Raw genomic sequence first — 57,671 nt, 5'->3', positions numbered from 1 at the left:
CGACGTGGCCGGGCACTCCGTGAAGCGGGACGGGCAGTCGATCGCGCTGACACCGCTGGAGTTCGACCTGCTGGTCGCGCTGGCCCGCAAGCCGTGGCAGGTGTTCACGCGCGAGGTGCTCCTCGAGCAGGTGTGGGGCTACCGGCACGCGGCGGACACGCGACTGGTCAACGTGCATGTGCAGCGGTTGCGTTCCAAGGTCGAGAAGGACCCCGAGCGGCCGGAGATCGTGGTGACCGTGCGCGGCGTCGGTTACAAGGCAGGGCCGAGCTGACCATGTCCGGGGACAGTGCCGCTGCGGCCCCCGGTCGGACCGGGGCCCGTCCGGAGCGGCCTGTCGGCCGGAAGAAGGCGGGCTCCCGCTGGGGACGGTTCCTCGAGGGCGGGCTGCTGCAAGGAGGCGTCCAGGGCAGCCCGGTCCTTCGGCTGGTGCTGCGCTGGGTGCGCCGGCCGCTGCTGCCCGTCATGCGGCTGTGGCGGCGCAACATCCAGCTCAAGGTCGTCGTCACCACGCTGCTGATGTCGCTCGGTGTCGTTCTGCTGCTGGGCTTCGTCGTCATCGGGCAGGTGCGCAACGGCCTGCTGGACGCCAAGGTGAAGGCCTCGCAGAGCCAGGCGACCGGCGGGTTCGCGGCCGCCCGGCAGAATTCCGACGAGGCCGCGGCCGGGACCGCCGACGACGGTGCGACGGGGGACCAACGTGCCGAGCAGAACGTCATCCAGTGGATGAGCGACCTTGTCACCTCCCTCTCCAGCGGCGGGCAGGGTGCCTTCGAGGTGGTGACGCTGCCGGCTTCCGCGGGCGGTGACACCGGTGGGCGCGGTCCGCGTGCCTCCGGTGGTGTGAGCCCGACGGACAGCGTGCCGGAGGACCTGCGCGACCGGATCGACAGCAACACCGGGGCGTTCCAGAGCTACACCCGGATCGTCTACCACTCGACCTCGCACAAGGAGTCCCAGCCGGCTCTGGTCATCGGCAAGCAGGTCAACGACCCCAACAACAACCCGTTCCAGCTCTACTACCTCTTCCCGCTCACCCAGGAGGAGAAGTCGCTGAGCCTGGTCAAGGGCACGCTCGCCACCGCCGGGCTCTTCGTCGTCGTACTGCTCGGGGCCATCGCCTGGCTCGTGGTGCGCCAGGTGGTCACGCCCGTGCGGATGGCGGCCGGGATCGCCGAGCGGCTGTCGGCCGGGCGGTTGCAGGAACGGATGAAGGTCACCGGCGAGGACGACATCGCGCGGCTCGGCGAAGCCTTCAACAAGATGGCGCAGAACCTCCAGCTGAAGATCCAGCAGCTGGAGGACCTGTCGCGGATGCAGCGGCGGTTCGTGTCCGACGTGTCGCATGAGCTGCGCACGCCCCTGACGACCGTACGGATGGCCGCTGATGTCATCCATGAGGCGCGGGAGGACTTCGATCCGGTGACCGCGCGGTCGGCGGAGCTGCTGGCCGACCAGCTGGACCGGTTCGAGTCGCTGCTCGCCGATCTGCTGGAGATCAGCCGTTTCGACGCGGGCGCGGCGGCGCTGGAGGCCGAGCCGATCGACCTCAGGGAGGTCGTGCGACGTGTCGTCAGCGGGGCCGAGCCGCTCGCCGAGCGCAAGGGGACCCACATACGCATCGTCGGTGACCAGCAGCCCATCGTCGCCGAGGCCGACGCGCGCCGTGTCGAGCGTGTGCTGCGCAACCTGGTCGTCAACGCCGTCGAGCACGGCGAGGGCAGGGACGTCGTCGTCAAGCTCGCCTCGGCGGGCGGGGCGGTCGCGGTCGCGGTGCGCGACTACGGCGTGGGTCTCAAGCCCGGTGAGGCGACCCGTGTCTTCAGCCGTTTCTGGCGGGCCGACCCGGCACGCGCGCGTACCACGGGCGGTACGGGGCTGGGGCTGTCCATCGCGCTGGAGGACGCGCGCCTGCACGGTGGCTGGCTGCAGGCGTGGGGTGAGCCGGGCGGTGGTTCGCAGTTCCGGTTGACGCTGCCGCGGACCGCGGACGAGCCGCTGCGGGGCTCGCCGATACCCCTGGAGCCCAAGGACTCGCGCCGCAATCGTGGACTTGATGACGCCGGGCTGCCCTGCGGGGGCGGTGAGAAGGCGGCTACGGTGCCGGCGCAGCCCACGGGTGGCCAGGTGACTCCGGTGCCGGCCAGGGATGCGATCGGGTCGCGGTCGGGTACCGCGGTGCCCAAGGCCGATCCGACGGCGTTGCCGGGCAACGGCGCGCGTGTGGTTCCCCGGCCCGCGTCGGGTGCGCGGCGACAGGAGGACATATCCGGCCGACCCGGCGTGGACGAGCCGTCGGGTGAGGAAGCCGGGCAGGGCGGGGAGTCGAGCAAGCATGGGGAGGCATCGCGTGGGCGCTGACCGCGAGGGGCGCGCGCGGCGCACGCCGGGGCGCACGGTGGTGTACGCCGCCTGTGGCGCCGTACTGCTGGCGGGGTGTGCCTCGATGCCCGACAGCGGCGATCTGCGTGGCGTCGAGTCCACGCCGCGCCAGGACACCCAGGTGCGTGTCTTCGCCATGCCGCCTCGCGAGGACGCCTCGTCCTCGGAGATCGTCTCGGGTTTTCTGGAGGCGCTGACCAGCGACGATCCGGACTATGAGACGGCGCGCAAGTATCTGACCGACGAGGCCGCGCGCACGTGGCTGCCCCGGCTGTCCACGACCGTCCTGGCCGATGGACCGGGCGCCGACGTCGAGCGGGTGGGAGGCCGGGAGGAGACCGACAGCCTCTCGTACACGCTGACCGGCACCAAGGTCGCCACGGTCGACGCGCAGCAGTCGTACGCGCCCGCCGGCGGGGACTACAGCGAGCCGATGCACCTCACCCGGGACAGGAAGACGAAGCAGTGGCGCATCGACGTGCCCCCGCGCGGCGTCGTGATGGGCAAGTCGGACTTCCAGCGCAACTACATGTCCGTCGACAAGTACTACTTCGCCACGAACACCACGCTCGGGACCTCCCCGCACACGGCGGCCGTCGCCGATCCCGTCTTCGTGCGCCGGAACGTCGACCCCATGACGCAGATGGTCCGCTCCCTCCTCAAGGGGCCCACCAGCTGGCTCAACCCGGTGGCCAGGTCGAGCTTCCCGACCGGTACGGCGCTGAAGAACGACGACACCACGCTGACGCCCGACGACCGGAACCAGCTGACCGTGCCGTTGAACGACAAGGCGGCCCGGGTCGGGCTGACCCAGTGCTACGAGATGGCGGCCCAGCTCCTGTTCACGCTTCAGAACCTCACCCCCACGGTGGACGGGGTCCAGCTGGAGGCGGGCGGCAGGCAGCTGTGCGCGCTCGCCGAGGACCGGGCGGAGGAGGTCGCCGCGCGCGGGTCGGTGCAGCGTGCCGACTACCTGTACTTCCTCGATGAAGAGCACCGGCTCGTTCGGCTGGCCGCCGCCACCAACGACACCAGTCCTGATCCCGTGCCGGGTGCCCTGGGCGAGGGCGAGACGCAGCTGAAGTCGGTGGCGGTGTCGCGTGACGAGGACATGGCTGCCGGGGTCGGCCGCGACGGGAAGAACCTGTACGTCGGGGCGCTGGTGTCGGGAGGTCCGCTCGGGGATCCGGAGCTGACCAGCGCGGGCCCGTCGCCGGAGGATCGGCTGACGGCGCCCAGCTGGGACGCCCAGGGCGACCTCTGGGTGGCCGACCGTGACCCCGACAACCCCCGGCTGCTCCTGCTGAAGGAGGGCGTGGGCGATCCGCTGGTCGTGAAGACGCCGCCGGGGCTGGAGGGGCGCATCGAGTCCGTGCGGGTGGCCGCCGACGGTGTGCGGATCGCGCTGGTGGTGAAGCAGGGCGACAAGTCGTCGCTGCTCATCGGTCGGATCGAACGCAGCGAGGACGGCAAGGAGGCGGAGCGCTCGGCCGTCTCGGTGCACGAACTACGCTCCGCTACCCCTGAGTTGGAGGAGGTGGCGGCCATGTCGTGGGCTGGTGACAGTCGGCTCGTCGTGGTCGGGCGTGAGCAGGGCGGTGTGCAGACGATGCGGTACGTGCAGGTCGACGGTTCCACGCCGGAAGGGCCGGCGCCCGCGGCTCTCAGCGGCGTCAAGGAGATCACCGCGTCCGAGGACGCGCGGCTGCCGCTTGTCGGCTACTCGGAGGACGGGATCGTGCGGCTGCCTTCTGGGGCACAGTGGCAGAAGGTGGCGACGGACGGGACGGCGCCGGTCTATCCGGGGTGAGGTCGGGTCCTTGCCTGCCGTGGGCGGGCGTTCGGGACGGTGAGTGTGGCGGCTGCTTCTGGTCGGGGTGAGAGACCCGGCTGGGGGCGGCCGCTTTTTCGTGAGTGCGAATCCGGTGTGCGGCGTGCGGCGTGGGGCGAGTGGCATTTCGGCGCGTCGGCGGATGCGAACCGGGCTCGGTGTCGGGGTGGCAGTACGCCTGTGTAGCGGGGCCGGGGTTATCCACAGGGGGTTATCCACAGGGGTGGCCGGTCGGCACGGGCGTTGGCAGAGTGGTGGGCATGCGGGGGTGGTGGCAGGACCTCACCGACCTGGTGCTTCCGGCTGAGTGCGGAGGCTGCGGGACGCCTCGCACGGTGCTCTGCCCGGAGTGCCGTGCCGTCCTGAGCGGGACCGGACCGAGCCGGGTGCGACCGGTGCCGGAACCGGACGGGCTGCCGGTCGTGCACGCGGCGGCTCGGTACGTGGACGAGGTGCGGGCCGTGCTGCTGGCCCACAAGGAACGCGGCGCGCTGGCACTCGCGGCGCCGCTCGGAGCGGCCCTGGCCGGGGCGGTGCGGGCCGGGCTGCGGGGGGCCTGGGCGCAGGGCAGCGGGGCGTCGGCACGGGGCGTGCGGGCCCGGGGCTCGCAGCGGCGGGCCGACGGGGTGGGGTGGTTCTGGGGCGCGGGTGGGCCTGTGCTGCTGGTCCCCGTTCCGTCCGGGCGCGGGGCAGTGCGGGCTCGGGGGCATGATCCGGCACGGCGGATCGCGCTCGCGGCCGCGAGTGAGCTGCGGCGGGCCGGGACGCCGGTGCGTGTGCTCGCCGTGCTGCGGCAGGGACACGGGGTGGCCGACCAGTCGGGGCTCAACTCCCGGCAGCGGCTGGACAATCTCGCGGGTGCGCTGACGGTGGCTCGTGGAGGAGGCCGACTGCTTGCCGGTGGCGGTCCGGTCGTGCTCGTCGACGACCTGATGACGACGGGCGCGTCCCTGGCGGAGGCGGCGCGTGCCGTGCGGGCGGCCCGGGCGGAGCAGGCGCCGGGGGCAGCGTGGGAAACGACCGGATATGGCAGAACGGCGGAGGAGGGGGACGCGTATGGATGGGCGACCGAGGAACCCGGTGGGTGCGGCGACGGGACAACGGCTGTGTACCGGGCGGGAAGTCGGGAAAGGACAGGGGAACGGAGGGCCGGATCGACGGAGGGCGCTGTGCGGCGGATGCGGGAGATGCCGGGAATCATGGACGTCAGGCAGCCCCGTGACGTGATCTGCGCAGCTGTGGTCGCTGCGTCGCTGGATTCTTTCGAAATAAACCGGAACTGACTGAGAACTTGCATCGTTGCAGGTAACGAGAGGGCCAATTCACCTGAACGGAGGTACGCCGCAGTAGAGGGTGACGACATCCGTCCGGGCGAGATATGTTCGGTTGTGAGGGAAAGGCGCAGGCCACCCCTCCCATATCCGAATGCCGTGCCGTGGGTTTTGCGCAATCACCCGCGGCCATGGGGTGGAGATCTTGCCCATGGGGGAGGAGGAGGTGGAAGTCACCGAGTCCGAGGTTCCGGGTTCACCGGGGCCTGGTGCAAAAGGGAGATGCTCCGCCGATGGAGCGGAGCGATCCGGGAACGGAGTTCTGCGTGGACATCGTCGTCAAGGGCCGCAAGACCGAGGTGCCCGAGCGGTTCCGCAAGCACGTGGCCGAGAAGCTGAAGCTGGAGAAAATCCAGAGGCTCGATGCCAAGGTGATCAGCCTCGACGTCGAGGTGTCCAAGGAGCCCAACCCGCGACAGGCCGACCGCAGTGATCGAGTGGAGATCACGCTCCGCTCCCGCGGTCCGGTGATCCGGGCGGAGGCAGCGGCCAGCGATCCGTACGCGGCGCTCGACCTCGCTGCGGAAAAGCTGGATGCCCGGCTGCGCAAGCAGCACGACAAGCGTTTCTCGCGCCGCGGCTCACGCCGACTCACGGCGGCCGAGGTCCCCGACCACGTTCCGGGCGCGGCGACGCTCAACGGCAATGGCCACACCTTCCAGGAAGAAGAGCCGGACGGAGTTCCCACCAAGAAGATCGGCTCGCTGGAAGTCAAGGGTGAAGGCCCCCTCATCGTGCGCGAGAAGACGCACGTCGCCTCCCCGATGACCCTCGACCAGGCCCTCTACGAGATGGAGCTGGTCGGGCACGACTTCTACCTCTTCGTCGACTCCGAGACGAAGGAACCGAGCGTCGTCTACCGGCGGCACGCCTACGACTACGGGGTCATCCACCTCAACACCGACCCGATGGTCGCCCAGGCGCAGCCTCCCGCGGCCGGGGGCACGCTGGGCGGCTGACCGACCCGGCCGACAGCTGAGCCGGTGCCCCTGGAGCGCGGTGTGCGCCCCCAGGGGCACCGGTGTGCGACCACTTCGCGCCCCGCTCGTCACCGTAGTGTCGGTCGGGCATGAAATCATGGCCGCACCGGCCCAACCGGTGGGCCGCTGCCTTGGGTTGGCGATGGCAAACGACCAGCCACAGCCTCAGGGGGAGGAACGATGGCGGACAGCTTCGGACCGATGCGGGACGAGGATGCCGACGGCGATGTCGTCGGCATGAGCCCGGACACGGGTTCTCCACGCAAGGAGCCGATCAGAGTCCTCGTCGTGGACGACCATGCCCTGTTCCGCCGTGGACTGGAGATCGTGCTCGCGGCCGAGGAGGACATCCAGGTGGTGGGAGAGGCGGGCGACGGCGCGGAAGCCGTCGACAAGGCCGCTGACCTGCTGCCGGACATCGTCCTGATGGACGTACGGATGCCCAAGCGCGGCGGGATCGAGGCCTGCACCTCCATCAAGGAGGTGGCCCCGAGCGCGAAGATCATCATGCTGACGATCAGCGACGAGGAGGCCGACCTCTACGACGCGATCAAGGCAGGCGCGACCGGCTATCTCCTCAAGGAGATCTCCACGGACGAGGTGGCCACGGCCATTCGAGCGGTGGCCGACGGGCAGTCGCAGATCAGCCCGTCCATGGCGTCGAAGCTGCTCACCGAGTTCAAGTCGATGATCCAGCGGACGGACGAGCGTCGGCTCGTGCCCGCGCCGCGGCTGACGGACCGCGAACTGGAGGTCCTCAAGCTCGTCGCCACGGGGATGAACAACCGCGATATCGCGAAGGAGTTGTTCATCTCCGAGAACACCGTGAAGAACCATGTGCGCAACATCCTGGAGAAGCTCCAGCTGCACTCCAGGATGGAGGCCGTGGTCTACGCGATGCGGGAGAAGATCCTCGAGATCCGCTGAAGGGCCGCGACGGTGATGGCGTCGCCTTCACCGACTGGTCCGTACGGGTCGAGCCCCCTAGGGGGTCTGAAGGTCACGGGGCTCTGCGGCTGACCTCTTTGACGAGCGGTTCGCGCAGGCCGGGGGCGTCGACCCGCTCCACGCGTACGTCCGTGCAGTCCACCCAGGTCGCCGCCTCCACCAGTGCCTGGGCCACCGCCGGGACCGCCTTCGGGCCGTCCAGAGTGACCTGCTTGGCGACCAGGGTGCGGCCCTCGCGAGCCGGGTCCACGCGGCCGACGAGACGGCCGCCGGCCAGGACCGGCATGGCGAAGTAGCCGTGGACCCGCTTCTGCTTGGGGACGTAGGCCTCCAGACGGTGGGTGAAGCCGAAGATCCGCTCTGTGCGAGCCCGCTCCCAGATCAGGGAGTCGAACGGGGAGAGCAGCGTCGTACGGTGGCGGCCGCGCGGGGGTGTTTCGAGGGCCGCGGGATCGGCCCAGGCCGGCTTGCCCCAGCCCTCGACCGTGACCGGGACCAGGCCCGAGTCGGTGATCACGGCGTCGACCTGTTCGCCCTTGAGGCGGTGGTAGTCGGCGATGTCCGCGCGGGTGCCCACCCCGAGGGACTGGCCGGCCAGTCGGACCAGGCGGCGCAGGCACTCGGTGTCGTCGAGCTCGTCGTGCAGCAGTGTCTCCGGGATGGCGCGTTCGGCGAGGTCGTAGACGCGCTTCCAGCCGCGGCGCTCGACGCAGACCACCTCGCCGTACATCAGGGCGCGTTCGACGGCGACCTTCGCGCCCGACCAGTCCCACCACTCGCTGGTTCTCTTCGCGCCGCCCAGCTCGGTCGCGGTGAGCGGGCCCTCGGCGCGGAGCTGCTTGATCACCTGGGTGTAGGCGCCGTCGGGGAGGTCGTGGTTCCAGTGGGGGCGGTTGCGGTAGGCGCGGCGGCGGAAGGCGAAGTGGGGCCACTCCTCGATGGGGAGGATGCAGGCTGCGTGGGACCAGTACTCGAATGCGTGCGGGAGTGCCGGGGTGGTTGCGGGTGCCTGTGCCGGGGTGTCCGTGGGGGTCCGGGATGCGGTGGCTGCCGTCGTCCAGTAGGCGTTCTCGACCGTCTTGCGGCCGACCGCGCCCAGGCGGGCGTACGGGATGAGTTCATGGGATCGCGCCAGGACCGAGATGGTGTCGAGTTGGACCGCGCCGAGGTGACGGAGGATGCCGCGGACGCCGGACCTGCGGTCCGGGGTGCCGAGGAAGCCCTGCGCGCGGAGGGCGATGCGGCGGGCTTCGTCTGTCGTGAGTTCGGTGGTGGGGCGCGGGGTCGTCATGGGTTCGGACGATAGGGGGTGGCACTGACAATGGGGAGTGAGCTGTGGCTTTGGGGTGCGGGCCCCGCGGGTTTCGCCCCCGCCGCCCCTACCCGTCCCATCCCTTGAAGGGGCTCCGCCCCTTCGACCCCGGCCAGGGGGCTGCCGCCCCCTGGACCCCCGCTTCGGCCCGCAGGGCCTCGTCCTCAAACGCCGGACGGGCTGAGATGCCTGGACCGGCGCCTAGAGGTGGCCGTGGCTCGGTCTCAAAGGCCGGGAGGGGGCAGATACGGTGCTGTCGACGGGAGGCTCAGGTCCGATGGGAGCAGGGAGCCCACCCAGCAGTCACGGCGTACGCCCTGGTGGACGATGGCGGAGCGGAGGGTGCCCTCGATGGTGAAGCCGGTGCGTTCCGCCACGGCGCGGGAGGGGCCGTTGCCGACCTCGGCACGCCATTCCACGCGGTCGATGGACAGGTGGACGAAGGCCCAGCGGGACACGGCGAGGACGGCCTCGGTGATGTAGCCGTTGCCGCGGTGTTCCTTCGTGCCCCAGAAGCCGATCTCGGCTCCGCTCATGGAACGCATCGTGAGGCCGAGCATGCCCACCAGTTCCTCCCCTTCGGGGAGGAAGAGCCCCCAGGTGAACATCGAACCGTTCGCCCAGCCTTCGGGGGCCAGTTGGTCCGTGAAGTTCTGTGCGTGTTCGTACAGGTAGGGCGAGGGGATCGTCGTCCAGCGCTGGATGTCGGGATCCTGGGCGGCCTCGTACACGGTGTGGGTGTCCTTCGGGCCGACCGTGCGCAGGAGGAGGCGGCCGGTGGAGAGCGTGACGGGTTCCATCGGCCGATTCTGCTCGGGGGTCGTCGACAGCGCCATCCCCATATGCGGTGTGTGAGCGGGTGAACGCATTTCGCACAATTCGTTGGCGGAACGCGGCACCATCCGCGACCCCCGGCCGTTGTCCCTTTGACGGAGATTTGAAGCAGCGGTGGTTCGGCGTCCACGGCAGGCTCCCGGCGTGGCGGGGTCCTCGCATACGATGGCCGTTGCTCAGTCAAGTCAAATGGAAACCGACCGTCCCAGGCCCGACCGGCAAGGAGACCAACCCCCGTGTCCGTCCTCTCGAAGATCATGCGTGCAGGCGAAGGCAAGATCCTGCGCAAGCTGCACCGCATCGCGGACCAGGTCAACTCCATCGAAGAGGACTTCGTCGACCTCTCCGACGCCGAGCTGCGGGCCCTCACCGATGAGTACAAGCAGCGCTACGCAGACGGTGAGAGCCTGGACGACCTGCTACCCGAGGCCTTCGCCACCGTTCGCGAGGCCGCCAAGCGCGTCCTCGGACAGCGTCACTACGACGTCCAGATCATGGGTGGCGCGGCCCTGCACCTCGGTTACGTGGCCGAGATGAAGACCGGTGAGGGCAAGACCCTCGTCGGCACGCTGCCCGCGTATCTCAACGCGCTGTCCGGTCAGGGCGTGCACCTGATCACGGTCAACGACTACCTGGCCGAGCGCGACTCCGAGATGATGGGTCGCGTCCACAAGTTCCTGGGCCTGGACGTCGGCTGCATCCTCGCCAACATGACGCCGGCCCAGCGTCGCGAGCAGTACGCGTGCGACATCACGTACGGCACGAACAACGAGTTCGGCTTCGACTACCTGCGCGACAACATGGCGTGGTCCCAGGACGAACTCGTCCAGCGCGGCCACAACTTCGCCATCGTCGACGAGGTCGACTCCATCCTCGTCGACGAGGCCCGTACGCCGCTGATCATCTCCGGCCCCGCCGACCAGGCCACCAAGTGGTACGGCGACTTCGCCAAGCTGGTCACCCGCCTGAAGAAGGGCGAGGCCGGCAACCCGCTCAAGGGCCTCGAGGAGACCGGCGACTACGACGTCGACGAGAAGAAGCGCACGGTCGCCATCCACGAGGCCGGTGTCGCCAAGGTCGAGGACTGGCTGGGCATCGACAACCTCTACGAGTCGGTGAACACGCCTCTGGTGGGCTACCTGAACAACGCCATCAAGGCGAAGGAGCTCTTCAAGAACGACAAGGACTACGTCGTCATCGACGGCGAGGTCATGATCGTCGACGAGCACACCGGCCGTATCCTCGCCGGCCGCCGCTACAACGAGGGCATGCACCAGGCGATCGAGGCGAAGGAAGGGGTGGACATCAAGGACGAGAACCAGACCCTCGCCACGATCACCCTGCAGAACTTCTTCCGCCTCTACAAGCGCCACGACCACGCCGACAAGGAGCAGCCCGGTCTGTGCGGCATGACCGGTACGGCGATGACCGAGGCCGCCGAGTTCCACCAGATCTACAAGCTCGGCGTGGTCCCGATCCCGACGAACCGGCCGATGGTCCGCAAGGACCAGTCGGACCTGATCTACCGCACCGAGGTCGCCAAGTTCGAGGCGGTCGTCGACGACATCGTCGAGAAGCACGAGAAGGGCCAGCCGATCCTCGTCGGTACGACGTCGGTCGAGAAGTCCGAGTACCTGTCGCAGCAGCTGTCCAAGCGCGGCGTCCAGCACGAGGTGCTGAACGCCAAGCAGCACGACCGTGAGGCGATCATCGTCGCCCAGGCCGGCCGCAAGGGCGCCGTCACCGTTGCCACCAACATGGCCGGCCGTGGTACCGACATCAAGCTCGGCGGCAACCCCGAGGACCTCGCCGAGGCGGAGCTGCGCCAGCGCGGCCTCGACCCCGAGGAGCACATCGAGGAGTGGGCCGCGGCTCTGCCCGCCGCCCTGGAGAAGGCGGAGCAGGCGGTCAAGGCCGAGTTCGAGGAGGTCAAGGACCTCGGCGGTCTCTACGTCCTCGGCACCGAGCGGCACGAGTCGCGCCGTATCGACAACCAGCTGCGCGGTCGTTCCGGCCGTCAGGGCGACCCGGGCGAGTCCCGCTTCTACCTGTCGCTGGGTGACGACCTGATGAGGCTCTTCAAGGCCCAGATGGTCGAGCGCGTGATGTCCATGGCGAACGTCCCGGACGACGTGCCGATCGAGAACAAGATGGTCACGCGCGCGATCGCGTCCGCCCAGTCGCAGGTCGAGCAGCAGAACTTCGAGACCCGTAAGAACGTCCTGAAGTACGACGAGGTCCTGAACCGCCAGCGCGAGGTCATCTACGGCGAGCGGCGCCGCGTCCTGGAGGGCGAGGACCTGCACGAGCAGGTGCAGCACTTCATGGACGACACCATCGACGCCTACGTCGGCGCGGAGACCGCCGAGGGCTTCCCGGAGGACTGGGACCTCGACCGGCTGTGGGGTGCGTTCAAGCAGCTCTACCCGGTGAAGGTGACCGTCGACGAGCTGGAGGAGGCGGCCGGCGACCGGGCCGGGCTGACCGCCGAGTTCCTCTCCGAGTCCATCAAGGACGACATCCACGACCAGTACGCGGCGCGTGAGGGGCAGCTCGGCTCCGAGATCATGCGTGAGCTGGAGCGCCGGGTCGTCCTGTCGGTCCTGGACCGCAAGTGGCGTGAGCACCTCTACGAGATGGACTACCTCCAGGAGGGCATCGGCCTGCGCGCGATGGCGCAGAAGGACCCGCTGGTCGAGTACCAGCGCGAGGGCTTCGACATGTTCACCGCCATGATGGAGGGCATCAAGGAGGAGTCCGTCGGCTACCTGTTCAACCTGGAGGTCCAGGTCGAGCAGCAGGTCGAGGAGGTCCCGGTCGAGGACACCAAGCCGGTGGCCGACCTTGAGAAGAAGGACGCGGTGCCGGCCCAGGCGGGTGCCCGCCCCGAGATCCGCGCCAAGGGCCTCGAGGCCCCGCGCCGCCCGGACCGGCTGCACTACACCGCGCCCAAGGTGGACGGTGAGGGCGACATCGTCGAGGGCGACTTCGACAACGGTGACGAGCCGGTGCGCTCCGAGGCCGACGGCCTCACGCGCGCGGAGCGGCGCAAGCAGGGGCGCGGTGGGCGACGCCGTAAGAAGTAGTACCGGGCGGGAACGCCGCGAGAGGCAGCGCCGTCGGGAAGACGTGACAACGACGGTGGCGGTGATTGCGGCGCCGTAGCGGCGAAGGGCCGGGTCTCCATTGGGGGCCCGGCCCTTCGGGTTTTACGGTCCTCGTGGGGCTCGTGGGGCTCGTGGGGCTCGTGGGGCTCGTGGGGCTCGTGGTGGCCTGGTGGATCGGCTGGGGCCGCTGGGGTCGCTGGGGTCGTTTGGGTCCCTGCGAGGTCCCTCTCGGCCCCTCTCGGCCCCTCTCGGTCCCCCGGGGTTCCCCAGGGCCCCCTGGGTCCTTTCGGTCCTCGGCGGGCCTTCGAGGTCCCTCGCGCGGTCCCCCTTACCTCCGGGAGTCCCGGTCCCCGGAGTCCCCGAATCCCCTGACCTCTCGGGCCCTCGGGGGTCCCGGGCCCGGGACCCCCGGAGTCCCCGGAGTCCCGGGAGTGGCCCGGCCCCCGGACCCCTCAGAGTCTCCGGACCCCTCAGAGTCCCCCGGGCCGCTCAGAGTTCCCGCAGTCGCTCGCGGTCCCCCTGGGTCCCCCGCGGTCCGCGGAGCCCCCCCGGGGGGCCACGGCGTCCCCCCAAGGTCCACGGAGCCCCCCTCGGTCCACAGAGTCCCCCCAAGGTCCACGGAGCCCCCGTGGCCCACGGAGCCCTCCTCGGTCCACAGAGTCCCCCCAAGGTCCACGGAGCCCCCGTGGCCCACGGCCCCCCGTCCACGGTGCTTCCCGCGCCCCCCGGACCTCCCGTGATGCTCAGGCGTCGTCCGTGTGTGGCCTGCGTGGGCCGCCCAGTTCTACGGCTGTGCAGCGCCAGCGGAGGTCACCGCTCTGTTCCAGGCGGAAGGCCATGGCGCGTAGCTGGTCGCCGGCGCCGATGCGGGCGAAGACTTCGATGGCGCCCGGGCGGGGTTCGAAGTAGCCGATGTCGCGGATGACGGGGCGGGTGCCTCGGGTGCGCAGGGGGCCGCGTTCGGCGAGCCAGGCGAGTTCGTCGTAGGCGCGGCCGGCGGTGTGGCGGAGCATCGAGTGGACGGGGCGCTGGCCGCTCAGGACGAGAAGCAGGCGGTCGGCGAAGACGTCGGTGGGGCGGGGTTGGGGGACGGGGTGCCCGCACTCACCGGCGGGCGGCACGATCGCCCGTGGCCGGGTGGGAGCGGTGGTGGGCGGACGGGTGTCCGTGGGGCCGGTGCGGGCGCGGGGGCCCGTCGGGCCCGGGGAGCCGGGTGGGCGGCCGCCGGGAGTTGCCGTACGGGGCACGCCGCCGGTCGGCGTGCGGGGCGGGGCGCCGCCGGGGCGGCGGGTGTCGCGGCGGCTCGGCGGGCGGGTGCCGGGGCGGTGCTGCGTCCTGGTCATGACCTTGTTCATGGGGTCCCCGTTCGAGGGGCCCGGTTGATACCGGGCGGTAACTTCGAGGTTGGTGATCTTGTACGGGGTTCTGGGTGCCGGCGGCAAGGAAGCGGGGACCCCGATCCGGGCGGCGGAATCTTCACTTATCTGGGTGACGCGAGGGTGCGGAAGGCCGTGCCTGCGGGCCCGCACCGGGTGAGTTTCCGGACCGGAGTGGACGCCGGGCGAGGGGGTGCGGGGGACTCGAAAGGGGACGCCCGCACGTATCCTGAAGCCCTCCGGGAGGTGCGGGACCCGACCGCCTTCCTCGGGTCCTAGCGGAGCCTTACGAGTACGAAAGCGGTCAGCCATGCGCGTCTACGTCCCCCTGACCCTCCCCGGTCTCGCCGAGGCGTACAAGGGGGGCGAGCTGGGGGCCGAGCCGCTCGTCGCGTACGCCGTCACGCCCGCCTTGCGGGAGTGGTATCTCTCCGACGACATCGAGGAGTTGGAGTACGCGGCGCTGAACCGGGCCGCGCTGGCCTCGCTGCGGCTGCTGGCGGCGGACAGCGGGGCGGTGCGGCGCCGGGTCGTGGTCGCAGCCGACGTGCCCGACAGGGCGGCCGTGGCCGACCCGGACCGGGGACTGGACCCGTCGGCGCTGGGCGAGGTGCGGATCGCCGGGGGCGTGGCGCTGGCCAAGGCGGCTGCCGTGCACGTCGACTCCGGAGACGCGGAGGCGGATGTGGCGGCGGCCGCGGAGGCGCTCGCGGCGGCGGACGGCGGGGACGACGACGCGCAGTTCGTCGTGGACGGAGCCGAGGATCATGAGCTGCTGTGGTACGCCACGCAGGAGATCCCGAATCTGGTGGGGCTGCGGGGCTGAGCCCGGGGCCCGATGCTCCCGGATGCCTCGGTGACCGGCTGTTCTCTTGATTGTCAGTGGTGGCGGGTACGGTTTTCGACATGGGGAAGCACGTAGGGGCGCACATCGTCTGGGACTGGAACGGGACCCTGTTCCACGACAACGAAGCGATCATCGGGGCGACGAACGCGGCGTTCGGCGAGCTGGGACTCGCCCCGATCACGCTGGAGCAGTACCGGTCGCTGTACTGCGTGCCGGTGCCGAAGTTCTACGAGCGGTTGCTGGGGCGGCTGCCGACCGACGCCGAGTGGGAGGTCATGGACGAGACCTTCCACCGGTACTACACCGAGCACCGGGTGACGTGCGGGCTCACCGAGGGTGCGTCGCAGCTGCTGGTGGAATGGCGGTCGTCGGGGCGCAGCCAGTCGATCCTCAGCATGTACGGGCATGACGAACTCGTGCCGCTGGTGCGGGGGTTCGGGATCGAGGAGCACTTCATACGGGTCGACGGGCGGACCGGGCCGTCCGGGGGCAGCAAGGCCGAGCACATGGTGCGGCACATCAAGGCGCTCGCGAGCGTGGATCCGGCTCGCACGGTGGTGATCGGGGACGCCGCCGACGACGCGGTGGCGGCGCTGCACGTGGGGGCGCGGGCCGTGCTCTACACCGGGGGGTCGCACAGCCGGGCCAGCCTCGAAGGGGCGGGGGTGCCGGTGGTGGACACGCTGGGGGAGGCGGTCGCGGAGGCGGAGCGGTTGGCGGCGTAGCCGAGCGGGCAGGCCGGGGTCGGGCGGCGAGGGTCAGCGCCCGCCGACGGGGTGCCTGACGGGGGGCCGGCCGACGGTCGGGTGCCTCGTGGCAAGGCCGATCTGGGCCTGCAGCCACGTCTGCCCGGGCCCGCAGCCACGTCGGCCGCCCGATCAGGGCGGGCTCCCCGGCCAGATGGTCGGGGCTGAGGGCGTTACGTCACCGGTGCCTTCGCCCGCAGCACCGTCAGGAACTCGCGCATCCAGCTGGAGTGGTCCGGCCAGGCGCGGGAGGAGACCAGGGTGCCGTCGACCACCGCCTCGGCGTCCTGGAAGGTGGCGCCTGCCGCCTGCATGTCCAGTTCCAGAGCGGGATACGCCGTGACGCGGCGGCCGCTGAGGCTGTCGATCGCGGCGGTGAGCAGGGGACCGTGGCAGATCTGGGCGACCGGCTTGTCGGCGTCGAAGAACGACTTGAGGATCTTGCGGAGTTCGGGGTCGTTGCGGAGGTACTCCGGGGCTCGGCCGCCGGGGACGACGACGGCGGCGTAGTCGCCCGGGTCGACCTCGGAGAAAGCGAGGTCTGCGGGCCAGGTGTAGCCGGGTTTCTCGGTGTAGGTGTCGAAGCCGGGTTCGAAGTCGTGGACGACGAACCGGAGCTGCTTGCGGGCGGGGGCCGCGATGTGTACGTCGTAGCCCTCTTCGCGGAGGCGCTGATAGGGGTAGAGGACCTCCAGTGACTCTGCGGCGTCGCCGGTGACGATGAGGATTTTCGGTGTCATGTCGGGTGCGCTCCTCTTCCTGGCCGTGGTCCGCGCCTCCGTCGGGCCTTAGGGGCAACGTGCCTCGGGGCTGAGGTCTTGCCAAGGGGGTGTGCGGCATGGAGGCGCCGGAAGGGCCGACGAGGTGTGCGGGGTGCCGCGGCCCTGAGGCGGTCGTCGCCCAAGCGGCACGACTGGTCCGCGACTGCGCGCGCCAAGAGGTCGTGCGCCGTTGCCGCCGTATGGGTGGGCGTTTCCCGGTGGGGCTGCCCTACCGCTGTTTTCGGACACGGGTCGCCTCCGGACGGCCTGCCTCCGGCTCGGTGTCCTGGCTCGGCCGCCGTCTCGGTCCCACTCCCCAGCCTCCCCCCGCACACCCGACACCGCCAGTTACGCCCTCCCCGCCCCCTTTGCCCCTGTGCAGAACGTCAAAGTTCTACCCCCGGTTTTGTACACATACGGCTCATGACGGGCCCCCTGTAAGGAGCGATAGCCTTAGTGGCGTGATCAGCGCGATAGCTCGCGGGGGCAATGTTGCCCCTGCCCTGCGCCCGGGGAGCACGGACGACATCCGTGACCGGGCGGCGGTCGCTGGTCTTCGCGGGCGGGAGGGGGGCGTAAGGGCCCCCGGGACGTCAAGCACACCCCGGGCCCGGACGTCGCAGAGAGCAGCGTCACACCCCTTGGGCAGCTCAAGATTGGCTCATATATCCCCGCTCATCTCACCTCGCGGCATAGCGTCGAAGCAGACCGGACACCCCGCGTCGCGGCGTTATACCGGAGGGGAAGAGACCGTACTTCCTTCTACGTCACGCAACGGCGCGCGACAGGAGCCAGAGGACAATGCAGACCAAGCTGGACGAAGCCAAGGCCGAGTTGCTCGAGAGGGCCGCCCGGGTAGCTGAGAACAGCCCGGTCGGGGGGCACCTACCGACTGGGACGACGGACAAGAGCAGCCCGGGCACCCCGGACCACGACACCGTGCTCTCGTTCCTCCAGCGCTACTACCTGCACACCGCCCCGGAGGACCTCAGCGACCGCGACCCGGTCGACATCTTCGGAGCCGCTTTCTCGCACTACCGACTGGCCGAGAACCGCCCTCAGGGCACGGCCAACGTGCGGGTGCACACGCCCACCGTGGAAGAGAACGGGTGGACCTGCAGCCACTCCGTCGTGGAAGTCGTCACCGACGACATGCCCTTCCTGGTCGATTCCGTGACCAACGAGCTGACTCGCCAGGGGCGCGGCATCCATGTGGTCATCCACCCGCAGGTCTTCGTCCGCCGCGACGTCACCGGCAAGCTCATCGAGGTGTTCACCGCGCCGCCCGCCGGTGAGCTGGCGCACGACACCCACACCGAGTCCTGGATCCACGTCGAGTTCGACCGGGAGACCGACCGCGGCGACCTGAAGCAGATCACCGCCGACCTGCTGCGCGTCCTGTCCGACGTCCGCGAGGCCGTCGAGGACTGGAGCAAGATGCGGGACCTGGCCGTGCGCATGGCGGACGAGCTGGTCCAGGAGCCCCATTCCGACCTGCGTGAGCAGGAGTTCGAGGAGGCCCGCGAGCTGCTGCGCTGGCTGGCCGACGACCACTTCACCTTCCTCGGCTACCGCGAGTACGAGCTGCGCGAGGACGACTCGCTGGCCGCCGTGCCGGGGACCGGCCTCGGCATCCTGCGCGCCGACCCGCACCACTCCGAGACCGACAGCCACCCTGTCAGCCCGTCCTTCGAGCGGCTGCCGGCCGACGCCCGCGCCAAGGCCCGCGAGCACAAGCTCCTCATCCTCACCAAGGCCAACAGCCGGGCGACCGTGCACCGGCCGTCGTACCTCGACTACGTCGGGGTGAAGAAGTTCAACGAGAACGGCGAGGTCGTCGGCGAGCGGCGCTACCTGGGCCTGTTCTCCTCGGCGGCCTACACCGAGTCCGTCCGCCGGGTGCCCGTCGTCCGTCGCAAGGTCGACGACGTACTGGAGGCCGCCGGGTTCTCGCCCAACAGCCACGACGGCCGCGACCTGCTCCAGATCCTGGAGACCTACCCGCGCGACGAGCTCTTCCAGACCCCGGTCGCCGAGCTCCAGCGCATCGCCACCTCCGTGCTCTACCTCCAGGAACGCCGTCGGCTGCGGCTCTACCTGCGGCAGGACGAGTACGGGCGCTACTACTCCGCCCTCGTCTACCTCCCCCGGGACCGCTACACCACCGGCGTGCGGCTGCGGATCATCGACATCCTGAAGGAGGAGCTCGGCGGTACCAGCGTCGACTTCACCGCCTGGAACACCGAGTCGATCCTCTCCCGGCTGCACTTCGTCGTCCGTGTGCCGCAGGGCACGGAGCTGCCGCAGCTCAGCGACGCGGACAAGGAGCGTATCGAGGCGCGTCTCGTCGAGGCCGCCCGCTCGTGGGCCGACGGCTTCGCCGACGCGCTGAACGCCGAGCTCGGCGAGGAGCGCGCCGCGGAACTGCTGCGCCGTTACTCCAACGCCTTCCCCGAGGGCTACAAGGCCGACCACACCCCGCGCTCCGCGGTCTCCGACCTCGTCCACATCGAACAGCTCACCGAGGAGAACAACTTCTCGCTGAGCCTGTACGAGCCGGTCGGCGCCGCCCCCGAGGAGCGCCGGTTCAAGATCTACCGCAAGGGTGCGGCCGTCTCCCTGTCCGCCGTCCTGCCGGTGCTCACCCGGCTCGGCGTCGAGGTCGTGGACGAGCGGCCGTACGAGCTGCGCTGCTCCGACCGCAGCGTCGCCTGGATCTACGACTTCGGCCTGCGCATGCCCAAGACGGCGGGCGGTGCCGGGGACTATCCCGGTGACGACGCGCGCGAGCGGTTCTCGGAGGCGTTCGCCGCGACCTGGACCGGCAAGGCGGAGAACGACGGCTTCAACGCCCTCGTGCTGAGCGCCGGGCTCACCTGGCGGCAGGCGATGGTGCTGCGGGCGTACGCGAAGTACCTGCGGCAGGCCGGCTCCACCTTCTCGCAGGACTACATGGAGGACACCCTCCGCAACAACGTCCACACCACCCGTCTCCTCGTCTCCCTGTTCGAGGCACGGATGTCGCCGGACCGGCAGGCCGCCGGCCGCGAGATCGTGGACGCGCTGCTCGAAGAGGTCGACGCGGCGCTCGACCAGGTGGCGAGCCTCGACGAGGACCGGATCCTGCGGTCCTTCCTCACCGTGATCAAGGCGACGCTCCGCACGAACTTCTTCCAGGAGGCGGCGGGCGGCAAGTACCACGACTACGTCTCCATGAAGTTCGACCCGCAAGCCATCCCCGACCTGCCCGCGCCGCGACCGGCGTACGAGATCTGGGTCTACTCGCCGCGCGTCGAGGGCGTGCACCTGCGCTTCGGCAAGGTCGCGCGCGGGGGCTTGCGCTGGTCCGACCGGCGTGAGGACTTCCGGACCGAGATCCTCGGCCTGGTCAAGGCGCAGATGGTGAAGAACACCGTCATCGTGCCGGTCGGCGCCAAGGGCGGCTTCGTCGCCAAGCAGCTGCCCGACCCGTCCGTGGACCGGGACGCCTGGCTGGCCGAGGGTGTGGCGAGCTACAAGACGTTCATCTCGGCGCTGCTCGACATCACCGACAACATGGTGGCCGGCGAGGTCGTGCCCCCGGCGGACGTCGTCCGGCACGACGAGGACGACACCTACCTCGTCGTCGCCGCCGACAAGGGCACCGCGACGTTCTCCGACATCGCCAACGGGGTCGCCGAGCAGTACAACTTCTGGCTCGGTGACGCCTTCGCCTCCGGCGGCTCGGCCGGCTACGACCACAAGGGCATGGGCATCACCGCCCGCGGTGCCTGGGAGTCCGTCAAGCGGCACTTCCGTGAGCTGGGTGTGGACACGCAGAGCGAGGACTTCACGGTCGTCGGCATCGGCGACATGTCCGGTGACGTGTTCGGCAACGGCATGCTGCTCAGCGAGCACATCCGCCTGGTCGCCGCCTTCGACCACCGGCACATCTTCATCGACCCGAAGCCCGACGCGGCCACCTCCTACGCCGAGCGCCGCCGCGTCTTCGAGCTGCCGCGCTCCAGCTGGGAGGACTACAACACCGAGCTGATCTCGGCCGGTGGCGGCGTCTTCCCCCGTACCGCCAAGGCGATCCCGGTCAACGCGCACATTCGCGAGGCCCTCGGCATCGAGGGCAAGGTCGCCAAGATGACGCCGGCCGAGCTGATGAAGGCCATCCTCCAGTCGCCGGTGGACCTGCTGTGGAACGGCGGCATCGGTACGTACGTCAAGGCCTCGACCGAGTCCCAGGCGGACGTCGGCGACAAGGCCAACGACGTCATCCGTGTCGACGGCGCCGACCTGCGCGTCAAGGTCGTCGGCGAGGGCGGCAACCTCGGGCTGACGCAGCTCGGCCGGATCGAGTTCGCGCGGCACGGCGGCAAGATCAACACCGATGCCATCGACAACAGCGCGGGCGTGGACACCTCCGACCACGAGGTGAACATCAAGATCCTGCTCAACGCCCTGGTCTCCGACGGCGACATGACGGTCAAGCAGCGCAACAAGCTGCTCGCCGAGATGACCGACGAGGTCGGCCGCCTGGTCCTGCGCAACAACTACGCCCAGAACACGGCGATCGCCAACGCCCTCGCCCAGTCCGGCGCCATGCTCCACGCCCAGCAGCGCTTCATGAAGCACCTGGTCAGGGAGGGGCACCTGGACCGTGGGCTGGAGTTCCTGCCCACCGACCGCCAGATCCGCGAACGCCTGAACGCCGACCACGGCCTGACCGGCCCGGAGACGGCCGTCCTGATGGCGTACACGAAGATCACGGTCGCCGAGGAGCTGCTGCACACCTCGCTGCCCGACGACCCGTACCTGAGCACCCTGCTGCACGCGTACTTCCCGACCGCGCTGCGCGAGCGGTTCCCGGAGTACCTCGTCAGTCACCCGCTGCGCCGTGAGATCACCACGACCGTGCTGGTCAACGACACGGTCAACACGGGCGGTACGACCTATCTGCACCGGCTGCGCGAGGAGACCGGCGCCTCGCTGGAGGAGATCGTCCGGGCGCAGACCGTGGCCCGCGCGATCTTCCGCTCGGCGGTCGTGTGGGACGAGGTCGAGGCGCTCGACAACAAGGTCGAGGCCGTCGTCCAGACCCGGATCCGACTGCACTCGCGCCGCCTCGTCGAGCGCGGCACGCGCTGGCTGCTCAACAACCGGCCGCAGCCGCTGGAGCTCGCCGACACGGTCGACTTCTTCGCCGACCGGGTGGAGCAGGTGTGGTCGGAGCTGCCGAAGCTGCTCAAGGGCGCGGACCTGGAGTGGTACCAGGCGATCCACGACGAGCTGACCGGCGCCGGCGTCCCGGCCGAACTGGCCACGCGGGTGGCGGGCTTCTCCTCCGCCTTCCCGACGCTGGACATCGTCTCGGTGGCCGACCGCATGGGCAAGGACCCGATGGACGTCGCCGAGGTCTACTACGACCTCGCCGACCGTCTGCGCATCACCCAGCTCATGGACCGCATCATCGAGCTGCCCCGCGCCGACCGCTGGCAGTCCATGGCCCGCGCCTCCATCCGCGAGGACCTCTACGCCGCCCACGCGGCCCTGACCTCGGACGTCCTGGCGGCCGGCAACGGCACCGCGACGCCCGAGCAGCGCTTCAAGGCGTGGGAGCAGAAGAACTCGGCGATTCTGGGGCGCGCGCGCACGACCCTGGAGGAGATCCAGGGGTCGGAGGCGTTCGATCTGGCCAACCTGTCGGTGGCGATGCGGACCATGCGGACGCTGCTGCGGTCGCACACGTAGGCCGTACGGCTCTTCCCAGCCGTACATGCGTCAGGGCGCCCCGGACTGTGACAGTCCGGGGCGCTCGTGTATTTGGGGCAAAACGGAATTAAAGTGCTCGCGTGAGCACGATGCGGGCCGCGCTGCGGAGAACCACGGTCGTTCCGCAGGTCGCTGCCGCGCTGGTCGTGCTGCTGCTCCTGCTGGTGATCGTCCGGCTTCCGTGGGCCGGTGACCTGGGGATGCACGCGGCGACGGTCGAACGTCTGCGGCACAGCCTGGTCGACCCCGGCAATCCGCTGGTCGACGCGGACACGCCGAGTCCGTACTACTCGCCGTGGATGCTGGTGCTCGGCTGCGTCGCCCGGCTGACGGGGTTCTCGGTCTTCGTCGTGCTGCGCATCGGGGCGGCGGTGGGGCTCGCGCTGCTCGTCAGCGGGGTGTGGCGGTACGTGCGGACGCTGAGCGCGCATCCGGCCGCGCCCGCGCTCGCCGTGCTGTGCCTGGTGTTTCTGTGGGGGACCTCGCTGTTCGCCTGGAGCGGGTTTCTCGGGCTGAACTCGCTGGCGCTGACCGTGTCGTATCCGAGTGTGTTCGCGCTGGGGCTGGCCTTTCATCTCTGGGCCTGGCTGGCGGGGGCCGTGCGGGCGGCGCCGGTGGTGGCCGGGTGGGGGGTGTGGGCCGGGCTCGGCGGGCTGTGGGCGGTGATTCTGCTGTGCCATCAGTTCTCGGGGGTGGTGGCCACCTTGGGGGCGCTGGCCACGGTGGTCGCCGCGCGGGCCGGGCGGGGGGTGTGGCTGCGGCTGGCGGTGGGGGTGCTGGTGGGGGCGGGGGTGCTGTGGGCTTGGCCGTACTACGACTTCTTCGCGCTGTTCGGGGCCGGGGCTGATCTGGAGTCGGTGCATCGGGGGCTGTACCGGGGGCCGGCGAGGCGGTACTGGCTGGTGTCGGTGGGGGTGGTGGCGCTGGCGGTGCGGTGGTGGCGGGACCGGTGGGACCCGCTGGTGCTTCTCTTCGCGCTGGGAGTGCTGGTCGTGGCGCTGGGCGGAGCGAGCGGGCACTACTCGTGGGGCAGGGCGCTGCCCGCGGTGCTGATTCCGGCACAGATCGCCGCCGCGCTGATCGTGGTCGAGGTGCGGGCCTGGCGTGCGGTGTGGGCGGGAGTGCTGGCCGGGGCGCTGGCCGTGGGGGCGTGGACGCAGGCCGGGGCCCTCGGGTACGTCGTTCCGCGCGCCTCGCTGCCTGGGGTGGTCGCGGCGAAGTACCGGGCGCCGTGGGCGGGATATCACTGGGTGACGCCGTGGGTGAAGTACGGGGATGTGGTCATGGCGCGGACGTTTCCGGCGCGGCAGATCCCGGCGTACGGGGCGTACACCGTGGCGCCCGGGTATCCCGACTTCTTCCTGCCGGACGAGGGGCGGCGGGTGGCTGATGTGCGGCGGTACTTCGCGGTGGGGGCGCCGGAGGGGGTGCGGCGGTCGATCGTGCGGGCGTACGGGGTGCGGTGGGTGGTGGATCGGGGGGCTGAGGCTGGAGTGGGGGCCGGGTTGCGGGTGGTGGCTCGGGGGCCGGGTGGGCAGGTGCTGTACGAGGTGGTGCGGTGAGGGGATTTCGCCCCCGCCGCCCCTCCCCGTCCCATCCCTGAAGGGGCTCCGCCCCTTCCACCCCGCCAGGGGGCTGCCGCCCCTGGACCCCCGCTTCGGCCTGCGGCCTCGTCCTCAAACGCCGGACAGGCTGAAAGATGCCTAGCGCAGGGCGCTTCTCAGCAGGCGGGCAGCCCGCCTCACCCTCGGGCGGGCCACGCGGCGTACCACCGGGCGTACCAGCCTCGCCGTGATGCCCACCGGTTGCCAGCGGATCTGGAGGCGGCCGGGGCCGCGGCCCTCCGGTTCGATGGTGACTCGGTGGGGGGCCGTGCTGGTGTGGTAGTCGATGCGGGCCGTCAGGGGTGGGAAGGCGAGGGGGGCCAGGAGGACGGCCGTGTGTTGCCGGCCCTGGTGTTCGATGCGCAGGAGGGGGTGCCGGACACCGGCGAAGCCGTGGCGGGGGACGGGGGCAGTCGCCAGGTCCAGGTGGACGTGGCCCTCGTAGACGCCGGGGCGGACCGGGGTGAGGCGGAAGGGGACCTTGAGGCGTCGTCGGCCGGGAGTGAGGAGGAGGCTCGCGCGGTGGGGGCCCACCGGGAGGCGCAGACCGGGGTCGTAGGTCCGGATGGCGAGGTCGACCGAGGCGCCGGGGCCGCGGGTGAGCTCGGTGATCTCGTGGCGGAACTGGGCGCTCCGGAAGGGCCGGGTGTCCAGCTCCAGGTCGAGGACGTCCAGTTCGCGACGGGCCCAGGCGGAGGTGGGGAGGCCGGCGCCCCAGTACGTGTGGCCCTCCGCGTCCGGCGTCACCTGCCGCGGCGCCACCGCGCGGCCCAGTCCCCGTGCCGCCAGGCGGGCGTCGGCGAAGCGGTGTTCGCGGATCAGCTGGAGGACCACGCGTTCCATACGGGGCAGGCGGGCGTAGGCCGCGGGGGAGAGGGTCTCCAGGTAGGGGGTCGTGATGTCCGCGAAGGAGGACAGCCACTCCTCGTCGCGGTAGGGCAGGTCACCGGCGTACATCCGGAAGTCGTGCTTGAGGAACTTGTAGTCCTTGTCCTCGCGCAGTCCGCCGTGTCCGCTCTCGACGAGGAAGTCGTCGATGAGGCGCTGGACGTGGACGCGGTCGCGGACGTTGTCCAGCTTGTGGCGCTGGTTGGAGATCGATGCCGCGTCCGTGGCCGCGTACGGTGCGATGTACCAGCGGTACACCGGCTCCGGGACGATGGTGAACTCCTTGGCCAGACAGTACGCCTGTGCGGAGAACAGCTGGTCCTCGTAGTGGATGCCCTCGGGAAACCGCAGGTCGTAGCGGTCCAGGAAGGCACGGGCGTACATCTTGCTCGTCGACAGGTGCTCGAAGAGCAGACGGGGTTCGGACTCGATGCCGATCACCGTGCGGCGCTCGGCGACCAGGTGCGGCATCCACTTCGTACGGCGCCCGCTGTCCTCCCGGACCCGCACGACCGCACCCATCGCGAAGTCGATCTCCCGCTCGCGGTGGGCCGACAGGAGCAACTCGACGGCGTTGTCCGTGAGTTCGTCGTCGCTGTCCAGGAACATCACGTACGGCGCCCGGGCGATCTCCAGGGCGCGGTTGCGCGGGGCGCTGCAACCGCCGCTGTTCCGCGGGAGCCGCAGGTGGCGGATGCGCGGGTCCTGGGACGCCAGGTGCCGGGCCACGTCCGGGGTTTCGTCCGTCGAGTGGTCGTCGCTGATGATGATCTCGATGTCGGCGTGGGTCTGCCGGCGTACCGACTCCACGGCCCTGGGCAGACGCGCCGCGTCGTTGTAGACGATGACGGTCACGGTGACGTCGGGGGTCGGTTCCGGGGGCACGTCCGGGTTCACAGGGCCTCCTCCGGGCTCGGTGCGGGTGTGCGTTCCTCCAGCGGGGTCACCGGCGGCAGCGCGTCCTCGCTCTCGCCCAGGAACACCCGGCGTACGACCCGTTCGGCGGCGCGGCCGTCGTCGTACTCGCAGAAGCGGCGGCGGAAGGCGGCCCGCGCCTTCGTCGCGCCCTCGTCGCGCCAGGCCGTGGTGGTGAGGATCTCGGTGAGTTCCCGCTGGGTGCGGGCCACTTGGCCGGGGGGCTCGGCGATCAGGTCGAAGTAGACGCCGCGGGTGGAGCGGTACGTCTCCCAGTCGTCGGCGAAGACCACGATCGGGCGGTCGAGGTTGGCGTAGTCGAACATGATGGACGAGTAGTCCGTGACCAGCGCGTCCGCCGCCAGGGAGAGGTCCTCGACGGGATCGTAGGCGGAGACGTCGATGACCCGGCCGCTGCGGCGCAGGGCGGTCAGGGGGGACGGCGTGCCGTCGTAGAAGTAGTGGCCGCGGACCAGGAGGACCGTGTCCTCGCCGAGTTGGTCGGCGAGGGTGGCGAGGTCGAGGCGGGGGGTCCAGCCGGCCTCGTAGTCGCGGTGGGTGGGGGCGTAGAGGATCGCGCGGCGGTTCGGGGGGATGCCCAGGCGGTCGCGGATCGTCCGGATGTCGGCCGCGGTGGCCGTGTAGTAGACGTCGTTGCGCGGATAGCCGTGGTCGAGGGAGACGAAGCGGGACGGGTACGCGCGCTCCCACATGCGGGTGGAGTGGCTGTTCGCGGAGACGCTGTAGTCCCACTTGTCGATACGGGCGAGCAACGCCTCGAAGTCCAGGCCCTTGGCCGCCGCCGGGAACTCCATCTGGTCGACGCCCATCCGCTTGAGCGGGGTGCCGTGATGGGTCTGGAGGTGGACGGCGTCCGGGCGTTTCACGATCGCGTTGGGGAAGTTGACGTTGTTGACCAGGTACTTGGCCGTGGCCAGCACCTCGCGGTAGCGGCGGGTGCCGGGCAGCACGTGGTCGGTGTGCGGGGGCAGGAGCGGCGCGTTCTCGGGGGTCACCACCCACACCGGGTGGACCTGCGGGGCGAGTTCGGTGAGCTTGGCCGCGATGGCTGCCGGGTTGCAGGCGACTCCGCGGTTCCAGTACGCCGCGAAGACGGCCAGGTTGGGGTCGACCGGGCGGGACAGGGCCTTGCGGTAGTGGCGGTCGCCGAGGGCGGCCGCCACCTGGCGTCTACGGTCTCGTACGGCCGACTTCGCGGCGCGGCGGGCCCGGTTGGCGGCCTGGAAGGCGCGGTACCTGGTGTAGGCGTCCTCTTCGAGGAGGGCCCGGCGGATGCCCTCGGGGCCGGCGGGGCGGCGGTACTCGGGAGGGCGCCGGCGGACGGCCGCCTCGGCGGCGCGACGGAAGAACTCCCTGGCCACCGGGTCCGGCATGGTCGTGCGGGCGAAGGTGCGCAGGCAGTCGCGGACCATGACGTCGTAGAGGACGGCGTGGACGGCGCGGGTCGTGGGGCCGGGGGAGCCTGTGGAGGTGGGGGCGGCGGGGTTCGTGGGGCCTGCCGATCCGGCGGTCGCGGCGGTGGAGGCGGCGGTGGCCCGGGACGCCGCGCGGGTCTGGGCGAGGGCGAGCAGTGCTTCGTAGCGGTCGACGAGGGAGTAGTGCTGCTCGGCGGTGACCGGCGGGAGGCTCTCGGGGCGCAGCTCGTGGTGTTCGTACGCCACTTGGTTCAGGGCGGCGATCCGGTCGGCACGAAGGAGGGTGGCGTAGGCGGCGTACGGCTCGTCGGGGGTGGTGAGTCCGGGTTCGTGCGCCTGCCAGAAGGAGGTGCGCAGCGCGCGGTTGCCCAGGAGGGGGGTGATGCGGAGCGCGCTGCGGGCGAGGTCGTCGAGGAGATGGGCGGCACGGCCCGCACGGGCCAGCCGGGGGCCGTCCGCGGAGGGGAGGCCGGAGGTCTCCCAGGTGGAGCGGACGTGGTCGAAGAGGAGCACGTCCACCTCGTCCGGCAGTTCCGCGGCCCGCTCGGCGACCATGCGGGGGCCGCCGACGGGCAGCGCGTCCTTGGCGTGCACGAAGTGCAGCCAGCGACCGGAGGCCCGGGCCGCCCCCGCCGACCGGGCCGCGGCGTCGTCCGTCCCGTCCGGCAGGGGCAGGACCAGCATCTCGGGGGCGTACGCCCGTGCCGTCTCCTGCGCCCAGGGGCCGACCGCGGCCACGATCACCTCGACGTCGGGGTGGGGGTGCGCGGCCAGGGAGACGAGGAGTCCGGTCAGCCGGTCCTGGGTGTTCGGTCCGTGGACGATGACGCTGAGCTCGGGCATCGCGGGGACTCCTTCACCTTCTTCATCGCGCCGGGCGCCCCCTGTCCGGCGCAGGACCCGACCTAGGACATAGTGACACTAATGGGATGAAAGGGTGACCCGCAGTTGGGCCTCACGAGGGAAGAGGGGCGGGGGCGGGCTTCGGTTGGGGCGTCGGCCGAGTCTCCGGTTGCGGCTTCGAGGTCGGCTTCGAGGTGGGTGCCTGGCTGGGCTTCGGGCTGGGCTTGGCCGACTTGTCGGCCTTGTCGCCCGTGAACGCCTCGTACTCCTTCAGGACCTCGTCCGTCGGCCCGTCCATGCGCAGCTCGCCGCGCTCCAGCCACAGGACGCGGTCGCAGGTGTCGCGGATCGACTTGTTGTTGTGGCTGACCAGGAACACCGTGCCCGCGTGCTTGCGCAGCTCGCGGATCCGCGCCTCCGAGCGCTTCTGGAACGAACGGTCACCCGTGGCCAGCGCCTCGTCGATCAGCAGCACGTCGTGGTCCTTGGCCGCGGCGATGGAGAAGCGCAGGCGGGCCGCCATGCCGGAGGAGTACGTACGCATGGGGAGGGTGATGAAGTCGCCCTTCTCGTTGATGCCGGAGAAGTCGACGATCTCCTGGTAGCGCTCCTTGACCTGCTCGCGGGACATGCCCATGGCGAGGCCGCCGAGGTGGACGTTGCGCTCCCCGGTGAGGTCGTTCATCAGGGCCGCGTTCACGCCGAGGAGGGAGGGCTGGCCGTCGGTGTAGATACGGCCGTTCTCGACCGGGAGCAGGCCGGCGACCGCCTTGAGCAGGGTCGACTTGCCCGAGCCGTTGGTGCCGATGAGGCCGATGGCCTCGCCCTTGTACGCGACGAACGACACTTTCCTGACCGCGTGCACCTTGCGCACGCCCGCCGCCCGCTCGGACTTCTCGCGGCGCAGGATGCGGTTGAGGGCGGCGGTGGCCGAGCCGCGGCCGGCACCCGTGCCGTTGACGCGGTAGACGATGTCGACACCGTCGGCGATGACGGTGGGGACCGGCCCGTGGGGGACCGGGGCATGTGCGGCCGCCCCGTTCGGGACAAGCCCTTGTGCGATCTTTGCGTTGTCAGCCACGGCCGTACGTCTCCTCAGCCTTCCAGAAGTAGATGAAGCCGACGATGCCGGCGAGCAGCGCCCAGCCCGTCGCGATCGCCCACACGTGCGGCGGGAGCTGGTCGCCGTGGAAGCTGTCGATGAGTGCGAAGCGCATCAGGTCGATGTAGATGGCGGCCGGGTTGGCCTGGAGGACCGAAGTCACCCAGGACGGCGTGTCCGTGTGCTTGGCCATCATGTGGCTGATGCTGAACATCACGCCCGACGCGTACATCCAGGTGCGCAGCACGAACGGCATCAGCTGGGCGATGTCCGGCGTCTTGGCGCCCATCCTGGCCATGATCATCGCGATGCCGGCGTTGAAGGTCGACTGCAGCACCAGCGCCGGGATCGTCAGCGCCCAGGAGAGGGTGACCGGCATGCCGAAGCAGAGCAGGATGACGACCAGGGCCGCCATCGAGAACAGCAGCTGCTGGAGCTGCTGGAGCGCGAAGGAGATCGGCAGCGCGGCCCGGGGGAAGTGCAGGGCGCGGACCAGGCCCAGGTTCCCGGAGATCGCGCGGGTGCCCGCCATGATCGAGCTCTGCGTGAACGTCCAGACGAACACGCCCGTCACCAGGAACGGGATGTAGTCCGGCACGCCTCGGCTGGTGCCCATCAGCTTGCCGAAGATGAAGTAGTACACCGCCGCGTTCAGCAACGGCGTCAGCACCTGCCAGACCTGGCCGAGCTTCGCCTGGCTGTACTGGGCCGTGAGCTTCGCCGTGGAGAACGCGCCGATGAAGTGGCGGCGCGCCCACAGCTCACGGACGTACTGGGGCAGGGAGGGGCGGGCGCCGCTGACCGACAGGCCGTGCCGGGCGGCGAGGGCCGCGAGGTCGGTTTCGGGGGGTGGGGCCGGGGTCGCGGCGGGCGGTGTGTGGAGGGCCTGGGTCACATCCGCTGCTTTCGCTCGGGGGAGTGGGGGTGCGGTGCGTCTGTGTCTGCGCGTGCGGCTGGGGTGCCGGTCGCCCGGCGTTTCCTTACTGGACTCTTCACGTTCTCTTACGTCGGGACGAGACCGTATCGTCGTAACGTGAGCGTAGGTCGTGGAGGCGTCGGGACGCAACCGTTTCGTCGTGACGTTGGCGACAGGGGGCGAGAGATGGGGGGCGTTGGGACGAACCCGTTCCGTCGTGACGTCGGCGCCCGCGGCGACCGCTCCCGCCGAACCGCTCCCGCCGAGCCGCTCCCGCCGAGCCGCTCCCGGAAGCAGCCGGCAGCCGGCAGCCGGTTGACGTAGGGACGGGCCCGTATCGTCGCAACGCCCTATGCTGGTCCGCATGACGACGAACGCCGACCAGCCCCAGACGCGTCCGCGCCGCCGGACCCCCGCCGGGGCGGCCGTACTGCGCGAGGACGTGACGGAGGCGATCCGGGCGGCCGTCTTCGAGGAGTTGGCGGCCGTCGGCTACGCGCGGATGTCGATAGAGGGCATCGCGCGTCGGGCGGGTGTCGGCAAGACCGCGGTCTACCGGCGTTGGCGTTCCAAGCTGCACCTCGTCCTCGACGTGGTGTCGGCGGTCGCGGTGATGGGGCTGCCCACGCCGAACACCGGCTCCCTGGAAGGTGACCTGCGGATGCTGTACGAGGTGACCTCGCGCGCCCTGCGGCACCCCGTCGTCTCGCAGATCATCCCCGACCTCCAGGCGGAGGCGGCCCGCAACCCCGAGATCGCCGAGGCGCTGCAGAAGGCGCTGGAGCAGGGGCAGGAGGGGGTCGCCAGCAAGATCCTGGTCGGGGCGGAGCAGCGCGGCGAGGTGCGGGTGGGCCTCGACGACGAGCTGGCTCTCGACCTGATCTCGGGCCCCCTGTACTGGCGGATGGTCGTGGCCCGCAGCCCGAAGCTGCCCAAGGGGTATCTGGACGCCCTGGCCCGGTCCACCACGCAGGCGCTCAAGGCGCTGTGAGCGGCTCAGGCGCTGTAAGTGGCCCAGGGCAGTGTGAGTAGGCTGCGCGCAGCGACCGCCGGTCGGTCGAGGTGCGGCGTCACCGCGGTCGTACGGTGACCGGAGTAGAGGCGGAACTGCCGTGAGAGTCGTGATCGCTGAGGACAACGCCCTGCTGCGCGAGGGCCTCGTCCTCCTCCTGACGTCGGCCGGCCACGAGGTGGCGGCCGTCGCCGGCACGGGCCCCGAGGTCCTGCCCGCGCTCCTCGAACACCGCCCCGACGCCGCCGTGCTCGACGTACGGATGCCGCCGAGCTTCCGCGACGAGGGGCTGCGCGCCGCCCTCGCCGCGCGCAAGGAGATCCCCGGCCTGCCGGTCCTGGTGCTCTCCCAGTACGTCGAGGAGTCCTACGCCGCCGAGCTGCTCGCCGGCGGTGCGAGCGGCCTCGGCTACCTGCTGAAGGACCGGGTCGGCCGGGTGGACGAGTTCCTCGACGCGCTGGAGCGGGTCGCCGCCGGCGGCACCGCCCTCGACCCCGAGGTCGTCACCGAACTGCTGACCCGCCGCCGCGACTCCCCGCTCGACTCCCTCACTCCACGCGAGCGCGAGGTACTGGCGCTCATGGCCGAGGGCCACGACAACGCGACCATCGCCACGACCCTCGTGGTCACGGAACGCGCGGTCCACAAGCACATCGGCAACGTGTTCCTCAAGCTGGGGCTGCCGCAGAGCGACAGCGGGCATCGGAGGGTGCTGGCCGTGCTGACGTATCTGAACAACTCGTAGGCGGAATCCGGGGGTTGCTCCGTCGCGCAGGCCACGGACCAGATCCCCGGGCCCGCGCGCTCGCCCGGACCCCGTCCGCGGGACGCTCAGCTCCGCGCCGCCCCCGGATGCTCCCGCACCCACCCCTCCCAGGCCGAGGCGATCATGTCCTGGACGTCGTGCTTGGCCTTCCAGCCCAGCTCGGTCGCGATGCGGTCGGCGGAGGCGACGACGCGGGCCGGGTCGCCGGGGCGGCGCGGGGTGACGGTCGGGGGGCGGTCGTAGCCGGTGACGGCGTTGACGAGGTCGATCATCTCGCGGACCGAAACGCCTTCGCCGCGGCCGATGTTGAGGGTGAGGGAGTGGCCGGGGGAGGACCGCAGGGCGCGGGCCGCGGCCACATGGGCCTCAGCCAGGTCGACGACGTGGATGTAGTCGCGGACGCAGGTGCCGTCGGGGGTCGGGTAGTCGTCGCCGAAGATGCGCGGCGGCGCGTTCTCCGTGAGCTTCTCGAAGACCATGGGGACGAGGTTGAAGACGCCGGTGTCGGCGAGTTCCGGGGCCGCCGCGCCCGCCACGTTGAAGTAGCGGAGTGATGCCGTCGCCAGGCCCGTCGCGCGGCCCGTCGCCCGGACCAGCCACTCGCCGGCCAGCTTGGTCTCGCCGTACGGCGACATCGGTACGCACGGCGTCTCCTCCGTCACCAGGTCGACGTCCGGCATGCCGTACACCGCCGCCGAGGAGGAGAAGACGAAGGACGGTACGTCCGCCGCGGTCACGGCCTCCAGCAGGACACGCAGGCCCTCGACGTTCTCCCGGTAGTAGTGCAGGGGGAGGTCGACCGACTCGCCGACCTGCTTCTTCGCCGCCAGGTGGACCACGCCGGTCACCTCGTGGTCGGCCAGGGCGCGGGCGACGCGCTCGCCGTCCAGGGTCGAGCCCACGACCAGCGGGACACCGTCGGGCACCCGGTCGGCGATGCCGGTGGACAGGTCGTCGTACACGACGGCGTGCTCGCCCGCCTCGGTCATCGCCCGTACGACGTGCGCTCCGATGTAGCCGGCGCCGCCGGTGATCAGCCAGGTCATGTGCGGCCGTCCCCTCGTCAGTGGGCCTGTGGTCAGTGACAGTGAAGCAGGCGGCGGAGTCTGCTGCGGACAACCGACATGACTCCCCGTAAGCCCGGCGCCACGCGTAGTGCCAGCGCGCCGGAGTGCGTGGTGTACGGCTGCACGAGCACGAGGGAGCAGCGGGCGCCGACCGCGGCTCGCCGGCGCAGCAGACCGGCGCCCGGGACCGCGTGCGCCGTCACCTCGCGGTACGCGCCGCCCCGGAAGCGCACCCGGAGCCGCAGATCCCATGTGCCCGCCCCGAACTCCGCCCACCCGACCGTCACCTCGGCCGGACGGGCGCCACCCCCGTCAGCCGACGGAGGTCCGAGCGCCACCCCCGTTCCGGGCCCCGCCGCCACGCCCGTCTCCCGGCACCGCCACTCCACCTCCAGCGCCTCCGGCCTCGCCTGCGCCACTCTGCCGTACAGCTCGTGCAGGCGCAGCCGGAGGAGGGCGGTACGCGCGCGTGGGCGCAGTTCCGCGTCGACGGCCAGGGGGAGGAGGCGGACGGGGCGGGTCAGCAGCGGCTCCAGGGTGACCTCGGACAGCTCGGCCGACCAGATCGGGGTGCCGTCGGGGGAGCGGGCGTACGGAGGGAGGAGGCGGGCCGGGCGGGAGGCCAGGTCCCTCAGGCGGGGCAGGTCGCGGGGCTCGGGGGAGGCCAGGACGACGCGGCCGATGAGGCGGCCGGGTGCGGTGGGGTTGTGGTCCCAGTCGGACGCGTCGTACTCCGCGAGATACGCCCGTGTGTGCACCCACCACGCCTGCTGGTAGGACGCGTCGTGCAACTCCAGCTCGCGGGCGTATATGCGCAGTTCGTGGTCGAGGAACTTGGCGCGGGCCGCCCGCGCGAGCTCCTTCTGCCCGGCGGCGAGCAGGATCTCGTACGCCAGTCGGCTCGCCTCCGTGCGTGCCTGCCAGTTGGCGATGCCGGCGCGGTCGAGGGAGATCGACAGCCGGTCGGCCGAGCGGCGCACGTGCCAGACGTAGACCCGGTCGGGGACGAGGGCGACGCGCGGCCGGGCGGCGAGCACGCGCGCGGTGAAGACGAAGTCCTCGTAGGGGAAGCGCCCTTCGGGGAAGCGGATGCCGTGTTCGCGCAGGAAGTCCGTGCGGTAGAGCTTGTTCACGCAGAGCGTGTCGTGGACCAGGCGAGGGCGCTGAGCGGGGTGTTCGAGCACGGCGGGTGCGGTGTAGAGGGACGCCTGCCAGGGCACCTCGCGCCGGCCCGGCAGTTCCCGCCGTACACACAGACCGCCCGCCACCTCGGCGTCCGCCCCCGTCGCCGCCGCGAGCAGCGCGTCGGCCGCGCCCGGCGGAAGCACGTCGTCGCTGTCCAGGAACATCACATACGGCGCGGTCACCCGGTCGAGCCCGGTGTTGCGCGGGCTGCCGCAGCCGCCGCTGTTGACCCGGCGCCGGACCACCTTCAGGCGCGGTTCGCCCGCGGCGAGGCGGGCGAGCAGGTCCACGCTGTCGTCCGTCGAGCAGTCGTCGACGGCGACGACCTCGCGCACGACGGGGCCCTGCGCCAGTGCGGAGCGGACGGCGGTCGTCACATGTGCGGCGTCGTTGTAGCCGATGACGATGACGCCGACCTGCGGTTCGCACTCGGTGCGGGGGGCGCGGGGGTGGATGGGGTGCATGGGTCCACGGTCCGGAATCGAGGGAACGGTGGGTTTCGCCCGTCGGGTGGGACTCGGGGCCCGAGCCGGAAGACGGCCTGAATCGGGACCCGGTTCACTCATGGGCGGCGGATTTCGGGGCGGGCGGGCTGTGCGGCGACGGTGGTTCGACACGGTGGAGGGGAAGCCGGGTGAATGCTCTATTGAGCTTGATACACCACAAATAGCCGTTAAGTGGCAGTCAATAGCACAAATCACCCACACGGTGAACCGGGAGCGTGAACCCCGAAGGAGCGGGCCGCCGGCGCGGCGCGACTACGCGCCCAGCCCGGGGGCCTCCTCCACCGCCGCCGCGTCCAGCGCCTCGGTGAGCTGGTCCAGCCGGGCCCGCAGCTCGCGGATCTCGTCCACGTCGAAGCCCGTCGCCGTGGCGATCCGGCGCGGCACCTGGAGGGCGCGTTCGCGCAACGCGGTGCCCTCCTCCGTCAGCCGGACCTCCACCGAGCGCTCGTCGCGGACGCTGCGCTCCCGGCGTACCAGGCCCGCCGCCTCCAGTCGCTTGAGCAGCGGAGACAGGGTGCCCGAGTCGAGGCGTAGGTGCTCGCCCAGCTTCTTCACGGGCAGGTCGCCGTGCTCCCACAGCACCAGCATCACCAGGTACTGCGGGTAGGTGAGTCCCAGGTCCTTCAGGACCACGCGGTAGACGCCGCCGAAGGCACGCGAGGCGGCGTTCAGGGAGAAGCAGATCTGCTGGTCGAGGCGGAGCCAGTCGGCCGTGGGCGTGGTCGTCATGCCTCCAGGGTAGCTCGTGTCCGTCATTTAGTTGTGCGCAATTGAATTGTGTGCTCTACTTGAGGTCGTCCGGCGGCCGCCAACGGAGCCGCCGGAACGTGACTTGAGAGGGATGGTTCCCATGGACGCGCTCTACACCGCTGTCGCCACCGCCACCCACGGCCGCGAGGGTCGCGCCGTCACCAACGACGGCAAGATCGACCTCGCGCTGGCCATGCCGGTGGAGCTCGGCGGCAACGGGCAGGGCACCAACCCGGAGCAGCTGTTCGCCGCCGGGTACGCCGCCTGCTTCGGCAGCGCCCTCGGCCTCGTCGGCCGTGCGGCCAAGGTCGACGTCTCCGACGCCGCCGTGACCGCCGAGGTCGGCATAGGCAAGCAGGGCGAGGGCTTCGGCCTGAAGGTGACGCTGCGCGTGGAGCTGCCCGACACCCTCGACGAGGCGACCGGCCGCAAGCTGGTCGAGCAGGCCCACCAGGTCTGCCCCTACTCCAACGCCACCCGCGGCAACATCGAGGTCGACCTCGTCATCGAGTAACCACCACGGAGCACCCCGCTCCGAACCGGCCGGTCACCCGATCCGCGCCAGCACCTCCCCCGTCTCCCTGCTCCACGCCACCACCACCGCCTCCTCCGGCACCCGCTTCCACCGCGTCAGCAACAGCCAGTGCGCGTGATAGCGCCGGGCGACGGCCGTGCGTCCGGCGCGGGTCGAGGCGGGGGAGAGGTAGGAGCGGACCTCGGCGAGCCGGCGCTCCCGTTCGTGCTCGTCCAGGGCGGGGTCGGGCCAGATCGGCGCGGCGAGGTTCGGCCCGTACCCGGGGATGGAGCGGGGCGCGAAGTGCCCGTCGGAGATGATCACCTCGCCCTTCCCGACATGCCGTGCCACCCACGCGTACGACGGCCAGTACGACGGCTGCTCCAGCCCGATCGGGTCCAGGACGCGCGGCACGACCGCCCCGCCCTGCACGGTGAGCAGCCCGACGCAGGCCCCGACGAGCGCGGCCCCGCCCAGCACCCGGCGCGCCCGCGCCCATGGCCGGGGCGCCGCCAGCTCCACCGCTGACGCGAACTGCAACGGCACGAGCGTGAGCCCGAGGATCCTGCCGTAGGTGTAGTGGCCGCTGACCCAGCCGTACGCCACGACCAGGCAGTCGAGGGCGAAGAGCAGCACCAGCGGATCCCGCCAGGAGCCCCGCCGCCACCTCAGCCACAGCGCCGGCAGCCCCAGCAGCGCCAGCCAGAACTGCCCGCCGAGGTGCTCGTACAGCTGCCGGTGAATCCCGTCCACGCTGTCGTCCCCGGCCAGCGCGAACACATCGAAGTACGGCCAGCATCCGGCGACCAGCACCGCCGTCCCCGCCGTCGCCCCCCACCGCACCACCACGGCGCCCCGCGATCCACCCCGCGACGCACGCCCCCATCCGCGCTGCCACCCCGCGACGAACGCCACCGCCCCCAGCACCGCCGCCACCGCGGTGATCGGATGGATCAGCAGGATCAGTCCGTACAGCGCCCCGAGCCCCGCGTACCCGGCGAGTCCCGGCAGTCCGCTCGGCCCGACGTACCGGACCGCTCCTCGTTCCTGCCCCTGCCCCCGGGCCCGCGCCCCCGTCAGCGCCCACGCCCAGAAGGTGAGCCCGATGGCGAACGCCGAGGGATAGCCGAGATTCCCCGTCATCGACATCAGGCTCAGGTATCCGCTCCACCAGGCCCGCTCGGTCCCCCACAGCAGCGTCATCGCGCCGACCGCCAGCACCGGCGCCCACGGCCTCGGCGTCAGCACCCGCACGAAGCGGCCGATGCCGGTCAGCAGCACGAGCAGGTTCAGCGGACCGGCCAGCCGCACCATCTCCCAGCCGCCCAGCCCCGTCAGCCGGGCGAGCGCACCCTGCGCGACCGCGTACGGCGAGTAGTACGGGCTGCCCGCGCCCGGCAGATCGGCCATCGGGTGACGCGGGTGGAGCAGGTTCGCCTTCAGGCGTTCCACCACCGCCGCGTGCTGGCCCGCATCGCAGCACAGCGGCACGGCCCAGTACGCCAGCAACATCACCAGGAAGAACAGAAAGCCGAAGGCCTGGTACGGCGTCGGGCGCCAACTGCCGCCGCCACGCAGGGCACTCGCGCCGCGCACGGTCCCCCGGACGAGGACACCGGCAGCGGCGCCCACGGTACGGGTCGGGGAGGTTGTGTGGGTTTGAGGCATTTGCCGTATGTTCCCGGCCGGACGGGCCGGGGCAACGCCTTCGCCTCACATCACCTCATCGAGTGAGCCCGCGGTGCCGCGGGAGCCGGCACCCTCTCCCGCCCGCCCGGCCGCTCCGTCATCCGCTCACCCAGCAGCAGCGTCCGGACGACCCGCTCCGCGGCCAGCCCGTCGTCGAACTCGCAGAACCGTTCCCGGAAACCGGCCCGCAACCGCGCCGACTCCCCGTCCCGCCACGTCCCGGACGCGAACAGCCACGCCAACTCCCGGTACGAGCGCGACACATGGCCCGGCGCGTCGGCCGTGATGTCGAAGTAGGCACCCCGGCTCGCCGCGTACGCCCCCCAGTCGTCGGCATGGATCACGACCGGCCGGTCCAGGTTGGCGTAGTCGAACATCAGGGCGGAGTAGTCGGTGACCAGGACGTCGGCGGCGAGCAGCACGTCCTCCACACGCGGCTCGTCCGTCGCGTCGATCAGCACGCCCCGCCGGTGCAGATCGGCCAGGCCCATCCCCCGTGCCGTACCGGTCGCCAGCGACGGATGCAGACGGACGACGAGCGTGTGACCCGCGCCCAGGTCCTGGGCGAACCGGGCGAGATCGATCCGGTCGACATGGCCGCCCCGGCGGTACTCGCGACGCGTCGGCGCGTACAGCACGACGGTCTGCCCGGCGGGGACGCCGAGCCGCGCACGGGCGGCCTCCGTGGCCGCCGCGTCCGCGTTGACCAGCACGTCGTTGCGCGGGCTCCCGGTCCTGAGTGACGTGAAGTGACACGGATACGCCCGCTCCCACACCAGCTCCGAATGCCGGTTGGCCACCAGGCTGTAGTCCCAGCGGTCGGCCCGCCACAGCATCTTCGGCACGTCGAAACCGTGCCGGGCGCCGGGCTTGGTCAGCAGGTCGGCCGCCATGTACTTGAGCGGGGTGCCCTGGTGGGTCTGGACGTGGACGCTACCGGGGCGCTTGGCCAGGGTGCCGGGCCAGTTGACGTTGTTCACCCAGTACGTCGCCCGCGCCATGACCTCGTGGTAGCGCCGCGAGCCCGGCGTCACGAAGTCGATGCCGGACGGCAGCGTGTCCACCGAGTCCTCCCGGACCACCCACACGCCCTCGATGTGCGGGGCGATCTCACGGGCCTTGGCGTGGATCGCCGCCGGATCACCCAGCAACCCGCGATGCGAGAACGCCGAGTAGACGGCCAGATGCGGATCGAGCGGAAGCCTCGACCGGGCCCCGTACCAGGCCCGCTGAGCCCGCTGCGACGCCGCCCGCGTCACGCGCCGCCTGCCGTTCCCCGCCACCCTGCGCACCTCCCGCAGACCGCGTGCCACGGCGAACGCCGGGTAGGACGCCGTCGCCAGCAGCCGCGTCTCCTGGCCGCGTCGGCCGTCGGGCGGGGTGAAGCCCTCCGGGACGTGGCGGGCGTGGAAGGAGCGGATCTCGCGGTAGAAGTCCGGCCGGTCCGCGGGCCTGACCCGGTCCTCGCGGGCGAGCACGAACAGCATGTGGTCCAGGGCCCGTTCGAACAGCGGGGCGCGCGCCCACGCCAGGTCCGGGCGCGCTTCGAGGAACGCGAACAGGCCCTCGTACTGCGGGAAGATGTCGAAGTGCCGCCGCCCCGGCGTCCTGGTGATCGCGCCCTGCCGGCGCTGCCGGTACTCGACCCCGATCCGCTCCAGACAGGCGACGCGGTCGGCCAGCACCATCGAGCGGTAGGTGACGGGCGCGTCCTCGTACAGGCCCGGCGCGTACCGCAGTTCGTGCTTCAGGAAGAAGTCACGCCGGTACGCCTTGTTCCAGGCGACCAGGAACAGATGCAGATACTCCGGGTTCTCACGGACGGCGAAGGTGTCCGTGCCGGCCGCGGCCAGCAGGTCCGCCGCCGTGCTGCGGCCGCCGCGCCCCCACCAGTGGGTGCGCACGTGGTCGAAGACCAGGATGTCCGGGTCGTCGCTCGCCTCCAGACGCGCGGCCACGGCGGCCAGCAGCCCCGGCGTGTAGTGGTCGTCGCTGTCGAGGAACAGGACGTAGTCGCCGCTCGCCTCCGCCAGACCGGCGTTGCGGGCCCCGCCGAGGCCGACGTTCCGCGGCAGGTGCAGCACGCGCACGCGTGCGTCGCGCTCGGCGTAGCCGTCCAGGATCGCGGGGCAGCCGTCGGGGGAGCGGTCGTCGACGGCGATCACCTCGAAGTCGGCGTACGACTGCCCGAGCACCGAGTCCAGGCACTCCCGCAGGAAGCCCTGCACCTTGAAGACGGGGACGATGATGCTGAAGCGGGGCACGTCAGTTCCTCACGAGGGTCGTCGCGGCGGGGGCGGGGAGGCGCTCGGCGAGGGGGATCACCGGCGGGATCGCCTCGGGCGGCTCGCCCAGCAGCACCCGGCGTACGACGCGCTCGGCGGCCTGCCCGTCGTCGAACTGGCAGAAGCGCTCCCGGAACGCGGCCCGCAGCGCCGTGGCCTCCTCGTCCGCCCACGAGCCGTCGCGGAAGACGGCCGCCAGCTCCTCCGGCGTACGCGCCACCCTCCCCGGAGCGGCCTCCAGCAGGTCGAAGTAGACGCCCCGCAGCTCCCGGTAGACCTCCCAGTCGTCCGCGTACACGACGATCGGCCGGTCCAGGTTGGCGTAGTCGAACATGATGGACGAGTAGTCGGTGATCAGCGCGTCGGCGGCCAGGCACACGTCCTCGGACGAGCGGTGCCCGGTGACGTCGATGATCCGGCCGCTGCCCCGCGCGGCGCCCCGGTCGTAGAAGTAGTGGGCGCGCAGCAGCACGACGTACTCGTCGCCGATCTCCTCGCACAGCGCGTCGAGGTCGAGGCTCGTCTCGAAGCCGGTGGTGTGGTCGCGGTGGGTCGGCGCGTAGAGCAGGGCCTTCCTGCCCTCGGGGACGCCGAGTTCGCGGCGGACGCGGGCGACGTCCGCGGCGGTCGCCGTGTAGTAGGCGTCGTTGCGCGGATAGCCGTATTCGAGGGTCTCGTGCGCGGCGGGGAACGCGCTCTCCCACATCTGGGTGGAGTGCCGGTTGGAGGTGAGGTTGTAGTCCCAGCGGTCCACGCGGGCCAGCAGCCTGGCGAAGCTGCCGGTCGCCGCCGCCACCACGGGGTACGTCGCCTGGTCGGCGCCCATCTTCTTCAGCGGCGTGCCGTGCTGCGTCGACAGATGGACGCTGCCCGCGCGCTTGACCACGGCGTCCGCGAAGTTGGCGTTGTTGATCAGGTACTTCGCGCGGGCGAGCACGTCCCAGTACTCCCGGCTGCCGATGACCGCGTACTCCACGTCCTTCGGCACACTGTCCACCGCGTCCGGCTCGACCAGGAACACCGAGCGCAGGTGCGGGGCGAGCTCCCGTGCCTTGGCATGGATCGCGGCCGGGTTGCAGGCATAGCCGCGGCCCCAGTACGCGCAGTACACGGCGAGGTTCCGGTCCAGCCGGCGGCGCAACTGCCACCGGTAGCGCAGCCGCGTGCCCAGCCCACTCGGACGCGCGATCCCCGAAGCGGCGCTCGCCACCGCCTGGTTGGCGCCGCGCAGCGCCCTGAACGCCGCGTACGCCCCGCTCGCCAGCAACCGGTGCTGCACACCGAGACTGCCGCCCGGCACCCGGACCCCGGCGGGCCGGTGCCGCCGGTAGAGCTCACTCGCCCGCCGGAAGAAGGCACGGCGCCGACGCGGCAGCCGCCGGGGGTGGGCCGCCGTCTTCAGTACGGCGGCGAAGAGCTGCTCGAACAACGGCCCGAGCCGTGCCGCTCCCAGCCCCTGCTCGGCGGCCCGCGCGAGCACCAGCTCGGCCTGGTCGAGCAGCTCGAAGTGGTGCTCCCCGGGGAGGTTCAGCCGGTTGCCCTGCCGCCGCAGCAGATGCCGTACGACGACCTGGCGCAGCACCGCCATGCGCTCGGTGCGCAGCACGACCAGGCCACCGAAGCCGATGTCGGTGAAGTGCCCCTCAGGGAAGGCGAGCCCCTGATCGATGAGGAAGGACCGCCGGTAGGCCGCACTCCACGCCGGGAGCTGGACGCCCGTCACCTCGGGGGCCTCGCCCGGCGCGAAGACCCCGCCCGGTGCCCGCGCCAGCAGCGGCGCGGCCGGCTGGGTCGGTTCGCCCGCCCACCACGGGGTCCGCTCGTGCCCGAAGTACAGGACGTCCACGTCGCCGGTCTCGCGCAGCCGGGCGTCCAGCGCCGCCAGCGCACCCGGTACCAGCACATCGTCGCCGTCCAGGAACAGCAGCCAGTCGCCCAGCGCCGCCCGCGACCCGGTGTTGCGCGCCCCCGCGAGACCCGCCGTCGGCGGCGAGTGCACGGGCGCCACCCGGCAGTCCCGCTCGGCGTACCCGACGGCCACGTCCGCCGCCGGGGAGTCCGGGCCGTCACAGACCGGAATCAGCTCGAAGTCGCCGAAGGACTGCCCGAGGACCGAGTCCAGCGCCTGGGACAGCCGACCCGCGACCCCATGGGACGGAACGATGATGCTGAAGCGGGGCATACTGCTCTTTCTGTCGAGTGCGGCGCCCCGAAGGGGCGCGGGTTCATGACGGTGCTGCCAGCGGAGCGCTGTGCGGGGCGTGCGGGTGCGACGCGGCGGGGGACGGGACGGGATGGCGCCGGTCCAGCGGCACCGCGGGCCGCAGGCCGGTCTCGCCCAGCACCACATGGCGTACGACCCGCTCGGCGGCGAGCCCGTCGTCGTGCGGGCAGAAGCGCTCGCGGAACGCCGACCTCAGCTGGACGGAGCGCGAGCCCCGCCAGTGCCCGGTGGCGAAGATGTCGATCAGCTCGTCCTCGCTGCGCGCCACCGCGCCCGGCGGGAAGGACCGCAGGTCGAAGTAGGTGCCACGGGCCGCCTCGTACGCCTCCGCGTCGTCGCTGTGGATGACGATCGGCCGGTCGAGGTTGGCGTAGTCGAACATGAGGGACGAGTAGTCCGTGACCAGGGCGTCCGAGGCGAGGCACAGCGCCTCGACACCGGGGTGGTCGGAGACGTCGATGAGCCGGCCGGGCTGGGGGGCGTCGACGAGGGGGCCGCCGTGACGGTGCGGGGCACGCGCCAGGACGACGTAACCGGGGCCCAGACGGCGCAGGACGTGGGGCAGGTCGAGGGCGGTGCGCTGGGTGCGGCGGTAGTCGCGGTGGGTGGGGGCGTAGAGGATCACGACCGCGCCCTCGGGAATGCCGAGCCGCTCGCGGATCCGGGCCACGTCCGCCGACGTCGCTTGCAGGAAGACGTCGTTGCGCGGGCTGCCGTATTCGAGGGTCCGGTACGCGCCCGGGTACACGCGCTCCCAGGTCAGGGTGGAGTGCCGGTTGGCGGACAGGACGTAGTCCCACTTGTCGACGTTGTCGAGGAGCTCGTCGACGTCCGTGTCGCCGGCTGCCGCCGGGCGTTCGCGCAGGTCCAGGCCCATGTGCTTGAGCGGGGTGCCCCGGTGGGTCTGCACGAAGACCTGGTCGGGGCGCTTGACCAGACGGCGGTCGAAGCCGGCGTTGTGGACGAGGTACTTGGAGCGGGCGAGCGCCGTCCAGTAGGCGGCGCTGTCGGGGCGCAGCCGACGGGTGCCGGCGGGCACGAAGTGGTGCTGCTCGGCTTCCGCGACCCAGGCCGTGCGGATGTGCGGGGCGTGCGTGCGGAACGCCTGCTCCAGGGCGCCCGGACTGCAGCCCTGGCCACGCACTCCGTCGGCGGCGAAGACGGCCCGGTCGGCACGCAGGGGGAGGCTGCGCTGGACCCGGTAATGGAGGCGCAGGGCGGCGGAACGGAGGCCCTTCAGCAGCCGGTCCCCGACCTTCGCGGTCCGGCGGGCCAGCGCGAACGTCAGCTGCAGGGCGCGGTACGTGCGGTGCAGGCCCAGGCGGATCAGGGTGTGGTGGGCGCGGCTGCGTGCGGGGACGGTGGCGCCGGGGGAGCGGTAGCGGCGGTACTGGGTGCGGGCCCGCCGCAGGAACGCGGCGCGGCTGCGGCGCGGGAGGCGGTCACGGCGGGCGAACACCACCACCAGGTGGTCGACCATCCGGCGGAACAACACCGGGCGCCACCGGGCGAGTTCGGGGTTGTCGTCCACGTACGCGAAGACCCGGTCGTACTGCTCGAAGATGTCGAAGTGCCTGGGGCTGACCGTGCCGAGGATCGCGCCGCGGCGCCGCTGCCGGTAGTGCACGCACACCCGGTCCAGGGTCGCGATCGACTCCGCCGTCATCAGCACCGGATACGTCCAGGGCGTGTCCTCGTAGTAGCCGGGCGGGAAGGCGAAGCCCTCCTCCGCGACGAACTCCCGGCGGTACGCCTTGTTCCAGGCGACCATCAGCAGCCGCAGCAGGCCCGGCCGGTCCGCCAGCCGGAAGGGCGCCGGGCCCTCCTCGGTGAGCAGGGTCGCGACCTGGTTGCGGATCGTCTCGCCGGTCCAGAAGGTCCGCGCGTAGTCGTAGACCAGGACGTCCGGCTCGCCGGTCTCCTTCAGCCGGTCGGCGATCGCGTGCAGGGCGTCGGGAGTGAGGGTGTCGTCGCCGTCCAGGAAGATCAGGTAGTCGCCGGTGGCCTGAGCGACACCGGCGTTGCGCGCGGGCCCCAGCCCCTGGTTCCCGGTGAGGTGCACGGGACGTACGCGCTGGTCCCGGGCCGCGAACTCGTCGATGATCGCGCCGCACGCGTCCGGCGAGCAGTCGTCGACGGCGATCAGTTCGAGATCGGGATACGACTGTGAGAGCACCGATTCCAGGCACTCGTGCAGGTACGCCTGAACCTTGTACGCGGGGACGATGACACTGAACCTGGGCAAGGGACATCCACTTGGTCGACCGGGACGGCAGGCGGCGACAGCGCCTTGCCCGGCAACGGCCAATGGAGTGACTTGGTTACGGCGAGGTACGGCATACGGGGGATCATGAAGGAAGGGCGAAGGGGCGGACCGTTCCCGGCCCGCCCCCTCAAGTTCCCTGCCTTTTCGGCTACTTGACCGCGCCCGCCATCACACCGGACACGAACTGCCGCTGGAACGCGAAGAACACGACCAGCGGGATCACCATGGAGATGAACGCCCCGGGTGCCAGGACGTCGACGTTGTTGCCGAACTGCCGTACCTGGGTCTGGAGCGCGACCGTGATGGGCTGGCTCCCCGAGTCCGTGAAGATCAGCGCCACCAGCATGTCGTTCCACACCCACAGGAACTGGAAGATGCCGAGCGCGGCGATCGCCGGACCGCCGAGCGGCATCACGACACGGAAGAACAGGCGCAGTTCACCGGCGCCGTCCAGCCGGGCCGCCTCCAGCAGCTCCCGTGGGATCTCGGCGAAGAAGTTCCGCAGCAGGAACACCGCGAACGGCAGCCCGAAGCCGACGTGGAAGAGGATCACGCCGATCAGGGAGCCGAAGATGCCGATGCCGCCGAACAGTTCGGCGATCGGGATCAGCGCCACCTGCACCGGCACCACCAGCAGGCCGACCACGCCCAGGAACCACCAGTCGCGGCCCGGGAACTCCATCCACGCGAACGCGTAGCCCGCGAGCGAGCCGATGACGACGACCAGGACCGTCGCCGGGACCGTGATCAGCACGGTGTTGAGGACCGAGTCGGTGATGTCGGGATTGCTCAGGAGCTTGTCGTAGCTCTCGAAGGTGAGTTGGGAGGGCTTGCTGAAGACCTCCCACCAGCCGCTGGCGGTCATCTCCTCCGGCGGCCGCAGCGACGACAGCAGCAGACCGATCGTCGGAACCAGCCAGAACAGGCCCACGACGATGAGGAACACCCGCACCAGTCCGCCGCTGACGAAGGCGGCGAGCCGGGCACCGAGGGACTGCTCGCCCCTGGCGGTCGTGAGCGGCTCGGGCGCCCCTTTGGTGAGCCCGCCGGCGTCCGTACTCATCGCCGCACCTCCTGCCTGAGCCGACGGACGTTACTGCTCATTCCCGGGGGGTGACCCCCGGACCCCCAGCAGCCGGTCAGGTGCCCCTTCATCGCCGCCCCTCCCGCCTGAGCCTGCGAATGTTGAACCACATCACGGGAATCACCAGGAGCAGCAGGAACACCGCGATCGCGCTCGCGATGCCCGGCTGGTCCTCGGAGAAGCCCTTGCGGTACAGCTCCAGGGCGAGCACGTTCGCGTCGTCCTGGGAAGAGCCCGGGGCGATGATGAAGACCAGGTCGAAGACCTTCAGGACGTTGATCATCAGGGTGACGGTGACGACCGCGAGGACGGGCGCCAGCAGCGGCACCGTGACCCTGCGGAACACCTGCCACTCGTTGGCGCCGTCGACGCGGGCCGCCTCCAGCAGATCGCGCGGGATGCCCGCGAGCCCGGCCGCGATCAGCACCATCGCGAAACCGGCCCACATCCAGATGTACGAAGCGATGATGGACGGCGTGACGAGGGACGGGCCGAGCCAGTCCACGCCGTTGTACGGCTCCTTGAAGTTGTCCGGCGGCAGCCGCAGCCGCGCCCCGTCGGCGGCGGCCGGCAGCGTGAACGTGCCGTCGTCGGCCGCCTTCGCGCTGGCCACGACCTCGCCGTCCTTGACGGCCTCGATCTCCATCCCGGCATAGCCGAGCTCCGACGCGTCGACCCCGCCGAGCGTGCCGACGCCCTTGCCGCGCGTGAAGTCCTGCCAGGTGGTGCCGGTGATCCCGGACGGATCGGCCTTCGCCGGTACGGCCCTCCTGGCGTCGTCCGGCATCTGGTCGGGGGCGACGCCGACGAGGGGCAGCGAGACCGGGGTGCCGGCGCTGACGGTGGCCTTGGTGATGAAGCCGCCGCCCGGCGCCGCTTCGAGGGGCGACTCGCGGCCCGGGTGGGCCTTCGGGAACGCCGACGCCTGCGCGAAGGTGTCATGGACGCCCACCCACACCGCGTTCGCGACGCCCTTGTCCGGGTCCTGGTCGTAGACCAGCCGGAAGATGATGCCCGCCGCCAGCATCGAGATCGCCATCGGCATGAAGATGACCAGCTTGAACGCCGTGCCCCAGCGCACCCGCTCGGTCAGCACCGCGAAGACCAGACCGAGCGCGGTGGCGACCGTCGGGGCGAACACCACCCAGATGACGTTGTTCTTCAGGGCGGTGCGGATGCCGTCGTCGGTGAAGAGCGCCTCGTAGTTGTCGAACCCGGCGAAGCCGTCGCCGGACTGGTCGTAGAAGCTGCGGATGACCGAGTACCCGATCGGGTAGACCACGAGCGCGCCGAGCAGCACCAGGGCGGGCAGCAGGAAGAGCACTGCCACCGTTCTGCGGGTGCCGGTCACGCTCTTGCGCGACTTGGGTGCGGCAGGGGTCGGAGGGACCCCTGCCGCTTCCGTCGACGCCATGGCGTCAGTTTCCGTACGCCGCGGCCGCGTCGGCTTCCAGCTTCGCCTGCGTGCCCGCGATGTCCGTCGGGTTCTTCAGGAAGTCCTGGAGGGCCTTCCACTCGCCCTTGCCGGGCGTGCCGCCGAAGGCCTGCGGGGCCTGGTCGGACATGTCGAAGCGGAAGTCGTCACCGGAGTCGATGAGCGCCTTGGCGATCTTCTGCTGCACCTCGTTCGGATACGCCGAGTTGTCCACGTTCTTGTTGGGCGACAGGTAACCGCCGAGCTTCGCCTGGATCGTCGCCGCGTCCGGGGAGGCGAGCCAGGTGGCCAGGGCCTGCGCCGCCTTGGAGTCCTGGAGGATGACGGCCGCGTCGCCGCCGGAGACGACGGGCGCCGTGTCACCGACGGTCGGGAACGGGAACACCTTCGCGTCCGTGCCGACCTTCGCCTTGGCCTGCGTGATGTTGACCTGCGCGAAGTCCCCTTCGTAGACCATGGCGGCCTTCGGCTGGTCGCCGCCGGTGAAGACCTGCGTGACGGAGGCCGGGAAGTCCGTCTGGAGCGCGCCGGTCGCGCCGCCCGCCACGTAGTCCTTCTTGCCCCACACCTGGGCGAGCGTGGTGAGCGCGTCCTTCACGGACGGGTCGGTCCACTTGATCTCGTGCTTGGCCAGCTGGTCGTACTTCTCGGGACCCGCCTGGGAGAGGTAGACGTTCTCGAACCAGTCGGTGAGGGTCCAGCCTTCGGCGCCGCCCACCGAGAACGGGGTGACGCCGGAGTCGTAGACGGTCTGGGCGGTGGAGAGAAGCTCGTCCCACGTCTTGGGCTCACTGGCCCCGGCGTTCTCGAAGACCTGGTTGTTGTACCAGATCAGGGACTTGTTGGCGGCCTTGTAGTAGACGCCGTACTGCTTGTCGTCGACCTTGCCGATGTTCTGCCAGCCCTGCGAGTAGTTCTCCTGGAGCTCCTTGACCGCATCGGCGCCGAGGGGCTTGGCCCACTTCTTGTCGACGGCCTGCTTGATGGCGCCGGGCTGCGGAAGCATCGCGATGTCCGGCGGCTGGCCGCCCGCGACCTTCGAGCCGAGGAAGTTGATGATCGGGTCCTGTGCGGGCACGAAGGTCACCTTGGCACCCGTACGCTTCTCGAACTCCGTAAGGACCTGCTTGAAGTTGGCCTGTTCGGCGCCGGTCCAGACGGCGGCGACCTCCAGGGATTCGCCGTTCAGCTTGGGAAGGGTGACGGTACTGCCCGTCTCCTGGCCGGTCCCGCCCTGTTCGTTGCCGTCGCCGCCGCTGTCGTCATCGCCTCCGCATGCGGTGAGCGAGACTGCCAGAGCGCCTGCGAGTACGGCTGCCGCGGCCCTCGCGGCCCTGCTGGTCCGGTTCTTGCTGCTCGTGCTGCGCATGACTGCCCCGTTCTTCGTGCATCGTCGAACGTTCGAGCGCTGTCCCGTGCGATCTGGTCTACGCCCTGGGTTTGGGGGCGGCAAGACCGCGTCCGCTGTCAAGCGGGGGATCGTGACCGCCTCGTGACCAGGCCGTGTGTCTGCGACGGCTGGACCGAAGACGTGCGGGTACGCGGTGGCTCGCGTCCCTGGGGGCCGCGCCCCCAGACCCCTGCTATCGGCCTGAACGGCCTCGTCCTCAAGTGCCGGACGGGCTGAATGCCGCCGACCGGGGTCACAGGAGCGACGGCACCTCGGCTGCCGAGACCTGCCGCGCCGCCCGCTCCAGCGCGCTGGCCAGCAACGCCAGGTCCGTGGGTCCGTTGCCCAGCTCGCGGACCGGGCGCCGGGCCGGCGGATCGCCCATGCGGTGCCACTCCAGCGGCACGACCGTGGGCCGCAGCGTCGCCGTCCGCGGGATACGCCCCGTGACCCGCCCGCCCTGGAACGGCACCGCTCTGCCGTCCGCCCGGGTCAGCCGCCCGCGTCCCGGCGCAGGCTCTTCCGGGCCCGCCGCCACCGCGTCCAGCGTCACCCGCAGCGTCGCCCGTCGCGCCGGCTCCGACTCCGCCGTACGGCCACCGAGCCCCGTGGCGGCCACCAGATGCACCCCGAGCCGCTCGCCCTCCCGGGCCACGGCCTCCAACGCGCGTATCACCGAGCCGGCGGCGGGCCTGCCGGTCGACCCCAGCGCGGGCGAGACCAGCGCGTCCAGGTCGTCCACGACCACGACCAGCCGGGGCAGCGGCGGCACGGCCTCGGCCTCCGCCTGCCGACGGGCCGCCCCCGGCCGCAGCCGGATGGTGGAACTGGGCGGCGTGTCCAGATCCCCCGTGACGTCACCGGCCCCGGTCCCGATGCCGGACCCGGCGCCGCCCCCCGCCGCGCGCTGTGCGACCACGCGGCCCGACAGCGTCCGGCCGGTGTGCCACTCGGCGAAGTCGGACCGCCCGAGCAGCTCGGCGCGCCGCTTCAGCTCGGCGCTGAGCGACTGGGCGAACTCCCGCATGCGGACAGGGTCGTTGGCGGTCAGGTGGGTGGTGACATGGGGGACGTCCGTGCAGACCCGCAGCCCGTCGCCCTGCCCCCCGCCCGCGCCGACGCCGTCCCGGCCGTCGATCAGCACGATGCCCAGCCGGTCCGGCCGCTCGGCCGCGGCGAGCGAGGCGACGACCGCCCGCAGCAGCTCCGTACGCCCGCTGTCGGGCGGCCCCTCGATCAGCAGGTGCGGTCCGTCGGCGCCGAGGTCCGCGCCCACCGGCCCGCGCGGCCCGGCCCCGAGCACGGCACACGCCCGCCCGCCGAGGGCCTCCGGGTCGTCGGCCGCGTCGGCCCACCGCGCCATCAGCGACGCCGGGGTGGCCCGGGCCAGCCCCAGCTCGTCCAGCAGTCGCGCCGCCTGAGGCAACGGCACGGACACGCGAGCGTGCCGCTCACCGGCGGCCCCCTCCGTGCGCAACGGCGCCAGGGCCCGCGCGAACCGCTCCGCCCAGGCGAGGGAAACGGCGTCCACGGCGGCGACGGTGCCGTGACCGACGGGGCCGTGGGCCGGGGCGGCGGAAGCGCTGGTGCCCGGTCCGGCCGGGCTGTGTCCGACCGGGCCGTATGCCCCCGGGCCGTGGCCTGCCGTGTCGTGATCCGCGAAGGCGCGGCCGTCAGGGCCCTGAACGGCGGCACCCGGCCGGGACGCGTCCACCGAGCGCGGGCCGGCCTCCGCCCCGCTCCCGGCCTGGGTGACCGTCGGGACCGCCCCGGACCGCGCCACCCGCACCAGCCGCAGCGCCGTCGCCACATCACCGCTGAGCAGCCCGACCGCCCCGCACTCCCGGAACGCCGGCGCCACCATGCAGGCCGCCTCGTAGGTCTCCGTCACCGGCGACGCGGGCGAGGCCGCGGCCGTCTCGGCGAGGCATACGACGTGAATGCCGGCCCGCGGACCCTCCAGCGCCAGCCGTGCCACCGCCTCGCGCAGGTCGGCGCCTCCGGGGTCGCCATCCACGACGACCACGGTGTACGGCCCCGCGAATCCGCCCGCTGTCCCGTCGGCCGGGGCGTCGTCCCGCGCCCAGGAAGGCCGGCGAACGGCGGGCCGGCCCGGCCCCTGACCGTCGGTGACGGCGACGGGCGGCTGCGCGGAGTTCCCCGCGGCGACCCCGTCCCCGGTCTCCGCCGTGAGGTCCTCCAGCCGCCGCAGCAACTCCTCCGTGCGGGCCGTCGCCTGTTCGCGGTCGTAGGCCAGCAGCAGGCGGCAGTCCTGGCCGTGCCCGGGGCGGACATGCGGGAGCCAGCCCAGCCACGCCCACTCGGCGGTGCGCTCCGCCAGAGAGCGGGAGCGGTCCGCGCTGATCAGGACCGTCTCCAGAATGTCGGGCGAGTGCAGCGCGGCGAGCTGGGCGATCACCGCGCGGGCCAGCCCGGCGAGCCGCTCGCGCGGACCGGCCAGCCCCAGCGCCCCGACCTCGCGCAGATCGGCGGTCACCGGGACGGCGGGGAGCAGTCCCGAGCCGTCGGGTGCCGCGCGGTCGGCCGTGCCGAGCCGCACCGTGAGGGATTCGGGGTGACCAGGGGCACGCTCCCACAGCCGGGGGCCGGGGCCCAGGGCCGTCAGCAGCAGTGACGCCGGGTCCGGCCAGGCCTCCGGCAGCCGGGAGCTGTGGGTCGCCGCGGGACGCCCGGCCGTCTCGGGCGGCAGCACGTCGTGGTCATCGTCGTACGCCCCGTGCCGGTCCGGCCCCTGCTCGCCGCGTCCGCCGGCCAGCCGCCGCGCCCAGGCCGAGAGCCCGCCGCGTCTGCGCACGCCCGGGGGCACGTCGGTGCCCCGGAGCGGGGTGCCTTTACGGCTGCCGCCGCCGTCTTCGTGGCCCCCGCCGCCGTCTTCGTGGCCCCCGCCGCCAGCTTCGTGGCCCCTGCCTTCTTCTTCGTGACCTCCGTCGAGCGCGCCCACCCCGAAACCCGCGCCGTGGGTGTCACCCGCGCGCGGTCCCGGAAGCGGCCTCCCGAGCCCGCGGTCCCGCTCGATCCGCGGTGCCCCGCCCTGCACCGGCACGCCGGGCGGCTCCACGGGGCCGTGGTCCCGAGCGGCCGGACGGCCTCCCGGCGCCGTGGCGTCGCCGCCGTCCGCCACGCGTGCGTGGGGCACCGCAGCCGCTCCGGCTTCCCTGGGCGCCGCAGAGGGGCCGTCCCCCCGAGAGCCGGCCGCGCCGGCCGCTCCCCGGTCCCGGTCGTCCCCGGCGGGGACGCGTGTGTGCCCTTCTCCGTCCGGCTCCGTCCGCACCCGGGCGCCCGGGCCGCCGGCCGGGGCCAGCCGCAGCGCCGACTCGCCGATCCGCAGCAGCGCCCCCGGGGCGAAACGCACCGGGCGGGCGGTCACTCGGGTGCCGTCCAGTGACGTGCCGTTCGTGGAGCCGAGGTCGGCGACCGAGACGCGGCCGTCGGCGGCGACCGTGACCGCGCAGTGCAGGCGCGAGACGTCCGGGTCGTCGAGCGGCACGTCGGCCTCGGCGGAGCGGCCGATGCGGATCTCGCCGCCGTGCAGGAGATGGACCCCGCCCGCGTCCGGGCCGGCCACGACCTGGAGCTGGGTCGGGGCGTCGTCCAGCTCGGGGTGGGGTTCGGGTGCCGCCGGGGCGCCCAGGGACAGCACCGCGCCGTCTATCAGCGGCGGTTCTCCGAGTGTGCTGCGCCGGTCGTCGAGCCGCTCCGCGTCCGCGTACAGCACGACCGGCCCGTCGCCTCCGGACACCGCCGAGGCGAGCGCCGACGCCACCGCGGCCAGGGCCGTGCCCGCCGGCGCCGTGACCAGCACGTCGCAGCTGGCGGCGCGGCCTCGCACCGGGGCAGGCGGGGCCAGCGGGTCTACGACGGTCAGCCGGATCTGCATCGGCGTCAGCGGTCCCTTCTGCGCGGGCGCGGACCAGGGGCCGTCCGATGGATCTCCCCACCCCACACGAGCACTTCGGCCAGTACTGCACGCATCCTCGCACCTGCCACTGACAAAGCGCCCCCCGGCCGAAGGCAAGTGATCTTGATTGGTCGGCTCTGCCCGCAAAAGTGCATGACAAGTGCACTGCCGGCGATCAGTTGAGATCGCTCACTTCCGCTTGCGGCAACCACGAGACGGAGCCGAGCGTCTTTCCTTCGAACATGTACGGGAAGCCGTACGTAAGACGCACAGAATGACGACAAGCCAGTGCCCCGGGGTACGGCACTACAGTGGTTCGGAACGTAGGCAAGCAGCAGGGAGCGCGACGTGCGGCCGGTAGGCAGCAAGTACTTCCTCGAGGAGCCGCTCGGTCGCGGCGCCACGGGGACCGTCTGGCGAGCCCGCCAGCGGGAGACCGCGGGCGCCGAGGCAGCCGTGCAGGGGCAGCCCGGCGAGACCGTCGCGATCAAGGTCCTCAAGGAGGAGCTCGCCAGCGACGCGGACATCGTCATGCGGTTCCTGCGGGAGCGCTCCGTCCTGCTCCGCCTGACCCACCCGAACATCGTCCGGGTCCGTGACCTGGTCGTCGAGGGTGAGCTGCTGGCCCTGGTCATGGACCTCGTCGAGGGCCCCGACCTGCACCGCTACCTGCGCGAGAACGGCCCCTTCACCCCGGTCGCGGCCGCCCTGCTCACCGCGCAGATCGCCGACGCCCTCGCCGCCAGCCACGCCGACGGCGTCGTCCACCGCGACCTGAAGCCCGCCAACGTCCTGCTCCAGCAGAACGGCGGCCAGATGCACCCGCTGCTGACCGACTTCGGCATCGCCCGCCTCGCCGACTCCCCGGGCCTGACCCGCACCCACGAGTTCGTCGGCACGCCCGCGTACATCGCGCCCGAGTCCGCCGAGGGCCGCCCGCAGACCTCCGCGGTCGACATCTACGGCGCCGGCATCCTCCTCTACGAGCTGGTCACCGGCCGTCCGCCGTTCGGCGGCGGTTCCGCCCTGGAAGTCCTGCACCAGCACCTGAGCGCCGAGCCGCGCCGCCCGTCCACGGTCCCCGACCCGCTCTGGACGGTCATAGAACGCTGCCTGCGCAAGAACCCCGACGAAAGGCCCAGCGCCGAGAACCTCGCCCGCGGCCTGCGCGTCGTCGCCGAGGGCATCGGCGTGCACGCGAACTCCGGGCAGATCGCCGCGGCCGAGGGCGTCGCCGCCCTGCTCGCCCCCGACCCCGCACCGGCCACCGTGCCGGGCTCGGCCGACCCCACCCAGGTGCTGCCGCACGGCGCGGCCCCGGGGGCGTACGACCCGAACGGCGCGACCAGCGTCCTGCCGCACACCGGCGCCTCCGGCCCGGCCGGCGCCGCCGACCCGACGGCCGTCATGCCGTCGATGCCACCGGGGCCTCCCGGCGGGCAGCCCGGTCAGCCCGGCCCCGAGGAGCCGCACCCCTGGCAGAACCAGCTGCGTGCCGCCCGGGACCGCAACGAGCAGACACAGGTCCAGTACCTCGACCCCAACCAGGACCCGCTGCGCCGACGCCCGCAGCGCCAGGTCGCCCGCCCGCAGCAGCAGCCGCACCCCCAGCAGCAGCGGCCTCCGCAGGGCCGGCCGCCGCAGGGCTACGGCCACCCGCAGCAGCAGCCGCAGCAGTACGCCCCCCAGCGCCAGCCGCAGCAGCAGCCCCAGCGGTACGCCCCGCCGCCCACCCCTGAGCCGCAGCGGCCGCAGCGCGAGCCGCGTCAGCCGCGGCAGCGCGGCGCCAACCCGATGCGGATCCCCGGGCTCGGCTGCCTCAAGGGCTGCCTGTTCACGATCATCATCCTCTTCGTCGCGGGCTGGCTGATCTGGGAACTGAGCCCGTTGCAGGACTGGATCGGCACGGGCAAGGGCTACTGGGACCAGCTCAGCGACTGGTTCAGCACCGTGACCGGGTGGATCGGGGACCTGGGCGGGGGCTCGGGCGGCGGCTCGGGCACCAACTGACCCTCGGGCACCGACCGGCCGCGGCCGACGCGCGGCGCAGGCTGGTTTGGTTCTTTGTCGACATCTGGCGGGTGATTTCCGCCTCCGTGGTGAAGGTTGGGTTGCCGGGCGCGTAGTTTTGTCGACCGGGGGTCCCGGTTCTGTCGTGGTGGTCCGGGGGCGGTCCCCGGAGCGAGGCAGCGCGACACACGCGTCGGTAGGAGCAGTCTTGGCACGGAAGATCGGCAGCCGGTACACCGCCAACCAGATCCTGGGGCGGGGCAGCGCCGGCACGGTGTGGCTGGGCGAGGGACCCGAGGGGCCCGTCGCCATCAAGCTGCTGCGCGAGGATCTCGCGTCGGACCAGGAACTCGTCGGACGCTTCGTACAGGAGCGCACCGCGCTGCTCGGCCTGGAGCACCCGAACGTCGTCTCCGTCCGCGACCTGGTGGTCGACGGCAACGACCTCGCGCTGGTGATGGACCTGGTCCGGGGCACGGACGTGCGCACCCGGCTCGACCGGGACCGGCGGCTCGCCCCCGAGGCGGCGGTGGCGATCGTCGCGGACGTCGCGGACGGGCTGGCGGCGGCGCACGCCGCCGGGGTCGTGCACCGGGACGTGAAACCGGAGAACGTCCTGCTGGACATGCAGGGCCCGCTGGGTCCGGGCGGCGCCCACCCGGCCCTGCTGACGGACTTCGGTGTGGCGAAGCTCATCGACTCCCCGCGCCGCACCCGCGCGACGAAGATCATCGGTACGCCGGACTATCTGGCGCCGGAGATCGTGGAAGGGCTGCCTCCGAGAGCGGCGGTCGACATCTACGCCCTCGCCACGGTCCTGTACGAGCTGCTGGCGGGCTTCACCCCGTTCGGCGGCGGCCACCCCGGAGCGGTGCTGCGCCGCCATGTCACCGAGACGGTGGCGCCCCTGCCCGGCATCCCCGACGAGCTGTGGCAGCTGATCATCCAGTGTCTGGCGAAGGCGCCGGCCTCGCGGCTGCGGGCCTCGGAGCTCGGGGCGCGGCTGCGGGAGCTGCTGCCGCTGGTGGCCGGGATGCCGCCGCTGGACGTGGACGAGCCGGACGCGGAGTCCGCGGAGGACGAGGCTCCGGCCGCAGAGGAGGCGGCGCCGACGGGGGAGCGGGTGCGGCGACGGGGCGCGGTGCCCCTGGTGCCGGGGGCGAAGCCGGCCGACTCCAATCGGGACACGCATACGTCGATGAGAGTGCCGGGGCCCGATGAGCTGGCCGGGGGTGCGCGGGGTACGGCCCGGGTGCCGCGCGCGGCCGGTGCGCCCCGGCCGGGGTCGGCCCGGCACCGGGCGGCGACGAGGCGGCGGCGGGTGGCGCTCGGGGCGGCCGCGGTGGCGCTGGTCGCGGCGGCGGGCGTGGGCACGTGGCTGGCGACCTCGGGTGACGACGCGGACGCGACCCCGCAGGACACGAACAACTCGGCACCGGCGACGCCCTGACCTTTGCGCACCCGGCCGGGGCGGCGTCGGCCAGGGACGCCCGGGCCTCGGCGCCTGGCGGAGCCGTTACGCTGGAGGCGTGGCAGTCGTCGATGTATCCGAAGAGCTCAAGTCCCTCTCCTCGACCATGGAGTCGATCGAGGCCGTTCTGGACCTCGACAAGCTGAGGGCAGACATCGCCGTGCTCGAGGAGCAGGCGGCCGCGCCGTCCCTGTGGGACAACCCGGACGAGGCGCAGAAGATCACCAGCAAGCTCTCCCACCTCCAGGCGGAGGTGAGGAAGGCCGAGGCCCTCCGCGGTCGTATCGACGACCTCGGCGTTCTCTTCGAGATGGCCGAGGAGGAGGACGACCCGGACACCCGCGCCGAGGCCGAGTCCGAGCTCGCCGCCGTCCGCAAGGCGCTGGACGAGATGGAGGTGCGGACGCTCCTCAGCGGTGAGTACGACGCCCGTGAGGCGCTCGTCAACATCCGCGCCGAGGCCGGTGGCGTCGACGCCGCCGACTTCGCCGAGAAGCTCCAGCGCATGTACCTGCGCTGGGCCGAGCAGCGCGGCTTCAAGACCGAGATCTACGAGACGTCGTACGCCGAAGAGGCCGGCATCAAGTCGACCACCTTCGCCGTGCAGTCGCCGTACGCCTACGGGACCCTGTCCGTGGAGCAGGGCACCCACCGGCTCGTCCGGATCTCGCCCTTCGACAACCAGGGGCGCCGCCAGACCTCGTTCGCGGGCGTCGAGATCCTTCCGGTGGTCGAGCAGACCGACCACATCGAGATCGACGAGTCCGAGCTGCGGGTGGACGTGTACCGGTCGTCCGGCCCCGGCGGACAGGGCGTGAACACCACCGACTCCGCGGTGCGCCTCACCCACCTCCCCACCGGCATCGTCGTCTCCTGCCAGAACGAGCGGTCTCAGATCCAGAACAAGGCGACCGCGATGAACGTTCTCCAGGCGAAGCTGCTGGAGCGCCAGCGCCAGGAGGAGCGGGCCAAGATGGACGCCCTCAAGGACGGCGGCAGCTCCTGGGGCAACCAGATGCGTTCGTACGTCCTGCACCCCTACCAGATGGTCAAGGACCTGCGTACCGAGTTCGAGGTCGGCAACCCCGAGGCCGTGTTCAACGGCGAGATCGACGGGTTCCTCGAAGCCGGAATTCGCTGGCGCAAGCAGCAAGAGAAGTAACTTTGTCGACAAGGCAACTGCCGCCCTCTTGGCGGCAGTTGCCTTTTCTGTGCCTGCATGTCTGGGTTTTACATCACACTCACAGGCTCCAATCCCTGGCATAGCCCCCGCATTTGGACATGGCGCCAGCAAACGGCCTTGACGAGTCTTTGAAAAATGGGAAGGGTAAAGCGTGGCATGCGTATCTCTGGGGCGCATGTGAACCGGGGGACTTGAGTTCAGTACTACCCCCGTCGATCACGGCCCCCGAGCGCCGCCTCACCGACGATTCAGCTACTGGGGGTAGCAACCACATGACGAAGAAGACGCGGATCCGCATCGCGCGCGTCGCGGCCGGTGCCGTGATCGCGGCCGGCGCCTCGCTGACCCTTGCGGGCGCCGCATCTGCCGCGGAGGCGGACGACTGCCTGCTCGGCATCCTCTGCGTTGACGAGGACCCGACCGTCCCGCCGACCGACCCGGTTCCGACGGATGTCCCCACCGACATCCCCACGGACATCCCGACCGAGGACCCCACGGTCCCGACGGACCCGACCGTGGACCCGACCGAGCCGCAGGAGCCCACCCAGGACCCGACCACGGACCCGACCGACCCGGGTAACGGGAACGGCAACGGTAACGGCAACGGCAACGGGAACGGCAACGGGAACGGCAACAACGGCGGCGGGAACGACAACACCAACCCCGACGGCGGCACGTCCCCGCAGGAGGAGGGTTCCTCCTCCCTGACGGACACCGGCACCGAGACGACCGGTACCGGCACGGGTGCCAGCACCTCGGCCCAGGGCGGCGGTGACGAGCTCGCCGAGACCGGTGCCGCTCAGACCACGTTCCTGCTGGTCGGCGCCGCCACGATGATCGCCGGCGGTATCGGCTTCCGTATCCTGCCGCGCCTCGCGGGCGGCCGTGGCGGAGCGGCTGCCTGACGGTAGCCGGTCGTTCACGCCGTGTGATGCACGCCGTACGGCCGAGGGGGGCGGGGGGGGGGGGGGGTGTTGGGGGGGCGGGAGCCTCTTT

The 57,671-nt window shown here is 71.6% G+C and carries 37 protein-coding genes (1 of these 37 only partly in view); 18 read left to right on the top strand and 19 right to left on the bottom strand.

The genetic code is table 11. The features are described from left to right. The 6 genes from mtrA to ACFU95_RS26185 all read left to right on the top strand — a co-directional run. On the top strand, positions 1–274 hold the end of the coding sequence (mtrA, locus tag ACFU95_RS26210) for a two-component system response regulator MtrA (protein ID WP_187284748.1). Its footprint begins 416 nt before the window's first position; only the last 274 of its 690 coding nucleotides appear in the window; its start codon lies beyond the left edge, outside the window; it ends in the stop codon at positions 272–274. A gap of 2 nt (positions 275–276) precedes the next feature. Next, positions 277–2,361: an MtrAB system histidine kinase MtrB gene (mtrB, locus tag ACFU95_RS26205; RefSeq protein ID WP_383831926.1), complete on the top strand. Its 2,085-nt coding sequence runs from the start codon at positions 277–279 to the stop codon at positions 2,359–2,361. Continuing rightward, positions 2,351–4,192 carry an LpqB family beta-propeller domain-containing protein gene (locus ACFU95_RS26200; protein ID WP_383831924.1) on the top strand — a complete coding sequence of 614 codons (1,842 nt, stop codon included), beginning with the start codon at positions 2,351–2,353 and terminating at the stop codon, positions 4,190–4,192. The genes mtrB and ACFU95_RS26200 overlap by 11 nt, the downstream gene beginning before the upstream one ends. A 281-nt stretch (positions 4,193–4,473) precedes the next feature. Further along, positions 4,474–5,496: a ComF family protein gene (locus ACFU95_RS26195; protein ID WP_383831923.1), complete on the top strand. Its 1,023-nt coding sequence runs from the start codon at positions 4,474–4,476 to the stop codon at positions 5,494–5,496. Between the two features lie 314 nt (positions 5,497–5,810). Next, positions 5,811–6,503, top strand: coding sequence for a ribosome hibernation-promoting factor, HPF/YfiA family (hpf, locus tag ACFU95_RS26190; protein ID WP_383831952.1), 693 nt, complete (start codon positions 5,811–5,813; stop codon positions 6,501–6,503). A gap of 201 nt (positions 6,504–6,704) precedes the next feature. Further along, positions 6,705–7,451, top strand: a complete 747-nt coding sequence (locus ACFU95_RS26185) for a response regulator (RefSeq protein ID WP_383831921.1) — start codon at positions 6,705–6,707, stop codon at positions 7,449–7,451. Positions 7,452–7,524: 73 nt separating this feature from the next. On the opposite strand, the gene ACFU95_RS26180 is transcribed toward ACFU95_RS26185, so the two are convergent. Both ACFU95_RS26180 and ACFU95_RS26175 read right to left on the bottom strand, forming a co-directional pair. Next, entirely contained in the window at positions 7,525–8,763 is a 1,239-nt protein-coding gene (locus ACFU95_RS26180; RefSeq protein WP_383831920.1) for a winged helix-turn-helix domain-containing protein, read from the bottom strand. A 245-nt stretch (positions 8,764–9,008) separates the two neighbouring features. Further along, positions 9,009–9,584: a GNAT family N-acetyltransferase gene (locus tag ACFU95_RS26175; protein ID WP_383831918.1), complete on the bottom strand. Its 576-nt coding sequence runs from the start codon at positions 9,582–9,584 to the stop codon at positions 9,009–9,011. Between the two features lie 270 nt (positions 9,585–9,854). Between ACFU95_RS26175 and secA the strand changes: the two genes are divergently transcribed. Continuing rightward, a complete protein-coding gene (gene secA, locus ACFU95_RS26170; protein WP_383831916.1) occupies positions 9,855–12,704 on the top strand; it encodes a preprotein translocase subunit SecA in 2,850 nt (949 codons plus the stop codon). Positions 12,705–13,468: 764 nt separating this feature from the next. Here secA and ACFU95_RS26165 read toward each other — a convergent pair. Then, positions 13,469–14,080, bottom strand: coding sequence for an Rv3235 family protein (locus ACFU95_RS26165; RefSeq protein WP_383831914.1), 612 nt, complete (start codon positions 14,078–14,080; stop codon positions 13,469–13,471). A gap of 331 nt (positions 14,081–14,411) precedes the next feature. On the opposite strand from ACFU95_RS26165, the gene ACFU95_RS26160 reads away from it, so the two are divergent. Both ACFU95_RS26160 and ACFU95_RS26155 read left to right on the top strand, forming a co-directional pair. Then, complete coding sequence (locus ACFU95_RS26160; RefSeq protein ID WP_383831912.1) at positions 14,412–14,927, top strand: DUF6912 family protein; 516 nt, start codon at positions 14,412–14,414, stop codon at positions 14,925–14,927. 80 nt (positions 14,928–15,007) lie between these two features. Continuing rightward, complete coding sequence (locus ACFU95_RS26155) at positions 15,008–15,673, top strand: HAD family hydrolase (RefSeq protein ID WP_383831910.1); 666 nt, start codon at positions 15,008–15,010, stop codon at positions 15,671–15,673. Positions 15,674–15,867: 194 nt separating this feature from the next. On the opposite strand, the gene ACFU95_RS26150 is transcribed toward ACFU95_RS26155, so the two are convergent. After that, positions 15,868–16,434 (bottom strand): DJ-1/PfpI family protein, encoded by a 567-nt coding sequence (locus ACFU95_RS26150; RefSeq protein ID WP_383831908.1) that lies wholly within the window; start codon positions 16,432–16,434, stop codon positions 15,868–15,870. A gap of 822 nt (positions 16,435–17,256) precedes the next feature. On the opposite strand from ACFU95_RS26150, the gene ACFU95_RS26145 reads away from it, so the two are divergent. Continuing rightward, positions 17,257–22,194: an NAD-glutamate dehydrogenase gene (locus ACFU95_RS26145; protein ID WP_383831906.1), complete on the top strand. Its 4,938-nt coding sequence runs from the start codon at positions 17,257–17,259 to the stop codon at positions 22,192–22,194. 110 nt (positions 22,195–22,304) lie between these two features. Then, on the top strand, positions 22,305–23,777 hold the full coding sequence (locus tag ACFU95_RS26140) for a hypothetical protein (protein ID WP_383831951.1): 1,473 nt from the start codon (positions 22,305–22,307) through the stop codon (positions 23,775–23,777). 141 nt (positions 23,778–23,918) lie between these two features. Here the strand turns inward: ACFU95_RS26140 and ACFU95_RS26135 are convergent, their stop codons facing one another. The 4 genes from ACFU95_RS26135 to ACFU95_RS26120 all read right to left on the bottom strand — a co-directional run bounded on the left by ACFU95_RS26135 (position 23,919) and on the right by ACFU95_RS26120 (position 29,898). Further along, entirely contained in the window at positions 23,919–25,604 is a 1,686-nt protein-coding gene (locus ACFU95_RS26135; protein ID WP_383831904.1) for a glycosyltransferase family 2 protein, read from the bottom strand. Further along, the gene (locus ACFU95_RS26130) at positions 25,601–27,901 is read right to left on the bottom strand and encodes a CDP-glycerol glycerophosphotransferase family protein (protein WP_383831902.1); all 2,301 of its coding nucleotides are present in this window, start codon (positions 27,899–27,901) and stop codon (positions 25,601–25,603) included. The genes ACFU95_RS26135 and ACFU95_RS26130 overlap by 4 nt, the downstream gene beginning before the upstream one ends. A 112-nt stretch (positions 27,902–28,013) precedes the next feature. Beyond that, on the bottom strand, positions 28,014–28,964 hold the full coding sequence (locus ACFU95_RS26125; RefSeq protein ID WP_383831949.1) for an ATP-binding cassette domain-containing protein: 951 nt from the start codon (positions 28,962–28,964) through the stop codon (positions 28,014–28,016). A 10-nt stretch (positions 28,965–28,974) separates the two neighbouring features. Further along, positions 28,975–29,898, bottom strand: coding sequence for an ABC transporter permease (locus ACFU95_RS26120; protein ID WP_383831900.1), 924 nt, complete (start codon positions 29,896–29,898; stop codon positions 28,975–28,977). A 373-nt stretch (positions 29,899–30,271) separates the two neighbouring features. Here ACFU95_RS26120 and ACFU95_RS26115 point away from each other — a divergent pair, with 373 nt between their 5' ends. Together ACFU95_RS26115 and ACFU95_RS26110 are read left to right on the top strand one after the other, a co-directional pair. Next, positions 30,272–30,910, top strand: a complete 639-nt coding sequence (locus ACFU95_RS26115) for a TetR/AcrR family transcriptional regulator (RefSeq protein ID WP_030051329.1) — start codon at positions 30,272–30,274, stop codon at positions 30,908–30,910. A gap of 121 nt (positions 30,911–31,031) precedes the next feature. Further along, positions 31,032–31,676: a LuxR C-terminal-related transcriptional regulator gene (locus tag ACFU95_RS26110; RefSeq protein ID WP_383831898.1), complete on the top strand. Its 645-nt coding sequence runs from the start codon at positions 31,032–31,034 to the stop codon at positions 31,674–31,676. An 86-nt stretch (positions 31,677–31,762) separates the two neighbouring features. On the opposite strand, the gene galE is transcribed toward ACFU95_RS26110, so the two are convergent. The 3 genes from galE to ACFU95_RS26095 form a co-directional block, all read right to left on the bottom strand. Continuing rightward, positions 31,763–32,743, bottom strand: coding sequence for a UDP-glucose 4-epimerase GalE (galE, locus tag ACFU95_RS26105; protein WP_383831896.1), 981 nt, complete (start codon positions 32,741–32,743; stop codon positions 31,763–31,765). 32 nt (positions 32,744–32,775) lie between these two features. Beyond that, entirely contained in the window at positions 32,776–34,413 is a 1,638-nt protein-coding gene (locus ACFU95_RS26100; protein ID WP_383831894.1) for a glycosyltransferase family 2 protein, read from the bottom strand. 294 nt (positions 34,414–34,707) lie between these two features. Continuing rightward, positions 34,708–35,184: a MarR family winged helix-turn-helix transcriptional regulator gene (locus ACFU95_RS26095; protein WP_383831892.1), complete on the bottom strand. Its 477-nt coding sequence runs from the start codon at positions 35,182–35,184 to the stop codon at positions 34,708–34,710. 121 nt (positions 35,185–35,305) lie between these two features. Here ACFU95_RS26095 and ACFU95_RS26090 point away from each other — a divergent pair, with 121 nt between their 5' ends. Further along, positions 35,306–35,719 (top strand): organic hydroperoxide resistance protein, encoded by a 414-nt coding sequence (locus ACFU95_RS26090; protein WP_383831890.1) that lies wholly within the window; start codon positions 35,306–35,308, stop codon positions 35,717–35,719. 33 nt (positions 35,720–35,752) lie between these two features. Here ACFU95_RS26090 and ACFU95_RS26085 read toward each other — a convergent pair whose 3' ends face one another. From ACFU95_RS26085 to ACFU95_RS26050, 8 genes are all read right to left on the bottom strand, one after another. Beyond that, positions 35,753–37,387, bottom strand: coding sequence for a hypothetical protein (locus ACFU95_RS26085; protein WP_383831888.1), 1,635 nt, complete (start codon positions 37,385–37,387; stop codon positions 35,753–35,755). 50 nt (positions 37,388–37,437) lie between these two features. Next, on the bottom strand, positions 37,438–39,672 hold the full coding sequence (locus ACFU95_RS26080) for a CDP-glycerol glycerophosphotransferase family protein (protein WP_383831886.1): 2,235 nt from the start codon (positions 39,670–39,672) through the stop codon (positions 37,438–37,440). Position 39,673: 1 nt separating this feature from the next. Further along, a complete protein-coding gene (locus ACFU95_RS26075) occupies positions 39,674–41,875 on the bottom strand; it encodes a CDP-glycerol glycerophosphotransferase family protein (RefSeq protein WP_383831884.1) in 2,202 nt (733 codons plus the stop codon). Between the two features lie 43 nt (positions 41,876–41,918). Next, positions 41,919–44,162 carry a CDP-glycerol glycerophosphotransferase family protein gene (locus ACFU95_RS26070; RefSeq protein WP_383831882.1) on the bottom strand — a complete coding sequence of 748 codons (2,244 nt, stop codon included), beginning with the start codon at positions 44,160–44,162 and terminating at the stop codon, positions 41,919–41,921. A 169-nt stretch (positions 44,163–44,331) separates the two neighbouring features. Further along, positions 44,332–45,246, bottom strand: coding sequence for a carbohydrate ABC transporter permease (locus tag ACFU95_RS26065; RefSeq protein WP_383831880.1), 915 nt, complete (start codon positions 45,244–45,246; stop codon positions 44,332–44,334). Between the two features lie 88 nt (positions 45,247–45,334). After that, positions 45,335–46,681, bottom strand: coding sequence for a carbohydrate ABC transporter permease (locus tag ACFU95_RS26060; RefSeq protein WP_383831878.1), 1,347 nt, complete (start codon positions 46,679–46,681; stop codon positions 45,335–45,337). A 4-nt stretch (positions 46,682–46,685) separates the two neighbouring features. Next, positions 46,686–48,071: an ABC transporter substrate-binding protein gene (locus ACFU95_RS26055; protein ID WP_383831876.1), complete on the bottom strand. Its 1,386-nt coding sequence runs from the start codon at positions 48,069–48,071 to the stop codon at positions 46,686–46,688. 274 nt (positions 48,072–48,345) lie between these two features. Beyond that, entirely contained in the window at positions 48,346–51,990 is a 3,645-nt protein-coding gene (locus tag ACFU95_RS26050; RefSeq protein WP_383831874.1) for an FHA domain-containing protein, read from the bottom strand. A gap of 369 nt (positions 51,991–52,359) precedes the next feature. On the opposite strand from ACFU95_RS26050, the gene ACFU95_RS26045 reads away from it, so the two are divergent. The 4 genes from ACFU95_RS26045 (at position 52,360) to ACFU95_RS26030 (ending at position 57,580) form a co-directional block, all read left to right on the top strand. Continuing rightward, positions 52,360–54,021 carry a protein kinase gene (locus ACFU95_RS26045; RefSeq protein WP_383831872.1) on the top strand — a complete coding sequence of 554 codons (1,662 nt, stop codon included), beginning with the start codon at positions 52,360–52,362 and terminating at the stop codon, positions 54,019–54,021. A 208-nt stretch (positions 54,022–54,229) separates the two neighbouring features. Further along, positions 54,230–55,471 (top strand): serine/threonine-protein kinase, encoded by a 1,242-nt coding sequence (locus ACFU95_RS26040; RefSeq protein WP_383831870.1) that lies wholly within the window; start codon positions 54,230–54,232, stop codon positions 55,469–55,471. A 79-nt stretch (positions 55,472–55,550) separates the two neighbouring features. Further along, complete coding sequence (prfB, locus tag ACFU95_RS26035; protein WP_383831868.1) at positions 55,551–56,654, top strand: peptide chain release factor 2; 1,104 nt, start codon at positions 55,551–55,553, stop codon at positions 56,652–56,654. A 293-nt stretch (positions 56,655–56,947) separates the two neighbouring features. Further along, positions 56,948–57,580 (top strand): LPXTG cell wall anchor domain-containing protein, encoded by a 633-nt coding sequence (locus tag ACFU95_RS26030; protein ID WP_383831866.1) that lies wholly within the window; start codon positions 56,948–56,950, stop codon positions 57,578–57,580. Positions 57,581–57,671: the final 91 nt, after the last annotated feature.

This window comes from Streptomyces sp. NPDC057623, assembly GCF_042800355.1.
Lineage (GTDB): Bacteria > Actinomycetota > Actinomycetes > Streptomycetales > Streptomycetaceae > Streptomyces.
The sequence above is the reverse complement of the archived record's forward strand: the minus strand, read 5'-3'. Positions and strand labels throughout refer to the sequence as shown.

Excerpts from the sequence above, each read along its gene's own strand:
- ACFU95_RS26065 (WP_383831880.1), bottom strand. The coding sequence starts at position 45,246 with ATGAGTACGGACGCCGGCGGGCTCACCAAAGGGGCGCCCGAGCCGCTC.
- ACFU95_RS26090 (WP_383831890.1), top strand. The coding sequence starts at position 35,306 with ATGGACGCGCTCTACACCGCTGTCGCCACCGCCACCCACGGCCGCGAG.
- mtrB (WP_383831926.1), top strand. The coding sequence starts at position 277 with ATGTCCGGGGACAGTGCCGCTGCGGCCCCCGGTCGGACCGGGGCCCGT.
- ACFU95_RS26145 (WP_383831906.1), top strand. The coding sequence starts at position 17,257 with ATGCAGACCAAGCTGGACGAAGCCAAGGCCGAGTTGCTCGAGAGGGCC.
- ACFU95_RS26150 (WP_383831908.1), bottom strand. The coding sequence starts at position 16,434 with ATGACACCGAAAATCCTCATCGTCACCGGCGACGCCGCAGAGTCACTG.
- galE (WP_383831896.1), bottom strand. The coding sequence starts at position 32,743 with ATGACCTGGCTGATCACCGGCGGCGCCGGCTACATCGGAGCGCACGTC.
- ACFU95_RS26060 (WP_383831878.1), bottom strand. The coding sequence starts at position 46,681 with ATGGCGTCGACGGAAGCGGCAGGGGTCCCTCCGACCCCTGCCGCACCC.
- ACFU95_RS26115 (WP_030051329.1), top strand. The coding sequence starts at position 30,272 with ATGCTGGTCCGCATGACGACGAACGCCGACCAGCCCCAGACGCGTCCG.
- ACFU95_RS26095 (WP_383831892.1), bottom strand. The coding sequence starts at position 35,184 with ATGACGACCACGCCCACGGCCGACTGGCTCCGCCTCGACCAGCAGATC.
- ACFU95_RS26185 (WP_383831921.1), top strand. The coding sequence starts at position 6,705 with ATGGCGGACAGCTTCGGACCGATGCGGGACGAGGATGCCGACGGCGAT.
- ACFU95_RS26130 (WP_383831902.1), bottom strand. The coding sequence starts at position 27,901 with ATGCCCGAGCTCAGCGTCATCGTCCACGGACCGAACACCCAGGACCGG.
- ACFU95_RS26175 (WP_383831918.1), bottom strand. The coding sequence starts at position 9,584 with ATGGAACCCGTCACGCTCTCCACCGGCCGCCTCCTCCTGCGCACGGTC.
- ACFU95_RS26055 (WP_383831876.1), bottom strand. The coding sequence starts at position 48,071 with ATGCGCAGCACGAGCAGCAAGAACCGGACCAGCAGGGCCGCGAGGGCC.
- ACFU95_RS26195 (WP_383831923.1), top strand. The coding sequence starts at position 4,474 with ATGCGGGGGTGGTGGCAGGACCTCACCGACCTGGTGCTTCCGGCTGAG.
- ACFU95_RS26075 (WP_383831884.1), bottom strand. The coding sequence starts at position 41,875 with ATGCCCCGCTTCAGCATCATCGTTCCGTCCCATGGGGTCGCGGGTCGG.
- ACFU95_RS26140 (WP_383831951.1), top strand. The coding sequence starts at position 22,305 with ATGCGGGCCGCGCTGCGGAGAACCACGGTCGTTCCGCAGGTCGCTGCC.
- ACFU95_RS26050 (WP_383831874.1), bottom strand. The coding sequence starts at position 51,990 with ATGCAGATCCGGCTGACCGTCGTAGACCCGCTGGCCCCGCCTGCCCCG.
- ACFU95_RS26165 (WP_383831914.1), bottom strand. The coding sequence starts at position 14,080 with ATGAACAAGGTCATGACCAGGACGCAGCACCGCCCCGGCACCCGCCCG.
- ACFU95_RS26030 (WP_383831866.1), top strand. The coding sequence starts at position 56,948 with ATGACGAAGAAGACGCGGATCCGCATCGCGCGCGTCGCGGCCGGTGCC.
- ACFU95_RS26155 (WP_383831910.1), top strand. The coding sequence starts at position 15,008 with ATGGGGAAGCACGTAGGGGCGCACATCGTCTGGGACTGGAACGGGACC.
- ACFU95_RS26085 (WP_383831888.1), bottom strand. The coding sequence starts at position 37,387 with ATGCCTCAAACCCACACAACCTCCCCGACCCGTACCGTGGGCGCCGCT.
- ACFU95_RS26160 (WP_383831912.1), top strand. The coding sequence starts at position 14,412 with ATGCGCGTCTACGTCCCCCTGACCCTCCCCGGTCTCGCCGAGGCGTAC.
- ACFU95_RS26100 (WP_383831894.1), bottom strand. The coding sequence starts at position 34,413 with ATGCACCCCATCCACCCCCGCGCCCCCCGCACCGAGTGCGAACCGCAG.
- ACFU95_RS26180 (WP_383831920.1), bottom strand. The coding sequence starts at position 8,763 with ATGACGACCCCGCGCCCCACCACCGAACTCACGACAGACGAAGCCCGC.